Annotated in this window: 54 protein-coding genes, 1 rRNA gene, 3 pseudogenes and 1 riboswitch; of the genes and pseudogenes, 23 read left to right on the top strand and 35 right to left on the bottom strand. The window is 71.9% G+C overall.

Going from position 1 to position 55,329, the window contains the following annotated elements; translation table 11 throughout:
- The first annotated feature begins 60 nt into the window (after nucleotides 1-60).
- Nucleotides 61-486, top strand: coding sequence for a hypothetical protein (locus tag ACIO92_RS33475; RefSeq protein ID WP_402058815.1), 426 nt, complete (start codon nucleotides 61-63; stop codon nucleotides 484-486).
- Between the two features lie 564 nt (nucleotides 487-1,050).
- Nucleotides 1,051-1,701, top strand: a pseudogene (locus tag ACIO92_RS33470) (methyltransferase); the annotation flags it as partial.
- 107 nt (nucleotides 1,702-1,808) lie between these two features.
- Here ACIO92_RS33470 and ACIO92_RS33465 read toward each other — a convergent pair.
- Nucleotides 1,809-3,013 (bottom strand): annotated as a pseudogene (locus tag ACIO92_RS33465) (acyl-CoA dehydrogenase family protein).
- A 62-nt stretch (nucleotides 3,014-3,075) separates the two neighbouring features.
- Here ACIO92_RS33465 and ACIO92_RS33460 point away from each other — a divergent pair.
- Complete coding sequence (locus ACIO92_RS33460; RefSeq protein ID WP_402058813.1) at nucleotides 3,076-3,411, top strand: hypothetical protein; 336 nt, start codon at nucleotides 3,076-3,078, stop codon at nucleotides 3,409-3,411.
- 79 nt (nucleotides 3,412-3,490) lie between these two features.
- On the opposite strand, the gene ACIO92_RS33455 is transcribed toward ACIO92_RS33460, so the two are convergent.
- Nucleotides 3,491-3,712 carry a hypothetical protein gene (locus ACIO92_RS33455; protein ID WP_402058812.1) on the bottom strand — a complete coding sequence of 74 codons (222 nt, stop codon included), beginning with the start codon at nucleotides 3,710-3,712 and terminating at the stop codon, nucleotides 3,491-3,493.
- A gap of 227 nt (nucleotides 3,713-3,939) precedes the next feature.
- Between ACIO92_RS33455 and ACIO92_RS33450 the strand changes: the two genes are divergently transcribed.
- Complete coding sequence (locus ACIO92_RS33450) at nucleotides 3,940-5,475, top strand: alpha/beta hydrolase (RefSeq protein ID WP_402284128.1); 1,536 nt, start codon at nucleotides 3,940-3,942, stop codon at nucleotides 5,473-5,475.
- A 77-nt stretch (nucleotides 5,476-5,552) separates the two neighbouring features.
- Here the strand turns inward: ACIO92_RS33450 and ACIO92_RS33445 are convergent, their stop codons facing one another.
- Nucleotides 5,553-5,957 carry a PPOX class F420-dependent oxidoreductase gene (locus ACIO92_RS33445; RefSeq protein ID WP_351796230.1) on the bottom strand — a complete coding sequence of 135 codons (405 nt, stop codon included), beginning with the start codon at nucleotides 5,955-5,957 and terminating at the stop codon, nucleotides 5,553-5,555.
- 182 nt (nucleotides 5,958-6,139) lie between these two features.
- Here ACIO92_RS33445 and ACIO92_RS33440 point away from each other — a divergent pair, with 182 nt between their 5' ends.
- Complete coding sequence (locus ACIO92_RS33440; protein WP_402058809.1) at nucleotides 6,140-6,586, top strand: nuclear transport factor 2 family protein; 447 nt, start codon at nucleotides 6,140-6,142, stop codon at nucleotides 6,584-6,586.
- Nucleotides 6,587-6,816: 230 nt separating this feature from the next.
- Here ACIO92_RS33440 and ACIO92_RS33435 read toward each other — a convergent pair whose 3' ends face one another.
- Complete coding sequence (locus tag ACIO92_RS33435; RefSeq protein WP_401242821.1) at nucleotides 6,817-7,722, bottom strand: Gfo/Idh/MocA family protein; 906 nt, start codon at nucleotides 7,720-7,722, stop codon at nucleotides 6,817-6,819.
- 135 nt (nucleotides 7,723-7,857) lie between these two features.
- Here ACIO92_RS33435 and ACIO92_RS33430 point away from each other — a divergent pair, with 135 nt between their 5' ends.
- Together ACIO92_RS33430 and ACIO92_RS33425 are read left to right on the top strand one after the other, a co-directional pair.
- Nucleotides 7,858-8,394 (top strand): DinB family protein, encoded by a 537-nt coding sequence (locus tag ACIO92_RS33430; RefSeq protein WP_402284125.1) that lies wholly within the window; start codon nucleotides 7,858-7,860, stop codon nucleotides 8,392-8,394.
- Nucleotides 8,395-8,810: 416 nt separating this feature from the next.
- Complete coding sequence (locus tag ACIO92_RS33425) at nucleotides 8,811-9,290, top strand: hypothetical protein (protein WP_366445584.1); 480 nt, start codon at nucleotides 8,811-8,813, stop codon at nucleotides 9,288-9,290.
- An 8-nt stretch (nucleotides 9,291-9,298) separates the two neighbouring features.
- On the opposite strand, the gene ACIO92_RS33420 is transcribed toward ACIO92_RS33425, so the two are convergent.
- The 7 genes from ACIO92_RS33420 to ACIO92_RS33390 all read right to left on the bottom strand — a co-directional run bounded on the left by ACIO92_RS33420 (nucleotide 9,299) and on the right by ACIO92_RS33390 (nucleotide 15,298).
- Nucleotides 9,299-9,772, bottom strand: coding sequence for a hypothetical protein (locus ACIO92_RS33420; protein WP_402284122.1), 474 nt, complete (start codon nucleotides 9,770-9,772; stop codon nucleotides 9,299-9,301).
- Between the two features lie 69 nt (nucleotides 9,773-9,841).
- Complete coding sequence (ung, locus tag ACIO92_RS33415) at nucleotides 9,842-10,525, bottom strand: uracil-DNA glycosylase (RefSeq protein ID WP_366445586.1); 684 nt, start codon at nucleotides 10,523-10,525, stop codon at nucleotides 9,842-9,844.
- 85 nt (nucleotides 10,526-10,610) lie between these two features.
- Complete coding sequence (locus ACIO92_RS33410; RefSeq protein ID WP_366445587.1) at nucleotides 10,611-12,188, bottom strand: ABC transporter substrate-binding protein; 1,578 nt, start codon at nucleotides 12,186-12,188, stop codon at nucleotides 10,611-10,613.
- 148 nt (nucleotides 12,189-12,336) lie between these two features.
- The gene (locus tag ACIO92_RS33405; protein WP_366445588.1) at nucleotides 12,337-13,104 is read right to left on the bottom strand and encodes an SDR family oxidoreductase; all 768 of its coding nucleotides are present in this window, start codon (nucleotides 13,102-13,104) and stop codon (nucleotides 12,337-12,339) included.
- Nucleotides 13,105-13,129: 25 nt separating this feature from the next.
- Nucleotides 13,130-13,891, bottom strand: coding sequence for a 3-oxoacyl-ACP reductase FabG (gene fabG / locus ACIO92_RS33400; protein ID WP_401242813.1), 762 nt, complete (start codon nucleotides 13,889-13,891; stop codon nucleotides 13,130-13,132).
- Between the two features lie 181 nt (nucleotides 13,892-14,072).
- Nucleotides 14,073-14,456, bottom strand: coding sequence for a DUF3037 domain-containing protein (locus ACIO92_RS33395; RefSeq protein ID WP_402058803.1), 384 nt, complete (start codon nucleotides 14,454-14,456; stop codon nucleotides 14,073-14,075).
- On the bottom strand, nucleotides 14,453-15,298 hold the full coding sequence (locus ACIO92_RS33390; RefSeq protein WP_366445591.1) for a HipA family kinase: 846 nt from the start codon (nucleotides 15,296-15,298) through the stop codon (nucleotides 14,453-14,455). The genes ACIO92_RS33395 and ACIO92_RS33390 overlap by 4 nt, the downstream gene beginning before the upstream one ends.
- Before the next feature lie 832 nt (nucleotides 15,299-16,130).
- Between ACIO92_RS33390 and ACIO92_RS33385 the strand changes: the two genes are divergently transcribed.
- On the top strand, nucleotides 16,131-16,481 hold the full coding sequence (locus tag ACIO92_RS33385) for a hypothetical protein (RefSeq protein WP_402284119.1): 351 nt from the start codon (nucleotides 16,131-16,133) through the stop codon (nucleotides 16,479-16,481).
- A gap of 18 nt (nucleotides 16,482-16,499) precedes the next feature.
- On the opposite strand, the gene ACIO92_RS33380 is transcribed toward ACIO92_RS33385, so the two are convergent.
- Both ACIO92_RS33380 and ACIO92_RS33375 read right to left on the bottom strand, forming a co-directional pair.
- Nucleotides 16,500-17,036, bottom strand: coding sequence for an RICIN domain-containing protein (locus ACIO92_RS33380; protein ID WP_366445592.1), 537 nt, complete (start codon nucleotides 17,034-17,036; stop codon nucleotides 16,500-16,502).
- A gap of 272 nt (nucleotides 17,037-17,308) precedes the next feature.
- Nucleotides 17,309-17,653: pseudogene (locus ACIO92_RS33375) on the bottom strand (DUF6923 family protein); the annotation flags it as partial.
- Between the two features lie 714 nt (nucleotides 17,654-18,367).
- Between ACIO92_RS33375 and ACIO92_RS33370 the strand changes: the two are divergent.
- The 4 genes from ACIO92_RS33370 (at nucleotide 18,368) to ACIO92_RS33355 (ending at nucleotide 21,292) form a co-directional block, all read left to right on the top strand.
- A complete protein-coding gene (locus ACIO92_RS33370) occupies nucleotides 18,368-18,799 on the top strand; it encodes an NfeD family protein (RefSeq protein ID WP_402058801.1) in 432 nt (143 codons plus the stop codon).
- Between the two features lie 3 nt (nucleotides 18,800-18,802).
- Complete coding sequence (locus ACIO92_RS33365; protein ID WP_402284116.1) at nucleotides 18,803-19,873, top strand: SPFH domain-containing protein; 1,071 nt, start codon at nucleotides 18,803-18,805, stop codon at nucleotides 19,871-19,873.
- A 194-nt stretch (nucleotides 19,874-20,067) separates the two neighbouring features.
- Nucleotides 20,068-20,352 carry an antibiotic biosynthesis monooxygenase family protein gene (locus ACIO92_RS33360; RefSeq protein ID WP_366445597.1) on the top strand — a complete coding sequence of 95 codons (285 nt, stop codon included), beginning with the start codon at nucleotides 20,068-20,070 and terminating at the stop codon, nucleotides 20,350-20,352.
- Between the two features lie 214 nt (nucleotides 20,353-20,566).
- A complete protein-coding gene (locus ACIO92_RS33355; protein WP_402284113.1) occupies nucleotides 20,567-21,292 on the top strand; it encodes an adenosylcobinamide amidohydrolase in 726 nt (241 codons plus the stop codon).
- 14 nt (nucleotides 21,293-21,306) lie between these two features.
- Here the strand turns inward: ACIO92_RS33355 and ACIO92_RS33350 are convergent, their stop codons facing one another.
- Nucleotides 21,307-21,957, bottom strand: a complete 651-nt coding sequence (locus tag ACIO92_RS33350) for an alpha/beta fold hydrolase (protein ID WP_402284110.1) — start codon at nucleotides 21,955-21,957, stop codon at nucleotides 21,307-21,309.
- Between the two features lie 601 nt (nucleotides 21,958-22,558).
- Here ACIO92_RS33350 and ACIO92_RS33345 point away from each other — a divergent pair.
- Entirely contained in the window at nucleotides 22,559-22,993 is a 435-nt protein-coding gene (locus tag ACIO92_RS33345) for a Rieske (2Fe-2S) protein (RefSeq protein WP_366445601.1), read from the top strand.
- Between the two features lie 17 nt (nucleotides 22,994-23,010).
- Here the strand turns inward: ACIO92_RS33345 and ACIO92_RS33340 are convergent, their stop codons facing one another.
- On the bottom strand, nucleotides 23,011-23,754 hold the full coding sequence (locus ACIO92_RS33340) for a cysteine hydrolase (RefSeq protein ID WP_402284107.1): 744 nt from the start codon (nucleotides 23,752-23,754) through the stop codon (nucleotides 23,011-23,013).
- Nucleotides 23,755-23,832: 78 nt separating this feature from the next.
- On the opposite strand from ACIO92_RS33340, the gene ACIO92_RS33335 reads away from it, so the two are divergent.
- Complete coding sequence (locus ACIO92_RS33335) at nucleotides 23,833-24,300, top strand: pyridoxamine 5'-phosphate oxidase family protein (protein ID WP_366445603.1); 468 nt, start codon at nucleotides 23,833-23,835, stop codon at nucleotides 24,298-24,300.
- Between the two features lie 21 nt (nucleotides 24,301-24,321).
- Here the strand turns inward: ACIO92_RS33335 and ACIO92_RS33330 are convergent, their stop codons facing one another.
- Nucleotides 24,322-25,224, bottom strand: coding sequence for a LysR substrate-binding domain-containing protein (locus tag ACIO92_RS33330; protein WP_366445604.1), 903 nt, complete (start codon nucleotides 25,222-25,224; stop codon nucleotides 24,322-24,324).
- A gap of 74 nt (nucleotides 25,225-25,298) precedes the next feature.
- Here ACIO92_RS33330 and ACIO92_RS33325 point away from each other — a divergent pair, with 74 nt between their 5' ends.
- A complete protein-coding gene (locus tag ACIO92_RS33325; RefSeq protein ID WP_402284103.1) occupies nucleotides 25,299-26,312 on the top strand; it encodes a DMT family transporter in 1,014 nt (337 codons plus the stop codon).
- A gap of 155 nt (nucleotides 26,313-26,467) precedes the next feature.
- Here the strand turns inward: ACIO92_RS33325 and ACIO92_RS33320 are convergent, their stop codons facing one another.
- On the bottom strand, nucleotides 26,468-27,802 hold the full coding sequence (locus ACIO92_RS33320) for an aminotransferase class I/II-fold pyridoxal phosphate-dependent enzyme (RefSeq protein WP_402284101.1): 1,335 nt from the start codon (nucleotides 27,800-27,802) through the stop codon (nucleotides 26,468-26,470).
- 37 nt (nucleotides 27,803-27,839) lie between these two features.
- On the opposite strand from ACIO92_RS33320, the gene ACIO92_RS33315 reads away from it, so the two are divergent.
- Nucleotides 27,840-28,511, top strand: a complete 672-nt coding sequence (locus ACIO92_RS33315) for a pyridoxamine 5'-phosphate oxidase family protein (protein WP_401242790.1) — start codon at nucleotides 27,840-27,842, stop codon at nucleotides 28,509-28,511.
- A 121-nt stretch (nucleotides 28,512-28,632) separates the two neighbouring features.
- Here ACIO92_RS33315 and ACIO92_RS33310 read toward each other — a convergent pair whose 3' ends face one another.
- From ACIO92_RS33310 to ACIO92_RS33300, 3 genes are all read right to left on the bottom strand, one after another.
- Nucleotides 28,633-29,619: a DMT family transporter gene (locus ACIO92_RS33310; protein ID WP_402284099.1), complete on the bottom strand. Its 987-nt coding sequence runs from the start codon at nucleotides 29,617-29,619 to the stop codon at nucleotides 28,633-28,635.
- A gap of 409 nt (nucleotides 29,620-30,028) precedes the next feature.
- A complete protein-coding gene (locus tag ACIO92_RS33305; RefSeq protein ID WP_401242785.1) occupies nucleotides 30,029-31,180 on the bottom strand; it encodes an EamA family transporter in 1,152 nt (383 codons plus the stop codon).
- Between the two features lie 41 nt (nucleotides 31,181-31,221).
- Complete coding sequence (locus ACIO92_RS33300; RefSeq protein WP_401242783.1) at nucleotides 31,222-31,830, bottom strand: Clp protease N-terminal domain-containing protein; 609 nt, start codon at nucleotides 31,828-31,830, stop codon at nucleotides 31,222-31,224.
- A 196-nt stretch (nucleotides 31,831-32,026) separates the two neighbouring features.
- On the opposite strand from ACIO92_RS33300, the gene ACIO92_RS33295 reads away from it, so the two are divergent.
- Together ACIO92_RS33295 and ACIO92_RS33290 are read left to right on the top strand one after the other, a co-directional pair.
- Complete coding sequence (locus ACIO92_RS33295; protein ID WP_366445611.1) at nucleotides 32,027-32,251, top strand: hypothetical protein; 225 nt, start codon at nucleotides 32,027-32,029, stop codon at nucleotides 32,249-32,251.
- A gap of 69 nt (nucleotides 32,252-32,320) precedes the next feature.
- Nucleotides 32,321-32,749: an SRPBCC family protein gene (locus ACIO92_RS33290; RefSeq protein ID WP_401242779.1), complete on the top strand. Its 429-nt coding sequence runs from the start codon at nucleotides 32,321-32,323 to the stop codon at nucleotides 32,747-32,749.
- A gap of 97 nt (nucleotides 32,750-32,846) precedes the next feature.
- On the opposite strand, the gene ACIO92_RS33285 is transcribed toward ACIO92_RS33290, so the two are convergent.
- The gene (locus ACIO92_RS33285) at nucleotides 32,847-33,479 is read right to left on the bottom strand and encodes a PadR family transcriptional regulator (RefSeq protein ID WP_402058785.1); all 633 of its coding nucleotides are present in this window, start codon (nucleotides 33,477-33,479) and stop codon (nucleotides 32,847-32,849) included.
- 359 nt (nucleotides 33,480-33,838) lie between these two features.
- On the opposite strand from ACIO92_RS33285, the gene ACIO92_RS33280 reads away from it, so the two are divergent.
- On the top strand, nucleotides 33,839-35,593 hold the full coding sequence (locus ACIO92_RS33280) for an alpha/beta fold hydrolase (protein WP_366445615.1): 1,755 nt from the start codon (nucleotides 33,839-33,841) through the stop codon (nucleotides 35,591-35,593).
- A 242-nt stretch (nucleotides 35,594-35,835) separates the two neighbouring features.
- Nucleotides 35,836-36,648, top strand: a complete 813-nt coding sequence (locus tag ACIO92_RS33275) for a PhzF family phenazine biosynthesis protein (RefSeq protein ID WP_366445616.1) — start codon at nucleotides 35,836-35,838, stop codon at nucleotides 36,646-36,648.
- Nucleotides 36,649-36,751: 103 nt separating this feature from the next.
- Here ACIO92_RS33275 and ACIO92_RS33270 read toward each other — a convergent pair whose 3' ends face one another.
- A complete protein-coding gene (locus ACIO92_RS33270) occupies nucleotides 36,752-37,534 on the bottom strand; it encodes a CPBP family intramembrane glutamic endopeptidase (RefSeq protein WP_366445617.1) in 783 nt (260 codons plus the stop codon).
- A gap of 270 nt (nucleotides 37,535-37,804) precedes the next feature.
- The gene (locus tag ACIO92_RS33265) at nucleotides 37,805-39,304 is read right to left on the bottom strand and encodes a glutamate--cysteine ligase (RefSeq protein ID WP_366445618.1); all 1,500 of its coding nucleotides are present in this window, start codon (nucleotides 39,302-39,304) and stop codon (nucleotides 37,805-37,807) included.
- Between the two features lie 478 nt (nucleotides 39,305-39,782).
- Here ACIO92_RS33265 and ACIO92_RS33260 point away from each other — a divergent pair, with 478 nt between their 5' ends.
- The gene (locus tag ACIO92_RS33260) at nucleotides 39,783-40,373 is read left to right on the top strand and encodes a hypothetical protein (protein WP_366445619.1); all 591 of its coding nucleotides are present in this window, start codon (nucleotides 39,783-39,785) and stop codon (nucleotides 40,371-40,373) included.
- A gap of 334 nt (nucleotides 40,374-40,707) precedes the next feature.
- A complete protein-coding gene (locus ACIO92_RS33255) occupies nucleotides 40,708-40,914 on the top strand; it encodes a DUF5999 family protein (RefSeq protein WP_366445621.1) in 207 nt (68 codons plus the stop codon).
- 145 nt (nucleotides 40,915-41,059) lie between these two features.
- On the opposite strand, the gene gcvP is transcribed toward ACIO92_RS33255, so the two are convergent.
- Entirely contained in the window at nucleotides 41,060-43,945 is a 2,886-nt protein-coding gene (gcvP, locus tag ACIO92_RS33250; RefSeq protein ID WP_402284092.1) for an aminomethyl-transferring glycine dehydrogenase, read from the bottom strand.
- Nucleotides 43,946-44,122: 177 nt separating this feature from the next.
- Nucleotides 44,123-44,222, bottom strand: a riboswitch (glycine riboswitch).
- Nucleotides 44,223-44,335: 113 nt separating this feature from the next.
- Between gcvP and ACIO92_RS33245 the strand changes: the two genes are divergently transcribed.
- Nucleotides 44,336-44,701, top strand: coding sequence for a PRC-barrel domain-containing protein (locus ACIO92_RS33245; RefSeq protein WP_366445624.1), 366 nt, complete (start codon nucleotides 44,336-44,338; stop codon nucleotides 44,699-44,701).
- A gap of 151 nt (nucleotides 44,702-44,852) precedes the next feature.
- On the opposite strand, the gene ACIO92_RS33240 is transcribed toward ACIO92_RS33245, so the two are convergent.
- The 11 genes from ACIO92_RS33240 to rrf form a co-directional block, all read right to left on the bottom strand.
- The gene (locus ACIO92_RS33240; RefSeq protein ID WP_402284090.1) at nucleotides 44,853-46,289 is read right to left on the bottom strand and encodes a DNA polymerase IV; all 1,437 of its coding nucleotides are present in this window, start codon (nucleotides 46,287-46,289) and stop codon (nucleotides 44,853-44,855) included.
- Between the two features lie 156 nt (nucleotides 46,290-46,445).
- Complete coding sequence (locus ACIO92_RS33235) at nucleotides 46,446-47,069, bottom strand: MerR family transcriptional regulator (RefSeq protein ID WP_366445627.1); 624 nt, start codon at nucleotides 47,067-47,069, stop codon at nucleotides 46,446-46,448.
- 192 nt (nucleotides 47,070-47,261) lie between these two features.
- On the bottom strand, nucleotides 47,262-47,735 hold the full coding sequence (locus ACIO92_RS33230; protein WP_017238433.1) for a bifunctional nuclease family protein: 474 nt from the start codon (nucleotides 47,733-47,735) through the stop codon (nucleotides 47,262-47,264).
- Nucleotides 47,736-47,800: 65 nt separating this feature from the next.
- Nucleotides 47,801-48,544 (bottom strand): MerR family transcriptional regulator, encoded by a 744-nt coding sequence (locus ACIO92_RS33225; protein WP_366445628.1) that lies wholly within the window; start codon nucleotides 48,542-48,544, stop codon nucleotides 47,801-47,803.
- A gap of 29 nt (nucleotides 48,545-48,573) precedes the next feature.
- Nucleotides 48,574-49,515: an FHA domain-containing protein gene (locus ACIO92_RS33220; RefSeq protein WP_366445634.1), complete on the bottom strand. Its 942-nt coding sequence runs from the start codon at nucleotides 49,513-49,515 to the stop codon at nucleotides 48,574-48,576.
- An 81-nt stretch (nucleotides 49,516-49,596) separates the two neighbouring features.
- Nucleotides 49,597-50,514, bottom strand: coding sequence for a DUF881 domain-containing protein (locus ACIO92_RS33215; protein WP_366445629.1), 918 nt, complete (start codon nucleotides 50,512-50,514; stop codon nucleotides 49,597-49,599).
- Nucleotides 50,511-50,843 (bottom strand): small basic family protein, encoded by a 333-nt coding sequence (locus ACIO92_RS33210; protein ID WP_351795270.1) that lies wholly within the window; start codon nucleotides 50,841-50,843, stop codon nucleotides 50,511-50,513. The genes ACIO92_RS33215 and ACIO92_RS33210 overlap by 4 nt, the downstream gene beginning before the upstream one ends.
- Nucleotides 50,840-51,769 carry a DUF881 domain-containing protein gene (locus ACIO92_RS33205; protein ID WP_366445630.1) on the bottom strand — a complete coding sequence of 310 codons (930 nt, stop codon included), beginning with the start codon at nucleotides 51,767-51,769 and terminating at the stop codon, nucleotides 50,840-50,842. Before ACIO92_RS33205 ends, ACIO92_RS33210 begins: the two co-directional genes overlap by 4 nt.
- A 101-nt stretch (nucleotides 51,770-51,870) precedes the next feature.
- Complete coding sequence (locus tag ACIO92_RS33200; RefSeq protein ID WP_366445631.1) at nucleotides 51,871-54,366, bottom strand: mannose-1-phosphate guanyltransferase; 2,496 nt, start codon at nucleotides 54,364-54,366, stop codon at nucleotides 51,871-51,873.
- Nucleotides 54,367-54,481: 115 nt separating this feature from the next.
- Nucleotides 54,482-55,090, bottom strand: coding sequence for a CDP-alcohol phosphatidyltransferase family protein (locus ACIO92_RS33195; RefSeq protein WP_366445632.1), 609 nt, complete (start codon nucleotides 55,088-55,090; stop codon nucleotides 54,482-54,484).
- A 148-nt stretch (nucleotides 55,091-55,238) separates the two neighbouring features.
- A 5S ribosomal RNA gene (rrf, locus tag ACIO92_RS33190) occupies nucleotides 55,239-55,329 on the bottom strand; the annotation flags it as partial.

The following is a 55,329-nucleotide window of genomic DNA, read 5'->3' as shown; positions in this document are numbered from 1 at the left end:
CCGGCATGAGAACAGCCCCCTGTCTCTCGCCACCACTGTCCAGAAACCGAGAAATCGCACATGACCGACGCCACGAACACCGCCTCCGCCAGCCGCGCCAACCGTGTGATCACGATCATCGCCGCCGTCGTCGGCCTCGCCTTCACCGGCTTATGGGCCTTCATCTCCATCCCGCAGCTCATGGACTTCATCGGCGACCGGGACGTCACCCCGCCGGTGTTCGGGGCCATCGCGGTCCTTGCCGGTCCCCTCCTGTTCTGGTCCTTCATCGGTCTCGGATTCGGCATGAGCGCGCTGGGCTGGGCCGCCGGACTCGCCGTCACCGGCATCTTCATCAGCCTCACCTGTGGGTCCCTCGTCGCCGCCTCCGACGGCCACGGCTTCTCCTACTGGCTGTTCATCGCCCTGCTCGTCGCCTGCGACATCGCCGCCTTCTGTGTGACTCCCTACGTCCTCGTCCGCGGCACGGTCGGACGCCGCCGTTGACCCGTCGGCCCCCGGGGCGGGCGAAGTGGCCGGAAGCCCGGACCACCCCCGCCCGGCGCTGACACACTCGGCACCGTTGTGATCACCGCGTATCGACGGAGGACATGTTGAGCCAGCAGGAGCAGCCCTGGCAGCCGGGCCCGAGCGATCTGCTCTTCACCACCCACCTGATCAACCCCCACGGCGACCGGCACCTCGGCTTCAACGACATCGAGGGCCGCTTCCACCGGCTGTGGCAGCACCGGCAGCCCGAACCGCTCCACACCGGCGACGCGATCCTGCTGCGACCCAGCGACATCGACCAGATCATCAAGCTCTCCATGAACTGGGTGAAAAAGCCACCCCACCAGAACCCACGACCCAGATCATCCAGCCAGTCAGACCCCAAAACCAGCCTTCAAAAACAACCACTGAGCACCCCGAACAGCCCCAACGGGAGGGCGGGTTCCCGCCGCTCGCAGAAGCGGAGCGGGTCGTGCTCGCGGAGCGGGTCCCGGCGCCCCGGGGCGGCCGGGCGCTCAGTCTCAGCCACTCCCCCGGCGCCCTCCCGACCATCTCGCCGGCCTCGGCTACCAGGTCGACGCCGTCAGTCTGTCCCCCTCCGCGTCCCAGGCCGGCACCACGCACCCCGGGGCCAGGCCGGTGCGGTCTCTGCGGTGGGACATCGAGCACGGCGACCCGGCCGTCCTCCATCCCGGCGGATACGACCTGATCGTCCTGCGTCACATCCTCGCCGCCCTCCAGGACCGCACCCGCGTCCTCAGACTCCTCGCCGGACGGCTGCGCCCCGGCGGCGCGCTGGCCGTCATCACCGCAGTGCCCGGGCACACGCCCCGGGAGCGGCACACCGCGCTCGACGAGGAGGAGCTCGCGCTGGCCTCTGAAGGGTGGCAGAGCGTGGAACGCCTGGGCGAGCTGGTACGGGACCGGATCCCGCAGATCATCCAGGAGGCCGGCGCCGAACCCGTCACCTACACCGCAGGGCCCGCAGAGTACCCCGGGCTGCTGCTGGCCAAGCTCTACGAGGAACTCGGCGAACTCGCCCACGCCGACATCTCCGCGAAGCCCGAGGAACTCGCCGACCTCACTGAAGCACTCGACGCCTACGCCCGGGAACTCGGTATCGCCAAGGGCGACCTGGAGGCTCTGCGGGCCGACAAGCGCCGCAAGCGCGGCGGGTTCAGCGACGGCGTCGTCTGGCTGGGCAACCGGTAGCGAGCCCGCGGCCCGTACGCCTCCGGCGCCGACGCCTCGGCCCGGGGCGGCCTCACCACAGGCTCTGAAGCCGCCATGAGGGGCGTGGCCGGGAAGGGTCGGCCCGGTCAGGCGGGCGTACCCGTCCTGGCCTGCCCGGGCTCCGCGGGGAACTGGCGTGACCAGGTCTCGCCGTACTGTCCCATCGCGTACTGGGCGAGACGAAGGCGCTGGATGTCGGATGTTCCGGCAGGCGCGAGGAGGTGGAGGGCGTCGCGGAGGTATCGGCTTGTGGGAAGGGTGGTGAACAGCCCGGCGCCCGTCTGGATCTCCATCGCGTCGCGCGCCGACTCGATCGCCGACTCCACCCCACCACCTTCGCGTTCATCAGCTCCGCGTCGCACTCCACTCCCCGGTCAAGCAGGTGGACGGCGTGGTAGGCGGTGAGGCGGGCGGTCATGAGACGTGAGGTGATCCGCCCGATCCGGTCACGGACCACCGGCTGCTCGCCAAGCGGTCTGCCGTAGCGGGAGCGTTCCGCGCAGAACCGGACCGTCTCCTCGAGCACCGCCTGATGGATCCCCAGCGCCACCGCGGTCAAGTTCGCCCGCCCGTACAGCACGCTGGAGGAGTAGGCCACCTTCAGCCCGTCGCCCTCCCGCCCGATGCGGTTCGCCACGGGGACGCGGCAACCGTCGAAGACCAGCTCTCCGAAGCTGAACCCGTGCAGGCCCAGGGCCTCCTCCTGCGCGTTGACGGTCAGCCCGCGGGTGCCGGTCTCGACCAGGAAGGCGGTCAAGCCGCCGGAGCCCGGTCCGGTCCGGGCGACGACCCCGTGCAGGTCGCCGACATGCGAGTTCCCCACGTACACCTTCCGGCCGGTCAGGACGTAGCTGTCGCCGTCGCGGACCGCCGTGGCCTCCATGGCGGCGACGTGCCCGCCCGACCCGTGCTCGGTCACCGCGATCGTCGGCAGCACCTCGCCGGCCGCGATCCGCGGCAGCCACCAGCGCTTCTGCTCCTCGGTCCCGAAGTGGATGATCTTCGCCACCCCGAGCTGGGACGCCTGGACCGTCGCGCCCATCGCGCCGTCCACCCGGGCCAGTTCCTCGATGATGACGGTCTTCGCCACGTGCCCGGCGCCCATCCCGCCGTAGGAACGGCCGATCGTCACGCCCAGCCACCCCTGTGCGGCAATCCGCCGCGACAGGCCCAGGTCCGCGCGGCGGGAGGACTCCAACTGGGTTACCAGCGGCCGTACCTCGTCCTCGGCAAACGCTCTGACCGTCTTTCTCAGGCTCCGGTGCCGCTGGTTGAGGAAGTAGGCGTCCATCAATCACGTCCTCGAAAGCAGGATCTCCGCGTCGGGCGCAGCGGCCCGACGCGGTCACCCGGGTGGTTCCGGGCGGGGCACACCGTGCACCGGGTGCTGGTCTCGCTCTGGAAGCCACACACCCCGTCGCCGATGCCGCGACCGCGTGCACGGCGGCGTTCGCCCTGCTCGGCCACGCGGCCGGCAACACCATCGCCTGTCTCAAGGGGGAGGCGCTGGACGCCGATCCCCTCACGCCACCCAACGCCGGCTTCGTCGACATGTTGGCTGAGAACGGCATGGACGGACACAACCCCGACCTCGACCTCCTGCGGAAGCAGGCCGCACATGTGTATACCGCGTTCCTCCAGACCGCAGCCGATGCCCTCGGGGAAAGCGCCCTCACCCCGTCCCGGTAGCCGGCGCAGGCAATATGCCCGGCAGCAGCACGACCGACGGGCGGATTCGTTCTCCCGATCGGCCGAGGGTGATCTCGGATCAGCGGGGACCCGGCAGCCGGGTGAGGCCAGAGATGCCCTCGAGTTCGGCCTTGGCCTGCTCCAATTCGAGGGAGAGCTCCGCGATGATCATCCTCATTGCCTTGCCTCGCCCCTGTTCCTGGCGGAGCTCGCCCCCCAGGTCGTCGATCTCGGTCTTGAGCTTCCGGTTTTCATCAGAGAGTTCCTGCATCGCAATCGGCGCGGAGTCCTGGGCCTTCACACGGGCGCAGAGGGCCCGCACGGCACAGGCCGTGCGGGCCTTCCGCGCGTGGGCCGACGGCCCGGCCGAACAGTCCGGCGACGGCCGCCCGGCGGAAAGCCCCACGGCCGCCCCGGGACGGCCCGTGGGGCGGGCACGGGCAGGCGTCCGAAGAGCGGAGCCCCTTGTTACGTTCCCACCATGGGCTCATGGAGGCACCGTCATACGGGAGCGGAAGAGTCCCCCGCGTGAACACGAGCCCGCACCTGAGCCAGAGCCCGAACCCGGCCTCGGCACCGCCCCGTTCCCCGGGACGGCGAGCCCTCTCGGCACGTCTCCTCCTCGTCCTGTCCGCCGCCTCCTTCGTCGCGGCCTCCCTGGCCGCCCCCGGTACGGCCGTCGCCCAGGAACCGGCCGGCGCCGTCGCCTCCGTACCGCCGATCGACTGGGGCGCCTGCCAGGCCGAGCCGCCCTACCCCGAGCCCGGCCCGCGCGCCGAGTGCGCCACGGTGCAGGTGCCGGTGGACTGGTCGAAGCCGGACGGCCCCAAGGTCGGCATCTTCGTCGCCCGCCACCGGGCCACCGACCCCGCGCGCCGGATCGGCGTCCTGATGTCGAACCCGGGCGGACCCGGCGCGCCCGGCGCCGACGACGCCATGTACGCCGACGACCCGATCAGCGGCTACACCCCCGACATGCTCCAGCGCTTCGACATGGTCGGCTTCGACCCCCGTGGCGTCGGCCGCAGCCAGAGCGCCAGTTGCGACGAGAGCCTCATCGGATCGATCCCGGCCCGCCCCCGCGACGCCGCCGAGTTCGAACGGATGCGCGTCCTCAACGGGCAGCTGGCCGACAGCTGTCTGCGGCGGACGGGGCCGCTCGCCGCCCACATGGACGGGGAGACCGTGGCCCGTGACATGGACGCGATCCGCGCCGCCCTCGGCGAGAGCCGGATCAGCTTCATCGGCCACTCCTACGGCACCTTCCTCGGCGAGCGGTACGCCCGTCTGTTCCCCGGCAGGCTCCGCGCCCTGGCGCTCGACAGCGCCATGGACCCGGACCGGTCGAACGTCGAGCGCTACCTCACCGACGGCGCCGTCACCGTCGACACCGCCCTCAAGCGGCTCGCCGCCTGGTGCGAGAAGGACGCGTCCTGCGCCCTCAAGGGCAAGGACGTCCTCGCCGTCACCGACGGACTGTTCGCCCGCGCCGACGCGGGCAAGCTCCGCGATCCGGGCCCGAACGGCCCGACGCGCACCAGGATCGACGCCGACCGGCTCACCGACTTCCTGACCTTCGCCGTCGGCAAGGGCAGCTGGGAGGAGACGGCGAAGCAACTGGCCGCCCTGCACTCCGGCAAGGGCGAGGTCTTCTGGATGTCCTCCGGCAGGGACATCGCCTCGCGGCTCGTGCTGTGCCGGGACTACGACTTCCGGATCCGCGACCACGCCGAGTACCGGGCCGTCCTCAAGCGGGTCGCGAAGGCCGCCCCGCACGTCCGCTACAACTCCCAGTCGCTGGACACCGTCCTCGGCTGCCAGGGCTGGACGATGCCGCCCAAGCCCCGTCCGGCCCGGGCGGCGGGCCCCCTTCCGCCCGTCCTCGTGGTCAACGCGACCCTCGACCTCGCGACCCCGCTGCCCGGAGCGCGCCGCATGGCACGCTCGTTCCCGAACGCCACCGTGTTCACGATGGACGTCGTGGGCCACTGGCTCTACCGCAGGGGCTCGACGGTGGAGGCGATGCGGACGATCGACGACTACCTCACCGACCCCAGGGGCTGACCCGGAGCGGCACAGGAGGACGCCGATGCCCCGCGGCCCGTAGGAGCCGCGGGGCATCGGGCACGGTTCGGCGGGGCTCAGAGCCGCCCGACGACCTTCCGCGGGGTGATGCGGACGACCACGCGCTGGGCGTCGTCGACCGCGTCCGGGTTGAACTCGCGGTACTTCTTGCCGACGTACTTCACCGAGAGCTCGTCGATCAGCTCCTGACCGCCCTCGGTGCCGAGCTCGGCGGTGCCTCGGATCTCGGCGTACTCGTACGGGGAGTCGAACGGCTGGAGCAGCACGGTGACCCTGGGATCGCGGCGCAGGTTCTTCTCCTTGCGCCGTCCCACGGTCGTCGAGATCAGCACGTCGTCACCGTCGCGCTTCACCCACACCGGGGACACCTGAGGGCTCCCGTCGGGCTGGATGGTGGCGATGGTGACGAAGACGGGGCTGTCGAGCAGTTCCTTGAGCCTGTCGCTGAGCTCAGCGGACACGATGGCTCCCTTCGGACGCGTACGGATGTCGTCTCCTCTCCTACCCCATTCCGCTCCGGTTCCCCGGCAACCGGCCGGCCCTCGCCGTGGCGCGCCCGGGACGGGTGACGGCCTCCCGGAGGGGCGGGGGCGTGTCGTGCACGCCCCTTGGCCACCGGCGGGCGCTGACGGACACTGAGGTGATGACACAGCGCGTGGACCTCTCCGCCGTGATGGACCGGCTCGCCCTCGACGATCTCGTCACCGGCTACGCGACGGCCGTGGACGACGGTGACTGGCCCGCCTACCGGGCCCTGTTCACCTCCGACGGCCGCGCCGACTACCGGGGCTCCGGCGGGATCGAGGGCCCCGCCGCCGAGGTCGCGGAGTGGCTGGCCGCGACCATGCCGCTGTTCCCCGTACGCCAGCACCTCATCGTGAACCGCCGGGTCACCTTCCGGACGCCGGGCGGTTTCCCGGAGACCGGCGACCTCGCCGACGTCGACGCCGCCTACGTCAATCCGATGCGCTTCGCCTCCGGCGAGGACTTCGTCTGCGGCGGGCGCTACGTCTTCGGCGCCCGCCGCACCCCGGACGGCTGGCGCCTCCGCTCGGTCGTCGTCGACGAACGGTGGCGCCGTACGGGCTGAGGCGCCCGAGGCCTTCCCGTACGGCCCCGGTGCTCTGCCGGGGGCACCCCGGCACCGTTCTCCGCCGCTGCCACCCGGTCACCACGCTCCGGGGAGCCCCACCGGAAGGCCGTGCCGGACAGACCTGGCGGACGGCTCCGGCGGGCCCGTCCTGTCCGGAAACCGCCTCGGCCTCCCGCGTACCGGAACCGGCGTCAGCGGCCCCGGCGCCTCGCGGCCCCCCGTCCCTCTCAGGACGCCTGGGTCAGCGCCTCGCGGACGACCCGCTCGCACAGTTCGTGCGTGGCCAGCGCGTCCCGCGCGCTCAGCACCCGGCCCTCGCGCACCGCGTCGAGGAAGCCGAGCACGGCCTGCTCGATACCGCGCTGCCGGGCCACCGGCACCCAGTCTCCGCGCCGCCGCAGGGTCGGCTGGCCCTTGTGGTCGACCACCTCGGACAGATTGAGCACCTGACGCTTGGTGTCCTGCCCCGAGACCTCCAGGATCTCCTCCGTGGAGCCGTTCATCCGGTTCATCATGCCGATGGCGGTGAAGCCGTCGCCGGAGAGCTGGAGCACCACGTGGTGCATGAGCCCCTCCCTGATCCTGGCCCGCACGTCGACGTGCTCGATGTCGCCGGGCAGCAGGAACCGCAGGGTGTCGACGACATGGATGAAGTCGTCGAGCACGAACGTGCGCGGGTCCTCGGGCAGCCCCACCCGGTTCTTCTGGAGGAGGATCAGCTCGCGCGGGTGCTCGACGCACTGCGCGTAGCCCGGCGCGAGACGCCGGTTGAAGCCGACCGCCAGGGAGACCGAACGCTTCTCGGCCAGTTCCACGATCCGCTCGGAGTCCGCGTACTCGTACGCGAGGGGCTTGTCGACGTACGTCGGCACGCCCGCTTCGATCAGCCGTTCCGCGATCTCCGCGTGGGCGGCGGTCGGAGCGTGCACGAAAGCGGCGTCGAGCCCCGCGGAGAGCAGCGAGCCGAGGTCGCGGTGGCGCTGACCGGCGGGCAGGTGCAGGGTGTCGGCGACCCGGTCGAGGGTCTCGGCGGTACGGGTCTGGAGGTGGAGCTCGACGCCCGGGAGGCTGCCGATCACGGGAAGGTACGCCTTCTGCGCGATGTCACCGAGTCCGATGCAGCCAACCTTCACGTGGTCTCCCTCGTCGTGTCCACCGGCCCTGCTCACAGAGGCCGTTCCCGCTGGTCAGCTTACGCGGACCGGTTCGGGGGCGAACGGCGGGCGCCCGGCGGAAAGCGGTGGCGCGGGCGGGAGGCTTGGGGCACGATGCCGCGCATGACCATCGAAAGCACGGCATCCGTCCCCCGCGTCGACCCCGGCACCACCACGGGAGAACGCGAGGCGCTGGAGCAATGGCTCGACTTCCACCGCGCGACCCTCGCGATGAAGTGCGAGGGGCTCACCGACGCCCAGCTCCGCACCCTTTCGGTCCCGCCCTCCGACCTCAACCTCCTGGGGCTGGTCCGTCACATGGCGGAGGTGGAGCGCGGCTGGTTCCGGGAGATCCTCGCCGGTGAGGAGGTCCCGTACATCTACTCCACGGAGGAGGACCACGACGGGGACATCCACGTCTCGGACGAGGACACCTACGAGGAGGCCCACGCCACCTGGCAGGCGGAGATCGCCCACGCGCGGAGCCTCGCCGCCGCCCGTGAACTGGACGATCTGGGCATCGGTACGCGCCACGGCGGGAAGACCTTCAACCTGCGCTGGATCTACCTCCACATGATCGAGGAGTACGCCCGCCACAACGGCCACGCGGACCTCATCCGCGAGCGCGTGGACGGCGCGACCGGCGACTGACCAGGGCCCGGCAGCGGCCCAGCGGGATCCGGTCCTGGTCCGGTCCTGAGCGGCCCCGCGCCCGGCCACCGTCCGGGTCCGGGGACCGGCCAGGTCCGGGACCCACCCAGGTCAAGGATCCGGTCCGGCCGAGGCCCGCCCGGTCGGGTTGGGCCCGGCCGGAGTCAGCCCTGGCCCAACCCGGTCCGAGGCCCAGCCCGGTCCGAAGTCCGGCCCGGTCCGAAGTCCGCCCGGCTCCGGCCCCAGGTCCGGCCCACCCTCCCCACCAGGCCCGGCCCGGCCCCCGGTCGTACCGACAGGGCTCGCGACGCACGGTCCGGCCCGGTCAAGCCCGCCGCCCTCCACCCTCACCCGTGCGGGGCATTCCCCACCGGTAGGGGCGCGGGGATCGTCGTCGGCCCAGCAGAGTGACGCGGGTGCATGGAACCCGAACCACAGCGAAGATCCTGGTCGGAGCGGCCGTGGCCGCCCTCGCGGGATGCGTGTCGGTGGACGCCCCGTCGGCCCCGCCCTCCCCCGCGCCCGCCACGGACTCCCCCCGCCCCGCCCAGGCGGTGGCGCCGCAGATCGTCGAGGGCCCGGCCCGCGAGGCGCTCGAAGCGGCGCTCCCCGCTCCCCCGCCGTCCACCGCGCCCCGCTCCGCACCCCCGGCCGAGCCGCACCGCCGGGTGCTCCCGCCCCGGCCGGAGGCGGCGCGCCCGGCGGCCGTACCCCCGCGCCGGGAGCGCCCCCGCCCGGCGGCCAGGCCGGCGCTCCCCGAACCGCCCGTGCTGACGGGCCTGCCGAGGACGCCCCCGGTGTCCCGCGCGGACGTGTGCGCGCTGGGCGAGCGGTACGGGGGCTGGCGGCCCGGCAGTGACCAGTCGAGGATCTGCCGCGGTGTGTACGGCCGCTGACCGCCCCCTCATAGCCCCCTGAGCCGTAGCTCAAGCCGTTCGATCGCCGCCCGCACCCCGTTGCCGTAGCCGTCGTCGTCCAGGTGGTCCGAGGCGACACGGGCCCGGTCGAGGTGGACCCGGGCGGCGTCGGGCTGCTGGAGCTTGACGTAGTCGGCGGCCAGGTTGAGGTGGAGGGAGGGGTACAGGGCCCGGAGCGCGGCGGCCGAGTCATGGGCGGCGACCCGCTCCTCGACGAGGCTCCCCGCCGCGCTCAGGGCCCGCAGGTCCCAGGCCAGCTCCGTGTCGGGGTCGTCCTGGGCGTCGGCCATGTAGTGGGCGAGGGTGCAGCGGTGGAGCGGGTCCCCCTCGGGACCGATCTCCTGCCACAGCAGGCCGAAGCGGTTGCGGGCCTCCTCGCGGTCGCCGCCGTGGAGCAGCATCATGGCCTGCCCGATCCTGGTCATGACGCCGTCGTCCGACACCTGCTGCTGCTCGGTCACCGCGACCTCCACCGCTTCGCCCACTGGGAGGCCGACGCTAGCCGCCCCCGACCCGGATCGGGCCGAGGCTCAGCCGAGGTCCGGGACGCGCCAGTCGATCGGCTCGTGTCCCTGGGCCGCGACGGCCTCGTCGATCTGGGTGAAGGGCCGCGAACCGAAGAACTTCTTCGCCGACAGCGGCGAGGGGTGGGCGCCCTTCACCACCACGTGCCGCTCCTCGTCGATGAGCGGCAGCTTCTTCTGCGCGTAGTTGCCCCAGAGGACGAAGACGGCCGGGTCGGGCCGCGAGGCGACGGCGGTGATGACCGCGTCGGTGAACTTCTCCCAGCCCTTGCCCTTGTGCGAGTTCGCCTCGCCGGAACGGACCGTCAGGACCGCGTTGAGCAGGAGGACTCCCTGCTCGGCCCACGGCATCAGATAGCCGTTGTCGGGGACGGGGTGGCCGAGCTCGGCCTGCATCTCCTTGTAGATGTTGCGCAGGGAGGGCGGGGTCTTCACCCCGGGCCGCACGGAGAAGCAGAGCCCGTGGCCCTGTCCCTCGCCGTGGTAGGGGTCCTGACCGAGGATCAGGACCTTGACCTTGTCGTACGGGGTGGCTTCGAGGGCGGCGAAGACCTCGTCCTTCGGCGGGAAGACCGGTCCCTCGGCGCGCTCCTCCTCGACGAACTCGGTGAGCTGGGCGAAGTAGGGCTTCTGCAGTTCCTCGCCGAGGACACCCCGCCAGGACTCGGGCAGCATGTTGGTATCGGTCACGGTCGACAACCTCCGGTGGACGTTCCTGTCTACGCCGCAGAACCTACCGGGGGCCACTGACAACGGCCCCCGGCGGCCCGTTCTCCTACCAGCTGGCCCGGCGGTTCAGCTCCCAGAGCTGCATGACCGTCTGCGGGTCGAGGGCGCGCTCACCGCCGCCGATGTCGTCACGTGCCGCGATGTAGAGCTTGCCCTGCCACAACGGCAGCAGCCGGACGTCCTGGACCATGATCTCCTGGGCCTCCACGAACTCGTTCGTGACGGTCCCCCGGTCGCTCTCGCGGCGGGACTTGGGGATGAGCTCGTTGGTGATCCGGTGGCTGATGTACGGGGTGCCGAGGACGTTCTCCTTGCCGAGGAACGGCGCGACGAAGTTGTCCGGGTCCGGGAAGTCGGGGAACCAGCCGCGGCCGAAGACCGGGTACTCGCCCTTCTGGTATCCGGCCTGGAACGCCGTCCAGGGCTTGCCGCGCAGGGTGATCCTGAAGAGGCCGGTCTCCTCCAGCTGGCGCTTCAGCTCGGCGAACTCGGCGGCGGTCGAGGAGCCGTACCGGTCCGTCGTGTACCAGAAGGTCAGCTCGACGGGATCGGTGATGCCCGCGTCACGCAGGATCTTCTTGGCCTTCTTGGCGTTCGGCGCGCCGTAGCGGTCGAAGAACTTGGTGGTGTGAGCGGCGATGCCCTTGGGCACCATGGAGTACAGGGGTTCGGCGGTGCCCTGGTAGACCTTGTTCACCAGTTCGTCGCGGTCGACGAGCTGGGCGATGGCCTGGCGGACGGGCAGTTTCGCGGCCGTGGGGTCCTGGGTGTTGAAGACCAGGTAGCGGATGTCCGCGCCCGTCGACTCGACGATCTGGAGACCCTTGTTCTCCGGCTTGTCGTCCTGGAGGGAGACGACCTCCTCGGCGGTGAGGCCGCGGTAGGTGGCGTCGATCTCCTTCTTGCGGAGGGCGGCGACCATCGCTTCGGAATGGTCGAAGTACCGGATGGTCACGCCGCCGTTCTTGCGGTCGGCGAAGCCCTTGTAGGTGGGGTTCTTCGTCAGCTGCGCCGTCTTGCGCTCGGCGTACGAGTCGAGGACGTACGGTCCCGAGCCCACGACCTTGCCGTCCTTGCGGAGCCGGTCGGCCGGGTACTCGGCCGGGTCGACCAGGGACATCGCCGGGGTGGCGAGGATGAACGGGAAGGTCGCGTCCGGCTTGTTGAGCCGGAAGACGACGGTCCGGTCGCCGACCGTCTCGATCTTGCCGAGCGAGCCGAGCATCCCGTTGGGGCCGCCCTTGGCGTTGATCGTGCGGATGCGCTCGATCGAGTACTGCACGGCCTTGGCGTCCAGCTTGTGCCCGTTGGAGAACGTGAGGCCCTCGATGAGCTTGCACTCGAAGACCCGGCTGGAGGTGTCGGTGAACTTGCAGTCGGCGGCGTCCGACTGTGGAGTCGTACTGCCCGTCGGGAAACTCACCAGGGTCTGGAAGACATTCCGGAAGAGCTCCCAGGAATTGTCCCAGGCGGCGGCTGGGTCAAGCGTGGAGGGAGAACTCGTCGTACCGATGACGATTCTCTGGTCCCCGGGGGATTCGCTGTCCGAGAAGACACCGCATCCGGTCACCAGGGATATGGACACAAGGGCTGCAGCGGCCTGCAGACTGGTCCGGTTGAACACGTGCACGCTCCTCGTTCAGCCAGGGGTCGGCCGACGATACCGCAGCACCCCGCCAGGTCAATCGTCCGGTCTGACGGGGCACTTGAGGCATTCGACCCTCAACCAGGCCCAATCCGGACACTCGTTCCGGAAAGTGTCCGGATATCGGTCACCCGACTCCGGCGTTCAGGAAAATCCCGCCGTCGACGACGAGCGTCTGCCCGGTGATCCACTCCGACTGCGCCGAGGTGAGGAAGGCGGCCGCGCCGCCGATGTCCTCGGGCTCGCCGAGGCGGCCGAGCGGATAGGCGGCCGCCGCCTCCGCCTCCCGGCCCTCGTAGAGAGCCTGCGCGAATTTCGTCTTCACCACGGCCGGAGCAATGGCATTGACGCGTACGAGCGGCGCGAATTCATGCGCCAGCTGGAGGGTCAGATTCACCATCGCGGCCTTGCTCATTCCGTACGCGCCGATGAAGGGCGAGGCGGAGACACCCGCGATCGAGGCGATGTTCACGATCGCGCCGCCGTGCTCCTTCTGCCAGGCGTGCCAGCTCCGCTGGGCGAAACCGAGCGCGGAGACCACGTTCGTCTCGAAGACCTTGCGGGCCACGCCGAGATCCAGATCGGCGAGGGGGCCGAAGACCGGGTTCGTACCGGCGTTGTTCACGAGGAAGTCGAGGCGGCCGAAGCCGTCCATCGCCGCCTCGACGGCGACGGCCTGGTGAGCCTCGTCGTGGGCCTTGCCGGGGACGCCGATCGCCCGGTCGGGGCCGAGGCGCTCCACGGCCGCCTTGAGGGCCTCCTCGCCCCGTCCGGTGATGACGACCCGGTCGCCCCGGGCGACGAGCGCCTCGGCGACGCCGTACCCGATGCCCCGGCTCGCGCCGGTGACGAGGGCGACCTTGCCGGAGAGTTCCGGGCGTTCCTGTGCGGTCATGACCTGCTCCTCCCGCTTCCGGACGTCAGTTGAGCGGGCCGCCGGCCACGTACATGACCTGGCCCGAGACGAAGCCCGCGTCGTCGCCGCTGAAGAAGGCGATGGCGTTCGCCACGTCCTCGGGGCGGCCGACGCGCTGCACCGGGATCATGGACGCGGCGGCGGCCTGGAAGTCCTCGAAGCCCATGCCGACGCGCTCGGCGGTCTGGGCGGTCATCTCGGTGACGATGAAGCCGGGCGCGACGGCGTTGGCGGTGACGCCGAACTTGCCGAGCTCCTTGGCGAGCGTCTTGGTGAGGCCCTGCAGACCGGCCTTCACGGCCGAGTAGTTCGCCTGGCCCCGGTTGCCGAGGGCCGACGAGGAGGAGAGCGACACGATCCGGCCGAAGCCCGCGTCCACCATGTGCTTCTGACAGGCCTTCGCCATCAGGAAGGCACCCTTGAGGTGCACGTTCATGACGAGGTCCCAGTCCGACTCGGACATCTTGAAGAGCAGGTTGTCGCGGAGCACGCCCGCGTTGTTGACGAGGATCGTCGGCGCGCCGAGCTCCTCGGCGACCCGTGCGACGGCGGCCTCGACCTGGGCCGCGTCGGACACGTCGCAGCCGACCGCGAGGGCGGTTCCACCGGCCGCGGTGATCTTCTCCACGGTGTCCCCGCAGGCCGCCTCGTCGAGGTCGAGCACGGCGACGGCGCGGCCCTCGGCCGCCAGGCGGATCGCGGTGGCGGCGCCGATGCCCCGGGCGGCACCCGTGACGACGGCTACGCGCTGCTCGGTGGTGGACATGCTTGTTCTCCTCGCCCTTGGAACGTCCCTGGTCGCGGCCGGACCGGTCGCCCGCTCCTGCGTCCCACACATGAGCGACCGCTTAGTATCGTCCGCAGAACGAGACGCTAGAAGCCCCGGCACCCGGTGTCAACGGCCCACCGGGTGCACCTGGTCACTCCCCGTCCCCGGGCGGACGCGGTCAGCGCACCAGGATGTCCAGGAGCCGCTCCACCTCGGCCTCGGGGTCGGCCGTCAGACCGGTGTGCACGGGGCCCGGCTGGACGACCGTGGAGCGCGGCGCGATCAGCCAGCGGAAGCGCCGTCCGGCGTCGTCCCCGGCCGCCTGGCCCGCGTCGTCGCCGCCGAGACAGACCCCTTCGACGGCCCGCAGCGCGGCCAGGACACCGGTGACGTCGGCCGTCGGGTCCAGGACCGCGAGCTTCGCCTCGTCCAGGTGCGTACGGGCGGCCACGAAGGACCGGGCACGGCAGTAGACGACCACTCCCGCGTTGAAGCACTCGCCGCGCTCGACCCGCGGCACCACGCGCAGCAGCGCGTACTCGAAGACATCGCGGTCGGTCACGGGGTGCTGTCCTTCTCGGTGGAGTGCGGCCGGGGCGCGAGACGCTCGGCGAGCCAGCCCGGCGGACGCTGGGGCCGGTTCTCCCCGCGCGGGCCGAGGGTGATCCGCTCGTGGATGCTCGCGGCGCGCGGCAGGAGCGCCTCCACGTACGCGGCGCGCAGTTCGTCGGTGCTCGTGAAGCCGGGCTCGTCGACGAGCCACTCGTCGGGCACGTCGGCGGCGACCTCGTCCAGCAGCGCGCGCGTGACCAGCGGCGCCAGCTCGGCGGCGGCGGTGGCGATGTCCGGTGCGAACGGAGCGAGCACGTGGTCGGAGGCGTCGTACGGCTTGGCGGCCGACACCTGGGCGCCGGGCCAGTTGTGGTGCCAGATCATGGTGGCGCCGTGGTCGATCAGCCACGGGTCGCCGTGCCAGACGAGCATGTTCGGGTTGCGCCAGGACCGGTCGACGTTGTTGACGACCGCGTCGAACCAGACGACCCTGCCCGCCTCCGCCGGGCCCACCTCGTACGCCAGCGGGTCGAAGCCCAGCGAGCCGGGCAGGAAGTCCATCCCCAGGTTGAGCCCGCCGCTCGCCTTGAGCAGCTCCTGCACCTCCTGGTCTGGCTCGGAGAGTCCGATGACCGGGTCGAGCTGGAGGGTGACCAGCCGGGGCACCCGCAGTCCGAGCTTCCGGGCGAGCTGCCCGCAGATCACCTCGGCGACGAGGGTCTTGCGGCCCTGCCCGGCGCCGGTGAACTTCATGACGTACGTACCGAGGTCGTCGGCCTCGACGATCCCGGGGAGCGAGCCGCCCTCACGCAAGGGGGTGACATAGCGGGTCGCCGTGACTTCATTCAGCATCTTCCGAGGTCATCCAAGTCTCTAGCCTTGCGATCCATGATCGTCTCCAAGTGTGCGTGCGCCGCGGGATCGGCCACGATCAGCCCGGGGAGAATCTGGGGAGTTTCCACCGGCGCGTCGCTCCTTCCGGTTCCCCAGGATTCCGTCGATGACGGTGCGGCCCTTCGCCCCGGCTTCCGGCATGAGGTGAGCGTAGTAGCTCAGCGTGACAGTCGGCGAGGAGTGTCCGAGCCATCGTGCCAGGGTCACCACGGATTCCTCCGCCTCCAGCATGACCGATGCGTAGGTGTGCCGGAGTACAGGGAAGCCATCCCCTGGCGCCGCCTCCCGCTCCCACGCCTTCGCCCCTTCAGGACGCGGCGGGACGACACCGGCTCGGGCCGGCGCAGGCTTCCACGTGTAGGTGTTCCATGTGTTCACGGCGACGGCATTGCCGAACCGCGTGGTGAGCAGGGGCGCGAACTCCCGGCGCGGTCTGTGGGGTCCCGGGGCTTCCCCACGGCAGTTCCACCTCGACGGGCGGAAACATGTCGACGTGCTGTTTCACCTCCTCCGTGACCGAGGGCGGCATGTCGACGATGTGCGGCTCGTGCCCTTGGGGAGGGCGAAGTAGAGCTTCCCGTTGATCGACCGCACTTGGCGACGGACGTGGAGCACGCCCTTCTCGTCGTCGATGTCCGCGTGGCTGAGCCCGAAGACCTCGCCTTGCCGAAGCCCGCAGCCCGCAGCCCGCAGCCCGCAGCCCGCAGCCCACCCAGCCTGAGCACGACGGCAGGGACCGCCGAGCTTCCGTATGGGCCCACGGGGCCGTGCCCCCCCGCTCGAACAGAAGATGCGCACCATCGACATCGCCAGCGCCATCGACTACGAACTCATCCGCCGCCTCGACCCCCACGTCTCCGCCTCCACCAGCTCCCAGGCCCGGCTCGCCGACATCGTCCGCACCGCACTCGCCGAGCACCTTCCCCAGCTCCTCCCGCGCGCACTGGAGATCATCCAGCTCCTCGCCGAGCACTACGACGTCACCGAGTGGCCACCGGACCGGCAGCGATGTGCCCCCGTGCCCGGTGTACGGCCGCCCGCCGTACACCGGGCACCGCCCCGGCCAGGAAAACACCAGCCGGAGACCGTTCCCACACCCGCGCACCCCCGGCCGGGAGGCCGACGGTGCCCGTCCGGGTAGGGGCAGCCGACCGCTCCCTCAGGTCGCGGCGATGAACGTCCAGCCGGTTTCGAAGGTCTCCCAGCGGCCGATGGTGATCGGGGTGCCGGCGGTGGCGGGTATCGAGTCGACGGGGCCGCCGCCGACCCCTTCAGGGCCCCGGATGCGCAGCCGGGTGCCGGTGGAACCAGTGGGGTGCGGCCGGGCGGGCTTGGCCGGTTCGAAGGAACTGCCGGTGAAGCCGGGATAGGCCATGGCCCATGTCTGATGACTGCCCTCCGGCCCGGCCGGCGCGGCGGGCTGCTGGGCAATGGTGTCGTCCGGCTGGAGGGCGAGGGTCAGACCGCTGTGGACGTTGACGATCCGGAAGAACGTGTACACGCCGCTTTCGTGGTCGAGCTCGAAACGCCACCGCTGGTTCGCGCCGCCGTTGCGGGTGTAGAGGATGGGCACCGTGCCGGGCGTGGTGGAGAAGCGGGGCATGTCCCACACCAGACCCGGCTGGGACGCCAACCCGATGTACAACTCGCCGTCCGGGGCCTCGAACGTCGCCTCACGGTCCTTGAACCGGGCCATATGACCTCCCACTCGTACGGTCCCGCAATCCAGCGCGGAACAGCCACCCGCCCCGCGGTTCCGGGACGGAGAACGTGCGCCGCACACGGTAGAGACCCCGTCCCGGTACTGCCCAGAGCGCCGTTCAGGCCACTCCCGCCCCACACACAGAACGAATCAGGCGCGCCGTGGCATTCAACCGTCGCCGGACCGGTCTTCACGACCGCCGGGTCGACGCTGCGCGCGACGGTGGTGGTGAAGGTCTTCGTGGTGACGTCGACCTTGCGGAGTTGGTTGTCGTACCCGCTCGCCGCGTACAGGGCGCCCGCCGGGTCGAACGCGCCCGAGAAGTAGAAGGGCTGGGGGCTCGGGGCGGGCAGGCCGAGGGCGCCCCGATCCGTCACCGTCCCCGCGTTGGCGATCCGCAGCAGGTCCCAGCCCGGACCCGCGGTCTCGATCGCGTACATGAACCGGTCGGGCGGATTCACGCTCGTCGCGTTGTACAGCGTCGTGGCCGAACCGACGGGCGCGAACGTGATCTCTCCGGGGCCCGAGGTCCCGTCGTACGACTGACTGGCGTCCGCGCCGGACGACAGCAGGATGTCCCCCGCGCAGCCGAACGGGGTCGGGGCCTTCACCTTGGCGGCGTGAGGAGTGATCACCTTGGCCGTCCGGGGCGCGGCGGCCCCCGCGGGGTGCGCGCGTCCGGGGCGCGGCGGCCCCCGCGGGGTGCGCGCCCACCCCCGCCGCCACCGTGAGTGCTCCCAGAGCCGAACAAGCCCACGAGCGGGCCAGAAGTCTTCACATGCCGATGCGCCTTTCTGCCGAACCAGGGGAGCGCCGGGCAGGCCGGTACGGGAAGGGACACCATCCGCCTGTCCGCTCGATCAGGTGTCCGGCTCGGTCGACTCTCTGTCATGTACAAGACTGGGTGGTCCCACTCAGACCGAACGGCTGGATGGCCCTTCCGATCGGTCCTCTCACGCCACTCGTGCAGTCCAGCCACGGGTCGCACGGATGAAAGGCAGAGCAGGATGTGACGTACGTACCGAGGTCGTCGGCCTCGACGATCCCGGGGAGCGAGCCGCCCTCACGCAAGGGGGGGGTGACATAGCGGGTCGCTGTCGTTCCTCTCAGCATTCCGTCAGGCCATACGGCTCGGCTCCCGGGCAATCCATGGACGGGAGGAGGTCACGGGGGCGTGGCACCGCCGCTCGGCCCTTCGCGCGCGCCGATCCGACCGAAGCATATAAAGAGGATCAAATGACAAAGAAACGGGTAAAAACACCATGGAGGATGGAATGTCCATCTGAGATGCCCGCGTGGAGCCGGGGCGGCCTGGAGGGCGCGTCATGAGTCCGTGGCTGGTGTGGCTGGCGGCCGCCGGAGTGCTGGCGGTGGCGGAGATCTTCACCCTCACCGCCGCGCTCGGGATGCTCGCCGTGGCCGCGCTCGTCACTGCGGGATGCGCGGCGCTCGGCGCCCCCGTACTCGTCCAGCTCGTGGTGTTCGCCGTCGTCGCCACCGTGTGCGTGCTGTTCGTACGGCCCGTGGCGATGCGCCATCTGTCCCAGCCCCAGGCGGAGCGGTTCGGCATCGACGCGCTGGTCGGCAAGCCCGCGTACGTCCTGTCCGAGGTGACGGCCACGGGAGGCAGGGTCCGGATCGGCGGTGAGGAGTGGACCGCCCGGTCCTACGACGAGACGCTGGTGATCCCTCCCGGGCGGACCGTCGACGTCATGGAGATCAACGGGGCCACCGCCCTGGTCTATCCCCGGGAGTGAATGATGCATGACACGGCACTGCTCGTGGTCGGTGTGATAGTCGCGCTCATCGTCGTCTTCACCGTGATGCGGGCGGTACGCATCGTCCCCCAGGCGCGCGCCCGCAACGTCGAGCGTCTCGGCCGCTACCGCCGCACCCTGAAACCAGGACTCAACCTCGTCATCCCGTACGTCGACCGGGTCTATCCGGTGATGGACCTGCGGGAACAGGTCGTCTCGTTCAAGCCGCAGCCGGTCATCACGGAGGACAACCTCGTCGTGGAGATCGACACCGTCCTGTACTTCCAGGTCACGGACCCGCGCGCCGCCGCCTACGAGATCGCTGACTTCCTCCAGGGCGTCGAACAGCTCACCGTCACCACCCTGCGCAACGTCGTGGGCTCCATGGACCTGGAGAAGACCCTCACCTCGCGCGACACCATCAACAACCAGCTCCGCGGTGTGCTCGACGAGGCCACGGGCAAGTGGGGACTGCGGGTCAACCGGGTGGAGATCAAGGCCATCGACCCTCCGCAGTCCATCAAGGACGCCATGGAGAAGCAGATGCGCGCCGAGCGCGACAAGAGGGCCGCGATCCTCGGGGCCGAGGGGCAGCGCCAGTCCCAGATCCTCACCGCCGAGGGCGACAAGCAGTCCGCCGTCCTCCGGGCGGAGGGCAACCGGACCGCCGCGATCCTCAAGGCCGAGGGCCAGTCCCGGGCCATCGACGAGGTGTTCCAGGCCGTGCACCGCAACGACCCCGACCCCAAGCTGCTCGCCTACCAGTACATGCAGATGCTGCCCCAGATCGCCCAGGGGGCGGGCAGCACCTTCTGGGTGATCCCGGGCGAGTTCACCTCCGCGCTCGAAGGGGTGTCCCGCGCGTTCAGCCAGGTACTGCCGCAGTCTCCGGCCACCCGGGAGGCACCCTCGGAGGGCAAGGCGGCGGCCCAGGCCGCCGATGACGCGGCGCAGGCGGCGGAGGCGGCGGCCAAGGCCCTCGCCGACGCGGCGGAGGCGGACGCCGGTGTCCTCCCCTTCTCCGAAGGCCGCCGCACGCCTCCGGACCCGGACCCGGATCTGCCGGGCGCGTAGCCACACCACCGGAGGGACGGGGAGCCCGCGGCCGGGCGGAAACCCGTCGGCGGCGGACGCCCCGGAGCGTGCCCCTCCTGCCCCCGGATGGTCCGGTGCCACGGTCACCGATGAGTTCCCCGGCCCGCCACGGTCCTTCCTGCCGTGGGGGGCCGAAGCGCGGTCGCCCGAGCGACCGCAGAACGAGGAGCAGCATGATCATCATCGCCGGGGAGCTGCGGGTGGACCCCGCGGACCGCGCCGCGTATCTGGACGGGTGCGCGGAGGTGGTCCGGCAGGCCCGCGCCGCCGCGGGGTGCCTCGACTTCGCTCTGTCGGCCGATCCGGTCGATCCGGACCGGATCAACGTGTACGAGCGCTGGGAGACGGACGAGGACCTCGTCCGCTTCCGGGACACGGGCCCGGAACCCGGGCAGACGGCCCGGATCCGCGACGCCGAGGTGCGCAAGTACCGGATCTCCGGCGTCGAGAACCCGTAGGGGCCGACCCTCCGGACGAAGCGCGGGCCCGCGCCCGCGCCGTCACCGAGGTACGGCCGCCGGGAAGCGCGGCAGCCGAAGGGGTGCGGTGCGATGCGGCTGGAGACGTCGCGGTGCCGTGCTGCTGGTGAGGGGCCCGTCGGCCCTCCGGGCCGGGAACACACCTCCGGGGCGCACCCGGCGGGGTGCCCCGGGCACCCCCTAGGGTGTCCGGGTGCCTTCTCGAACCCTTCTCACCGGTGCTTCCCTCGCCGACGCGGTCCTGCTGTCCCACACGGAGGGGGGCCGGGCCTGGCCGGTGCTGGTGTGGGCTCCCGGGCCCGGCGTCCGCATGGTGTCGAGCGCGGTCCTCGGTGGTGGCATCGGTCCGCGCGCCTGGGTCCTCAACGCGCAGGTCCCGCCCGGCTACGGGCGGCTCGACCCCGTGGCCCACCTCCGTGAACTGGCCGCCGGGGCGGGGCTCGAAGGCCCGGGGGTGGGGCTGATGACGGCCGCACCGGTCTCCGACCTCCGCCATGCCGAGGACGGCGGGGTACGGGCCGTGGTCACGGCCGGGATCGGGGTACGGGGATGGGCGGCGGCCCCGGGGGCCGGTGGGGTCGCCGTGCCCCGGCCGGGGACGATCAACATCATCGTGTCGCTGCCCGTCCCCCTCACCGACGCGGCCCTCGTCAACGCGGTCGCCACCGCGACCGAGGCCAAGGTGCAGGCCCTCGTCGAGCTGGGCGCGGGCGCCTCGGGCACCCCCACGGACGCGGTCTGTGTGGCCGCGCCCACCGCCCTCGACACCGCCCCCGACACCGCCCCCGACAACACCACCGGCACCGGGCCCGAACCCTTCGCCGGTCCCCGGTCCCTGTGGGGCGCCCGGCTGGCCCGCGCGGTGCACGCGGCGACCCGGGCGGCCTGCGCCGACGCCCTCGCGGTCCGGAGGTCCTGAGGCCCGGCGCCGGTTCAGCCGTGGGACAGCAGGGCCGCCGTGAGTTCGGCCGCGCGGCGGTGCCAGAGGTGGGCGCCGCGCAGCATCGCGTGGCCGCCCGTCGGCATCGGGATGCCCACCGCGTCCGCGCCCGCCGCGCGTGCCCTGCGGACGAAGTCCCAGGAGGCGCGGGCCGAGGTGACGCGGTCGGTCTCGTCGTGGAGCAGGTAGAGGCGACGGCCCCCGAGGTGGTCGACGGGTTCGCCGGTGGGACACCAGGGCGCGAGGGCGACGACGCCCCGGACGACCGGGTCACCGGCCGCGCGGAGTGCGGCGCGCCCGCCCATCGAGTGGCCGACGAGGACGACGGGGACGGGTCCGGCCTGTTCCCTGAGGCGTACGAGGGCGTCCTCGGCGTCCCGGGCGGGGTCCGCGTTCGGCCCGTTCCAGCCCCGGTGGCGGTAGCGGACCTCGGCGATGAGGACCTCCCGGCCCCGGACGGCGCGGGAGACGGCGGCGGCGAAGGGCCGCATACGCAGCGCCGGGAAGTTGAGGGCGGGCGGCGGCTCGGGCCCTTCGGCACGGCCTCCGTGCAGCAGCAGGACGGCGGCGGTGGGCACGGCGGGCGCGGTGCGGACGTGGAGCGTGCCGGGTTCGGCGGCCCGGCGGGTGCGGCACAGGGTCATCGGGCGTCCGTTCCGCTCCGGTCCGGCCGTGGTGGTCTGCGGGGACGGGTGCCGGTGAGGACCGCGGGTCCGGGCCGCTGCGCCATGGGAGCCTCCAGGAGTCGCTTGCCGTGTCCCCGGCCGGACGGTACGCCCGCGTCCCGGGGAGACGACCGTGAGGCCCGCAGTCTGCCAGGTCGGACCGGCCGGACGGTACGCACTCACCCGGACGAGCCGCCGGGGACGGCACCGGCGGTGCGCCGGGCGCGGGCGGCGACGGGCCGGACGGCCGTGCGGGGCGCACTCCGCTCCCGGGTGCGGGCCGCGCGCGAAGGCCGCTCCTCCCCGGTGCGGGCCGTACGCAGGGCCTCCTCCTCCCCGTACCGGCTCCCGCACGAAGCCCGGTGCGGGCCGCCCTCGAAGAGGCGCTCGTCCTCGTACCGCCCTCATTCCGACCGCTCTCCTCCTTCCTCCCTCACCATGTCAAGTAGCCGACGCGTCAAGGCAGTCCGCGAGGCGAACCTCCCGTCCCGTGAACGGGGCACAGGCCGCCGCCGTAGCCTCGGAGTCCGGCACACGGCGCATCGGGCGCGCCGGGGCACCGAGGGAAGAGGAGCGGCAGATGAGCGGAGTGGCACGCCGGACGGTGGTCGCGGCGGCGGGCGGTGCGGGGCTGGCGGCGGCGCTCACCGCGTGCGGAGGCGGCGGGAGCGGAAACAGCGGCACCGGCGGCAGCGACGGCACCGGCGAGGAGGGCGCGGCGGCGGAGGGCGGCACGCTCGCGCGGACCGGTGACATCCCGGTGGGCGGCGGCAAGGTCGTCGCCGACCGGGGTGTCGTCATCACCCAGCCGAAGGCGGGCGAGTTCAAGGCCTTCTCGTCCAAGTGCACCCACTCGGGCTGCGCGGTGAGCGCCGTCAAGGACGGGGTCATCGTCTGTCCCTGCCACCAGAGCCACTTCGACGTGTCGGACGGGAGCGTGAAGTCCGGTCCTGCCACCGCTTCCCTGCCGCCGACGCCGATCCAGGTGGTGGGCGACGCGATCAGCTTCGGCTGACGGCGGGCTCCGGGCCCTCAGCTGGTCCGGGGGGAGCGGCGGGGCTGCTTCCAGCGGGCGAGGATCTCGTCGGTCGTGGTGACGGTGGCGACGAGCGCGAGGGTGTGGCGGATCATCGCGGGGGTGTAGTCGGCGGGCACTCCCGCGACGGCGTCCCCGGGGACGACCACCGTGTGGCCGAGGTTCACCGCGTCGAAGACGGCGTTGGGCACGGCCACGTTGACGGAGACGCCCGTGACGATCAGGGTGCGGCAGCCGAGGTTGCGCAGGAGGGGGCCTACGTCGGTCCCGGCGAGCGGCGAGAGGCCGTGCAGCCGCCGGACGACGAGGTCCTCGTCGGCGACCTCGATCGGTTCGGCGATCCGGACGGCCGTACTGCCGCTGTGCTGCTGCACGGGCAGCCGGGTCGCGGCCCGGAACAGGCGCGCGTTGGTGTTCGCGCCCCGGCCGTCGGGGCGTCGTTCGGCGACGGCGTGGATCACCTGGACGTCGGCCTCGTGGGCGGCGGCGACGAGCCGGGCGACGTTCCGCAGGGCGCCGGACGTGCGGGCGACGGCGGCCAGTTCGGGCAGCGCGCTGTCCGGTCCGACGACGCCCTGCTGGCACTCCACGGTGAGCAGGACGACTCCGCCGTCCGGCCGTATCGCCTCCCCCAGCCGGTCCTCGGTCCGGTCTCCCCGCCCCCGCTCCGGACCCCGGTCCCGGCCCTCTTCCCGATCCCGGCCCCGGCCCTGTTCCCGTTGTTCCCGTTCCTGCTCCATGGGCTCTCCCCTTGCACGCGCGCGGATGGCCCTCCATGCTTTCTGACGTCTCGTCAGAAATCCAGAAGGGTGCGGACGATGAACGTCGCACAGCGCCGTGGACGCCGGATCATGATGACCCCGGCCGAGCTCGACTCCTTCCTCGCCGAACAGCGCACCTGCCGGGTGGCGACCGTGTCCGCCGACGGGCGCCCGCACGTCAGCGCGCTCTGGTTCGTCTGGGACGGCTCCTCGCTGTGGCTGTACTCCCTGACCCGCAGCCGCCGTTGGGCGGAGCTGCGCGCCGATCCGAGGGTCGCCGTGGTGGTGGACGACGGCGAGGAGTACGGGGAACTGCGCGGGGTGGAGCTCTCGGGCAGGGTCGAGCCCGTGGGCGAGGCCCCGCGCACGGGTGAGCCGTGCCCCGGACTCGACGCGGTGGAGTCCCTGTTCGCGGCCAAGAACTTCGGTATGGAGGCGATGCCGCACGACGGGCGGCACGCCTGGCTCCGGCTGACCCCCGAGGCCGTGGCCTCCTGGGACTTCCGCAAGCTCGCGGGGCCCTGAGGGCCCGAGGCGCGGCCGGGCTCAGCTCGCCAGCGGTTCCGCCGCCGTCCGCAGCGCGTCCACGACGGCCCGTACGGAGGGGCGGCGCCCCGCGTCACCGCGCCAGATGGCGTAGATGTGCCGCCGCACCTTCTGCCGTACGGGCACGAAGACCACGCCGTCCGGCAGGGTGCGGCCGAGCCGGGGCGTGACGCACACGCCCAGCCCGGCGGCGACCAGCGCCAGTTGGGTGTGGTGCTCGCCCGCGAGGTGCCCGATGCGGGGTTCGATGCCCTGGGAACGCAGGGTGAACATCAGCCAGTCGTGACAGAACTCGCCCTGCGGCCAGGACACCCACTCCTCGTCGGCGAAGTCCACCAGGTCCACCGCGTCCCGGCCCGCCAGCGGATGCCCGGCGGGCAGGGCGACGTCGGCGGAGTCGTCGAGGAGGTGGGCGCGCTCCAGACCGCCGGGGACGGGGGCCCGTTTGTTGCTCCAGTCGAGGACGAGCGCCAGGTCCGCGTCACCCCGCAGCACGGCCCGCACACCGTGCTCGGGCTCCAGCTCCGTCGTACGGACGCGCAGCTCGGGGTGGTCGGCCCGCAGGGCGGCGAGCGCGGCGGGGAAGAGGCCCCGGGCCGCCGTCGGGAAGGCCGCCGCGCGGACCTCGCCCACCACCCGGCCGCGCTGCGCCTCGATGTCGGCCTGGGCCAGCTGGACCTGGGAGAGGATGCGGGCGGCGTGCTCGGCGAGCAGCAGGCCCGCGTCGGTGAGCCGGACACCCCGCCCGTTCTTGGCGAGCAGCCGCTGCCCCACCTCCCGCTCCAGTTTGGACAGTTGCTGGGAGACGGCCGAGGTGGTGACGTGCAGCCCTTCGGCCGCGCCGCTGACCGAGCCGTGCCGGGCGAGGGCGTCCAGGGTGCGCAGGCGCTCCAGGTTCAACATGTAAGCAATACTAAGGGAAGGGGTCGAGGAATTCTCGCTTGTCCTACGAGATCGGGGCCGTCACCCTGAGTGTCGTGAGCCCCGCAGCAGCCCCGCCCCTCCCGTCCCCCGCCCGCACCTCGCGCCTCCTCGACTGGCGCGTCCGCTTCGGCGTCCTGGCCCTCATCTGGGGCTTCAGCTTCGTCTTCATCAAGGTCGGCACGGAGGGCTTCGCGCCGTTCCAGGTCACTTTCGGACGGCTCCTGTTCGGTACGGCGGTGCTCGTCGTGGCGCTGGCGGTGAAGCGGGACCGGCTGCCGCGCGGCGCGCGGGTCTGGGGACATCTGACGGTCGCCGCGTTCCTCCTGAACGCACTGCCGTTCTCCCTGTTCTCGTACGCGGAGCTGACGATCCCCTCGACCCTGGCGGGCATCTGCAACGCGACGACACCGCTGTGGGGGATGCTCCTCTCCCTGGTGGCGCTCTCCGAGGACCGGCCCACCCGGGTCCGCGCGGCCGGACTCGGCATCGGCTTCGTCGGCGTGCTCACCGTCCTCGGCGCCTGGCAGGGCTTCTCGGGTCTGGACGTGACGGGCACGGCGCTGGCCCTGCTGGCCTCGTTCAGCTACGCGGTCGGCTGGATCTACGTCCGCAGGACGCTCGCGGGCTCCGGGGTCTCGAACCTCTCCCTCGCCACCTCTCAGGTCGGGATAGCGACGCTGCAACTGGCCGTGGTGACCCCGGTGTTCACCTCGATGCCGGAGTCCGTGGAGGCCCTTCCGCTGCTCGCCGTGATCGCACTGGGCGCGCTGGGCACCGGGTACGCGATGCTGCTCCAGTACGGAGTGGTCGAGGAGGTCGGCCCGACCACGGCCTCCATGGTCACGTACTTCATCCCGGTGATCGCCACGGCGGCGGGCGTGACCCTGCTGGACGAGGGGCTCAGCTGGAACACCCCGGTCGGCGCGGTGGTGGTCCTCGCGGGCGCGGCCCTCACCCAGACCCGCGCCTCCCGGCGCACCGAGCCCCCGGCTCCGGCTCCGGCTCCGGCTCCGGCTCAGCAGAGCGGACCGGCGGCCGACACGCCACGGAAGGCCGCCTCGGTCTGAGCCCCACCGCGGGCAGGCGCACCCCCTCGATCCGGCCCCCGTCAGGGGCGGATCGCACGATCAGGTCCCGGCCCGGCCGACACCACCGGCCGGGCCCGGCCCGCATCACCCGATGTGGACCCACCGGGCGCACGACCTCCGGGCCCGCCGCCCCGCTACCCGTAGCTCCGTGCCGCCACCGGCCCCGCCACCCGCGCCACCGCCTCCGCCAGGGCCTCCACGTCCGAGGCGGTGAGGCCGGAGACGGTGAGGCGGACGGCCGGTCCGGTGTCCGTCCGGAAGCGCGCGCCCGGGGCCACCGCCCATCCGGCGGCCAGGAGCCCGGCCACCGCGCCCGTCTCCTCGGCGACCGGCACCCACACGTTCATGCCCCCGCGCCCGTGCGCCTCGACACCGCGCCGGGCCAGCGCCCGCACGAGGCCGTCGCGGCGTTTCCCGTACGCGCGGGCGACGGCTTCGGGGTCCACCGCGCCCGTGGCCCACAGGTGCGCGACGGCCCCCTGGAGGAGACGACTGACCCAGCCGGGGCCGAGCCGCTGCCGCCCGAGCACCCGGTCGACGGTCTCGTGGTCCCCGGTGAAGGCGGCGATCCGCAGATCGGGCCCGTAGGCCTTGGCGACGGAGCGGACCAGGACCCAGTGGTCGGTGACCCCGGCGAGCGGATGGAGCGGCTCCGCGACGAAGCCGTGCCCGTGGTCGTCCTCGACGAGCAGCACGCCGGGGTGGGCCGCGAGCACCCGCCGCAGCTCCCGGGCCCGCGCCCCGGACACACAGGCGCCGGTCGGGTTCTGCGCCCGGCCGGTCACGATCACCGCCCGTGCCCCGTCCTTCCGTACCGCGCGCTCGACCTCCCCGGGGAGCGGCCCCTCGTCGTCGAGGGCGACCGGTACGGGCCGCAGGCCGAGCGCGGGCACCAGGTCGAGGAGGCTGCCCCAGCCCGGGTCCTCGACGGCGACCGCGTCACCGGGCCGCAGCCGGGCGGCGAGGACCCGTTCGACGGCGTCGAGGGAGCCGGAGGCGACGCCGACGGGCCCGTCGGGAACCCCGTCCGCGTCGAAGGCCGCGCGCGCGAGCCGTCCGAACTCCTCGTCGACGGGAACCTCTCCGTACATGCCGGGCCGTTCGGCGTACCTCCGGGCGACCTCCGCGAAGGCCGCGCCGAGCGGCGGCAGGAGGGCGGGGTCGGGGTTGCCGCCGCTCACGTCCCGGACCCCGGCGGGGACCTCGACCCGGAGGGAACCGCGCGCGGTGGTGGCGGGCCGTGGCCGTACGCGGCTGCCGCGCCGGCCGTCCGTCTCGATGACCCCGCGCTCGCGCAGGGTGCGGTAGGCGGCGGCGACGGTGTTGGGGTTCACCCCGAGCCTCTCGGCCAACTCCCGCATGGGCGGGAGGGACTGGCCCGGCTGCAGGGCTCCGCCGCCGACCCCGCGTTCCACGCTCGCGGCGATGTCCGATGCGCGGCGACCTTCGATCCGATATTCTCCTAGCACAAACAACAGTATGCACTAGTGCAATGGAGTTGGCCACATGACCGCCGCCGCCGACACGTACGCCCCGACCGACCGGACCGTGCCCACCCGTTCCCGCGAGCGCGCCTCGTACGACAAGGCGCTCGTCCACTCGATACTGGACGAGGCCTACGTCTGCCACCTCGGCTTCGTCCGGGACGGCGCGCCCGTCGTCCTGCCGACGCTCTACGCCCGTGTCGGCGACCGGCTCTATGTGCACGGCTCCACCGGATCGCGCCCGCTGCGTGCCGCGGGTGACGGGGTCGCCGCCCCCGGGCTGCCCGTCTGCCTCACCGTGACCCACGTCGACGGCCTCGTGCTCGCCCGCTCCGCCTTCCACCACTCGATCAACTACCGCTCGGTCGTGGTCCACGGCACCGCCCACCAGGTCACCGACCCCGAGGAGCTGCGCACCGTTCTCGACGCGCTCGTCGACCACGTCGTCCCCGGCCGCTCCGCCGACTCCCGGCCCGCGAACGCCAAGGAGCTGGCCGCCACCGCCGTGATCCGGATCGATCTGGACGAGGTGTCGGCCAAGGTCCGCTCCGGCGGCCCCAACGACGACGCCGAGGACCTCGGCCTGCCCCACTGGTCGGGCGTGGTCCCGGTGCACCGGGGCTACGGCCGGCCGGTCCCCTCGGACGACCTCGACCCGGCGGTGGCGCTGCCCGGCTATCTGGCCGCGTTCTGAGCCGTACGGAAGCGGCACCGTACGAAGCCGTACGAAGGCAGCACGGTACGAAGCAAGAAGCAGCACCGTACGAATAAGGGGGGCGGGCCCGCACCGGGTCCGCCCCCTCCGTTTCACGGCGCTACACCGCCAGCGCCTCCGCCTCCGCCCCCGACTCCCGCGCCTCCTCCGCCCGGCGCCGCGCCGCCGTACGCGTCTCGGCGAACGCCAGCCCCGTGACGGCGGTGAGCAGCAGCAGCGTGCCGAGCACGATCGCGCCGGTCAGCCGCTCGCCGAGCAGGGAAACGGCGATCACGGCCGCGCTCACCGGCTCCAGCAGCATGACCACGGAGACCGTGGCGGCCCGGACGACCGCCGCGCCCGCGAAGTAGAGCGCGTAGGCGAGCGCGGTCGGCACGGCGGCCACGTATCCGAGGAGGAGCAGCACGCTCAGCGGCGCGTCCGTGTGCGGGACGAGCCCCTCGGCGAGCGCGGCGGGCAGCAGTCCCACGGCTCCGACGGCGAAGGCCCAGGTGGTGGTGGCGAGGGCGTCCGTCCGGCCGCCGTCCCTGCCGAGCCACCGGGTGAGCAGGGTGATCACCGCGTATCCGGCCGCCGCGACGAGCGCGAGGACGACACCGAGCGGCCGCACCTCCGTCGCGCCGCCGCCCAGGACGAGGACGACGAGCCCGGCGAGCGCGCCGGTGACGGCGACGGCGCCGCCGCGCCCGAGGCGCTCGCCCATGGTGAGCCGGGCGCCGAGCGCGATGAGGACGGGGCCCGCGCCGAGGGTGACGACGGTGCCGACCGCGAGACCGGTGGACTGCACGGCGGCGAAGTAGGCGCTCTGGAAGACGGTGAGCCCGATCCCGGTGCCGAGGATGCGGGCGGTCCGCCGACCGCGCGTCTCCCCCGCCGTGCGGGCGCGCCGGGGCCGCAGCGCGAGCGCGCCGAGGAGCAGGACGAGGCCGCCGACGCAGCGCCAGAAGGAGAGGGCGAGGGGACCCATGTCGCTGACCCGGAAGATCAGGGAGGCGGCGGCGCCCGCCGTGCCCCAGGCGATTCCGGCGACGATCAGATAGAGCAGGCTCCGGCCGACGGGCAGAGCGGATTGCGAAGGGTTCGACACGTGACTTCTCCGTGGAGGACAGAGGGAAGGATGGTCGCCGGGCTCCGCGCGCGGGCAGCGACGAACCGCTCGGGGGCGGAAGCCGCCCGGCCGAGCCCGGTCCTCGTCGGAGAGGTGCCGCGCGCTAGATGGCGGGCGGCGGAAGGGCAGTCGCGTGCATGACCGGCACCCTAGGGGGCGTTCCGGCCCGCCGACAACCGCGTATCCGGTCCGCCCGGGGGACGGGCGCCCCCGGAACCGCCACCCGCGAGGCCGAAGCCCTCAGGACCGGCGTCCCCGGGGCCGAAGCCTTCGGGCCCGCTCCCCGCACGACCGGAGCTTTCGGTCCGTACGCCCATGACCGGCGCCTTCAGGTCGTACGCCCCCATGACCAGCGCCTTCGGGTGGTACGTCCCCGGGGCCGACGGCCTCAGGACCGGTCGCCCGCGGGCCCGGGTCCTTCCGTGCCGCCGTCCGCCGCACCGGCGTGCACCGGAGCGTCGTGGGCGGGGCCACCCGTGGCAGGGCCGCCGGTGACAGGTCCCTCCCCGCCATGCCCGCCGTCGGCCCGGCCCCTCCCGTCCCGGGTGGCCTCGCCCCGGCCGCCGTCTTCCGGGTCGCTACCGCCCGCCACCGCACCCGGCACCGACCCCGCCACGGGCTCCGCCGGGGGTGCCTTCGGGGTGGAGGACTGGGCGATGAAGGCTCCGACGAGGACCACGGCACCGCCGATGATCTGCGGCGCGTCGAGGTGCTCCCCGAGCAGCACCCAGGCGAGGACGGTCGCGATGACCGCTTCGAGGCAGGCCACGACCCCCGCGACCTGCGGGGAGAGACGGCGCACCGAGATGACGCCGGTGACGTACGCGAGCACGGTGGCGATCAGCACGATCCAGCCGAGCAGCAGCCACGCGGGCACCGCGTCGCCGCCCATGTCCACCCGGCCGCCGAGGAGGGCCCGGTCCATGCCCCACGGCCGGGCGATCACCGTGAGGACGAGGGCGCCGATGAGGAGCCCGTACGCGATGACGCCGAGCGGGTCGGCCTGTTCCGCCTCGCCGGAGCCCTGGTCGGAGAGGACGAAGTAACCGACCTGGCAGCAGGCGGCGGCGAGCGCCAGGAGCAGCCCCACGACGTCGAAGGAGAGCCCCGACCAGACCTGGACGACACAGGCGAGCCCGCCGACGGCCAGGACGACGCCGAAGGCGGCCGCGCGGGTGACGGGCCTGCGCTGGACGAAGCGGACCCAGCCGAGGACGAGCGCCGGGGCGAGGTACTCGATGAGCAGCGCGACCCCCACGGGGATGCGGGAGATCGAGGCGAAGTAGAAGGCCTGGACACCGGCGACGGCGAGCAGACCGAAGCCCATGAGGAGGGCGGGTTTGCGGCGGAGCAGGTCCCGGTGGCGCCAGGCCACCGGGAGCATGACGAGCGCGGCGCCCGCCACGCGCAGCCACACCACGTGGAGCGGGTCGAGCCCCGCCGTGATGAGCGGCTTGGCCGCCACTCCCGAACCACCGAATGCGAAGGCCGAGGCCAGGGCGAGTCCCAGGCCGGCGCTTCTCCCCTGAGACGCGTGCATCGGGCCATGATGACAGGACGCGGTCAGGCGCGTAACCCCCGTCACACCTGTTGGGACGGCTCCCCTTCCCCCGGCGGAAGCGGGGCTTCCTCCACGGTGGCCGATCCGGCGGCGAGCCGGGTGTTCAGGGCCGCCGTGTCGATCCCCGCCCGGCGCAGCACCTCGACGGCCCGGCACTCGGGATCGGCCGTGATCCCGGCGAGCACATCGGTCCCACGGGCCTGCGGGTCACCCCGTACGGCGGCCCGGCGGAAGGCCTCCGTGAGGGCGGCGGAGGCGGCGGGCGACCAGGCGGAGGCGGCCCGGGAGCCCCGGGCTCCGGACCCGCGCACGGCGGGCAGCGGGCGTCCGGCGGCGGAGCCCTCCACGGAGCGCTGCCAGCGCAGGCCGTATCCGATGGAGCGCTGGACGAGGTAGCCGAGGACCCGGGCGGCCCTGCCCCCGCCGAGCGCGGCACCGACCTCGGGGTCGGACTCGACGAGCGAGTGCAGGAGGTGTGCGGTGTCGATCTGCCGGTCGCCGTCCCGGAGCGCTCTGCGGCGCGCGCCCGACACGACCGTGGCCAGGGACGGCGTCAGGAAGGGCGCGAGCTCCGCGCGCGGGGCGGCGGGCTGTCCGAGCGGCTGGGGGAAAGGGACGGGACGGTGCACCCTCTCACCCCATCAGGTGGGGGCGGCCGGGGCATCGCCAGGGAGAAGCATGTCCGCATCCCACCGGAGTTGGGCACGTGCGCGCGGTTCCTCCTCCTTACGGATGAGATCGCGCGCGTTGCCCCCGAGGGGCGCGCGCCGCCTTGCCACGCGCCCCTTTCGCAACCGAGGAACCGTCTCCGGGCGTCCTCGGTTCGTGTTCTGGATGGTGGGTCTGCTCGCGCTCGACGGGCGGCAGTACGTCTATCGGGTGTACGCGCCCAGGGAGGCGCTGCCGGGCGATCTGTTCTGGGCGGCGTTCCACCGCCACGAGGAGGACGGGGCTCCGCGCGCCTCCGACAGCTTCGACGAGGCCGAACTCCGGTGGATCGGCCACGGGGCCGGTCCGGCCACCGCAGAACTGACAGTTCATCAGTATTGAATGTTCACGGTCACGCCGCTACGTTCCGCGACACCGGAACCCAGTTGGCACGCCTGAAGGGGTGGTCTCATGGCCGAAGTCAGCGCGGAGGCACGGATCGAGGCACCGGCCGGAAAGGTCTGGGCGCGACTCCTGGACTTCCCCTCGTACGGCGAGTGGAACGCCACCCACACCAGCTTCCCGGACGGCGGCCCGACGGCCCTGGAGACCGGCGCCACCTTCACCGAGAACATGAAGCTGATGGGCTTCCCCGCCGAAGTGCTCTGGACGGTGGAGGAACTGGAGGCGGAACGGGCCTTCGCCATCAAGGGCAAGGGCCCGATGGGAGTGATCGTCACCACCCGCTACTCGCTCGCGGCGGACGGCGGGGCGACCCTCCTGCGGATCGACGGGCAGTTCACCGGGGCCGCGGTCTCGCTGATGGCGGGCAAGCTGCGGGACTCGGCGACGGCGGCCCTGACCGAGTCGCTGCGGAAACTCTCGGACCTGGTGGGCTGAGCGGGGCACGGCACCCCGGACAGAGACACGAAGGACCCCGCGGCAGGATGCCGCGGGGCCCTTCGGCGTCATCGCTCCCGGCCGGGGCGGGCACCGCTCAGTGCTCGTCGGCGAGGATCAGGTACAGCTTCTTGCGGGCTTCGTTGATCACCCCGACCGCCTTCTGCCGCTGCTCGGGGCTGCCGGTCTTCCAGACCTGCCCGACGGCCTCCATCAGGCCGAAACCGGCCTGCCGGATCTCGTTCACGGCCTCCCAGTCGACCCCCCGACCGGCCTCCTCCCACGGCGCCTCGGGGCCTTCCTCGGCCTCGGTACGCCCGGAGTCGGTGAGCGTGAACAGCTTCTTGCCGCCCTCGCTCTCACTGACGATCAGCCCCTCGTCCTCCAGCATCTGGAGGGTCGGGTAGACGGAACCGGGACTGGGCTTCCACGCCCCGTCACTGCGCTCGCCGATCTCCCTGATCATCTCGTAGCCGTGCATCGGGCGGTCCTTCAGGAGCGCCAGGATCGAGGCGCGCACGTCACCGCGCCGCGCCCGCCCCCGGCCGCCGCCTCCACGACCACGCCCGCCGCCGAAGCCACCCCCGAAGGGGCCTCCGCCGAACCCGGGCCCGAAGGGCCCGAACGCGGCCCGCCGCCCTTCGAAGTCGCCCCGGGGCCCGGCACCGAAGCCCCCACGACCGGCACCGTGCCCGTGCCCGTTTCCACACTCGTGTCCTTGTGAACGCATGACAGCGCCCCTTTCCTGAGTATCCACACCACCGAACCATCGGTGATACCTCAACGATATATCGGAACTGTTCGACGAGCAAGCGAACGACTCCATACGGTCCGGGTCCCGCCGCGACGATCCCCCACGGCACGGATGCGGGACGGGACGACTCCGGCCCTCGCCCTCGCCCTCGCCCTCGCCCTCGCCCTCGCCCTCGCCCTCGCCGGAGTCGGCACCCGATGCTTCGACTTCCTGTCAAGCACCCCGGGGCGAAGTCAGCCTTTCCGGCGAACGCCTCGTACGCCGCCCGTGCGCGACGGAACGCGCGGTGATCATGGGGCACGAACCCTCCACCGAGCCGCGAAAGGCAGTCGCAGATGAGCACTCCCGAGGACGACGGCATCACCCCGGTCACCGCGAACCAGCTGGCGCGGGTCCGGAGTTCCGGACTCTGGGCCTCCGGCAAGGAGGTCTCGTCCGACGCCGCCGCCGTGGGCGAGGCACTGTTCGCCACGCTGTCGGGCTCCGTCGAGCGGCAGGTGCTGAGCACAGAGCTCCAGGAACTCGTCACCCAGGTCCAGCAGGTCGCCGTCATCGGATTCCCGAGGATCACCGCGAACGACGGGGTCAAGCTCTCCGCGCACACCATCAAGCTCAAGGGCGACGAGCCGCGCCCGGTCGTCATCGTCCCGGCCGGCTGGACCCCCTTCGGCTGGGTCCTGTTCGAGTACCTGTACCTGCGTCTCGCGCTGCGCGGCTACCACGTCCTCGCCTACACCCCGCGCGGCATCGGCCAGACCTTCCCGGTCCCGGGCGGCGGCTACGTCGACTCGCCGTTCACCTCCGGCGGGACGGTGGACGTGGCCGGGCCCTCCGACTGGGCCGACGGCTCCACCGTCATCGACTACGCGCAGCAGCACTTCGACCCCAGCCGCGTCGCGTTCCTCGGCGAGTCCTACGGATCGGGCATCAGCCAGCTCGTCGCCGCCCTCGACCCGGCGGGCCGGGTCGACGCGGTGGTGGCGCTCAGCACCTGGGGCGACCTGGCCGAGGCGCTGCTCGGCAACGACACCCGGCACCTGGCCGCCGTGGAGACCCTGGTGGCGTTCACCGGCGGCCCCGAGGACCGCAAGTTCGATCCGGCCACCCGGCAGCTCCTCGACGACTTCCGCGAAGGCCGGAACCTGGAGGACGTACGGGCCTGGGCCCTGGAGCGCTCACCCCGCTCGTACACCGAGGAGACCAACGGCCGGGGCGTCCCGACCTTCTACTCCAACACCTGGCACGAGACGCTGTTCCCGGTCAACGGCGCCCTGGCCACCTTCGAGGCACTGACCGTCCCCAAGCACCTGAACCTCTGGATCGGCGACCACGCCGCTCCGGAGGGCACCGGACTGACCGTCCCCGGCCCGAACGTCCCGGTCGATGAGGCCCTCGCCTGGCTCGACCACCACGTCCTCGGCGTCGAGGGCGAGGTGCCCGGCTGGGAGCCGGTGAAGAGCCAGGTGATGTTCGAGCCTGCCGTCCGCGAGACCAGCGCGAGCTGGGCCGATGTGACCAAGAAGACCGAGCGGCTGTACCTGGCCGGCGGGAACGGCGGTCAGGACGGGACGCTCGGCGCTTCCCCGGCCGCCGGGTGGAAGGCGTCGTTCACCACGGGCCGGCTCACCGAGGCGACGGCCGTGGACGATCTGCTGACCACCGGCCAGCAGGAGTGGAAGGGCAACCCGAAGACCTACGCCACCGGGAAGTTCGACCGCCGCTACCTCGCCACCTGGACCTCGGCCGCCGGAGCCCGCCGGGTGCGCGGCATCCCGCGCGTCCGGCTGACCCTCACCCCCGCCGCCGAGTCCGCCACGCTGGTGGCCTACCTCTTCGACCTCGCCCCCGACGGCACCGCCCGCATCATCACGCACGAACCCCACACCCTCACCGGGGCGGAGCCGGGCAAGGCCGTCGACGTGTCCTGGAACCTCCAGGCCGCCGCCTACGACATCGCCGCCGACCACAAGGTGCTGCTCGTGGTCAACGCCAAGGACAAGCTCTACTCGGACGCCAACCCCGACCTCGCCACCCTGAGCGTGGGCTCCACCACCGGCACCGAGGCCCACCTCGACCTGCCCCTCGGCTGACCACCGCGCACCCGCCCGCCCCGCGCCACCGCGCCGGGGCGGGCACTCCCGCACCGGATGGAGGAAGACATCCGGTTGCGAGAAGCCCGCCCCGACCCTGGGAGACGTCGGCGCGAGGAAGCCGTCCGGCACCAGCGAGACGTCCGGCACGAGAAGGCCCTCCGGCGCGAGCGGGACGGTATCGATCCACATCTCCCCGATTGGCCTTGGCCCCCGAAATCCGCCCCCGGTACCGTCGGGCCATGCGCATCCGAATCGTCGACGCCTTCACCGACCGGCCCTTCTCCGGCAACCCGGCCGGAGTCCTGCTCCTCGACTCCTTCCCCGAGGACGACTGGCTCCAGCGGGTCGCCGCCGAGGTCAACCTCTCCGAGACGGCCTTCGCCCACCCCCTGCCCGCCGGCCACGGCGAGGCCGACTGGGCCCTGCGCTGGTTCACCCCGACCACCGAGGTCGACATGTGCGGCCACGCCACCCTGGCGACCGCGCACGTCCTGCACTCCACCGGTACGGCCACCGGCACCGTCCGCTTCGCGGCCCGCTGCGGCGTCCTCGGCGCCACCGCCGAGCCCGACGGCACCATCACCATGGACTTCCCCACCTCCTCCCTCACCCCCGTGCCCACCCCCGACGGCCTGGCGGAGGCGCTGGGCGCCGAGGTCCTCGCGGTCCACGACACCGCCGCACACGTCGGGGACCTCCTGGTCGAACTGCGCGACGAGTCCACCGTGCGCGCCCTCGCACCGGACTTCGGGGCCCTCCGGGGCTTCTCCCCGCGCGGGATCGTGGTGACCGCCGCCGCACAGGACCCCACCCGGGGGTACGACTTCGCCTCCCGGGGCTTCTTCCCCGCCTTCGGCATCGACGAGGACCCGGTGACCGGCAGCGCCCACACCGCGCTCGCCCCCCACTGGTCGGCCCGCCTCGGCCGCGACGACCTCGTCGGCCTCCAGGGCGGCGCCCGCACCGGACTCGTCCGCACCCGGCTGCGCGGCGACCGGACCCTGCTCAACGGCCACGCGGTCACCGTCATCGAAGGCGACCTGCACGCCTGACCTCCGCCGGGCCGAAGCGCGCGAGCCCACCGGAAACCACCGGGTCCCGCGCACACGGAAGGGGCGTACGAAGATCCCGTACGCCCCTTCCGGCCCGACCGGCTCACATCGTCGGCAGCCAGCCGACCTTGCCCGCGAGCAGCCCGTATCCGACGAAGGCCACGATGTCGAGCAGCGCGTGCGCCACGACCAGCGGCCCGACCCGGCCCCAGCGCCGGTACAGCAGGACGAAGACCACGCCCATCACCACGTTCCCGATGAAGCCGCCGATCCCCTGGTACAGGTGGTACGAGCCGCGGAGCACCGAACTCGCCACCAGGGCGGCCATCGGGGTCCACCCCAACTGTCCCAGCCTGCGCAGCAGATAGCCGACGACGATGACCTCCTCCAGGACGGAGTTCTGCACCGCCGAGAGGATCAGGACCGGGTACTTCCACCAGACCTCCGGCAGCGACTCGGGCACCACGGTCAGGTTGAAGCCGCCCGCGCGCGCCGCCAGGTAGAAGGCCAGACCGGCGCTCCCGATGCCCGCGGCGAGCAGCGTCCCGCGCCCGAGGTCGGGCCAGGGCCTGGTCCGGTCGAAGCCGATCGCCCGCAGCCCGGCGCCCTCCCGCATCAGCAGATGGGCGACGAGCAGGACCGGCACGAGGGCCGTGGCGATGCCGAAGAGCTGCCAGGACAGGTCGAGCCACGGGCGGCCGGGCGCGTACGAGCCGTTCAGCGTCGCCGCCTGCTCCTTCAGCGCCCCGGTCCTGGTGAGCGAGCCGATGAAGCTGATCAGCGAGGAGACTCCGCTCGCCCCGAGGGAGAGCGCGAGGACGAGGAACGTCTCGGAGCGCAGCACCCGGCGCGACAGCCCGTCGGGGGGCAGGACGGCGTCACTCACTCGTTGCTCGGACACCACGCCTGTCCCCACTTCCGGTCATGGACGGACGCCGCTGCGGCGACCGGCGCCCACTCTGCCATGACCGGCCGTCACGACCGACGGTCACCCTGCCCGCACGGGAACGCGCCCCCGCGCAGGTCCGTGCCCCTCTCCGTCCGTGCCCCTCGCCGCACGCGTCCCTCTCCCCACGCGTCCCCTTCCCTACGCGTCCCCTTCCCTGCACGCCCGGGACCGCAGCCCATCACAGCCGCCGGTCCCGGCCGCCCGGCCTCAGCCGATCCCCAGCGGCCAGGTGTGCACCGGCTCCCCCGCGTGCATGAGCGTCCGGTACCTGCGGGTGGTCGCCGCGAGGGCGGCCGCCCGGTCGAGGCCCGAGTCCAGCGCGAGATGGAAGGTGTCGGCCTGCCAGGAGGCGCCGTTCACCCGGCGCAGACAGCGTTGTTCGATCACTCCGAGGTAGAAGTCCCGGTCGGCGGGCTCGATGTGCCAGGCGTCCAGCCCGGCCGAGGCCAGCGGCAGCAGTTCGTCGAGGACCAGCCGGACCGCCGGGAGGGTGGTGACGCCACCGGCGCGGCCCGCGCGGGGCCAGCGCACCTCGGCCTCGATGCCGTGCCGGCAGGCCGTGTCGAAGTTGGCCTCGGCGTCCTCGAAGGCCAGCCGCTTCCAGACCGGCCGGGGATCGTCGGCCAGGGACCGCACGAGCCCGTAGTAGAAGGCGGCGTTGGCGATGACGTCGGTGACGGTCGGCCCGGCGGGCAGCACCCGGTTCTCCACCCGCAGGTGCGGAACACCGTCGACCCAGCCGTACACGGGCCTGTTCCAGCGGTAGACCGTGCCGTTGTGCAGGACGAGTTCATGGAGCTGCGGCACCTCGCCCCGGTCGAGGAGGAGCAGCGGGTCCTCCTCGTCGCAGAGGGGCAGCAGCGCGGGGAAGTAGCGCAGGTTCTCCTCGAAGAGGTCGTACACCGAGTCCACCCACCGCTCCCCGAACCAGGTGCGCGGCCGGACGCCCTGCGCCTGGAGTTCCGGCGGCCGGGTGTCGGTCGCCTGCTGGAAGAGCGGCGGCCGGGACTCCCGCCACACCTCGCGGCCGAAGACGAAGGGCGCGTTGGCGCCCAGCGCGATCTGGATGCCGGAGACGGCCTGCGCCGCGTTCCAGACGGAGGCGAACCGGGCGGGCGTCACCTGGAGGTGCAGTTGCACCGACGTACAGGCGGCCTCGGGGACGATCGACTCCGAGGTGCAGAGCAGCCGTTCGACGCCGTGGATGTCGAGGGTGAAGTCCTCCCCCCTGGCGGCGAGGATCTGGTCGTTGAGGAGCGTGTAGCGGTCGGCGGCGGACAGGTTGCCGGGGACCAGATCGTCCTGGGTGAGCGTGGGCAGGATGCCGATCATGACGACGCCCGCGTCGAGTTCCGCCGCTTTGCGGTCGGCATATCCGATTCCGGTTCCGATCTCCTCGGCGAGCCGGTCGAATACCCGTCCGCCGAGCTCGTGGGGCGCTATGTTCACTTCGAGGTTGAACATGCCGAGTTCTGTTTGGAAATCGGAACTGGCGATCTTTTCCAGAACAGGACCGTTCAGCATCCGGGGCAGTCCGTCCGGTCCTGCGAGATTGAGTTCGATCTCCACTCCCATGAGATTGCGCGGCCGGTCGAACCTCTTCTCCGCGAGGAGCCTCGCCAGTCCCGCGAGGCACTGCCGAAGCTTTCTCCGGTAGTCCCGCCGGTCGGACGGACCGAACCCGTCGGCCACGACCTTCTCGCCCATCGAAGCGTCCCTCCCCGAGTGGGCGGCCGCGACGGCGGCCGCGCGTCTCGGACCATGATGCCCAGCCGACTGATCGACAACGCCTGCGGGACGAGACGTCGGAGGATAGGCTGGATGCGGTGCTCACGGGCACATTCCCCGGGCAAGGGCAGCCGGTACGTACCACAGTCCTATTGTCCTGGAACCGGGGATCGCAATTCAGCCGTCCACCTCCGTGAGGAATACCGGGGCCGACGTGGGCGGCAGCGTAGGATTCCGCTTCTCCTGCCCTTTTTCTACGGCCAGATGACGCCTTGCCAGGAATACCCGCGACGTCTAGCGGAAACACTGTGTGAACACGTGTCGTATAAACTCCGTGGACGAGGCAGAGTGTTGGCGCCCGGTCATGAACCCATGGCCCCTCTCTGGCCCCGCCGCCGACAGCGCCGTCGTACCTGCCCACGCGTCACCGTGTCTCCTGAGTGAGAGGCGACCCATCATGCTCCGACCCTCCCCGGCCCCCGCGCCGGCCCTGCGCAGTGTCCTCGCGGCCCTCGGCTCGCCGACCGCCGTCCGCGAGCCACGCACACCCGCGCTGCGGGACGCCCAGGGACCGCTGAGCCCCGAACACCCCCTGCCCGTGCACGTCCTCGGAGCGGCCGGGGCCCCCGGCAGGCCGCCGCGCACCCGGCTCGCCGGATGGCGCTTCCTCATCCGGCACGGCGACCGGGCCATCGCCGCCGCCGACACCACGCTCACCCCCGACGGCTGGACGTTCTCCCACTTCTTCGAAGGGCCGTACGTGACCGCCACGGAGCAGGCCCTGCTCCAGGCGGAGGCGCTGCCGGTCACCTACCGGCCGCGGCTGCTCTCGGTGCCGCAGCTCTACATGCTGACCCTGTGGCTGCACGCGGGGCCCGACACCCACGGCACCGCGACCACCCCGGCCGCCGCCGACCTGCTGGTGCCGCTGGCCCCCGCCCCGCCGGGGATCGCGGCCCATCACGCCTACCAGGTCGCCGACCTCCTGCCGGTCCTGAACACCCGTCTCACGCCGCCGCCGCTGCGGGGCTCCCCCACACCCGCCTGATCCCCCACCCGCGTCCCGACGCGCCCCGTGACCCGCCCGGGTCACGGGGCGCACTGGTGTCCGGATCCCCGGTCCGAACGCTCCCGCCGAACGCATCTCCCGGACGGACTAGCCCACTGGGACCACCCCGAACCACCCGAAGAGATGGTGCAGTTGAGCTGAACCGCCCCTGCGGGTGACGCGTCTTCACGGGAGAGGACGAGCTGCCGCGAAATACCTGCGGAAGTCCGTCCGTGGGGCAAGACTGGGACCGGAACCGAACCGACCGACGGGGGCGGCCATGAGCGCCACGAGCCGCAGGACATCCACCACGACACAGCGAGAGAGCTCACCCATGTGCCAGCACCAGCCTGCCTGTCCCACCGCCGAGTCCGCCGACCGCGAGGCGGCCCGTCTGACGGCACACCACCCGGAGCAGGGGTGGAGCCTGCTGTGCAACGGCATCCTGCTCTTCGAGGACACCGGCGAGCTGCTGCCGGACGGCCGGATCGTCGCCCCGCACCGGCCGCTGACGACGGTCCGGGTGACGACCGCCGCCTGAGCCCGTGGCTCCCGCCGTACGGGAGGAGCGCGAAGACCGCCCGGTCGTGGGGGAAGGGGCGGGAAAGACCGGAGCCGGCCCGGAGAGTTCTCCGGACCGGCCCTCGTGTCCTGCCCGGCGGCCGTGGTCACGGCCGCCGTCGTGCTCAGTGGTCGTACTCGTCCAGCGGCGGGCAGGAGCAGACCAGGTTGCGGTCGCCGAACGCTCCGTCGATGCGGCGCACCGGCGGCCAGTACTTGTCGGCGGCCGAGACACCGGCCGGGAAGACGGCCTCGTCACGGGTGTAGGCGTGGTCCCACTCGCCGCCCAGCGCCGCGGCGGTGTGCGGGGCGTTGCGCAGCGGGTTGTCCTCGGCGGGCCACTGGCCCGAGGCGACCTTCTCGATCTCGGCCCGGATCGCGATCATGGTGTCGCAGAAGCGGTCGATCTCGATGAGGTCCTCGGACTCGGTCGGCTCGATCATCAGCGTGCCGGCCACCGGGAACGACATCGTCGGGGCGTGGAAGCCGTAGTCGATGAGACGCTTGGCGATGTCGTCGACCGTGACGCCCGTCGCCTTGGACAGCGGGCGCAGGTCCACGATGCACTCGTGGGCGACCAGACCGGCGGGGCCGGTGTAGAGCACCGGGAAGTGCGGCTCAAGGCGCTTGGCGACGTAGTTCGCCGCGAGCACCGCGACCTGGGTGGCGCGCTTGAGGCCCTCGCCGCCCATCAGGCGCACGTACGACCAGGAGATCGGCAGGATGCCCGCGGAGCCCCACGGGGCGGCCGAGATCGGGCCGACGCCGGTCTCCGGGCCCGCGGTGGGCTGGAGCGGGTGGTTCGGCAGGTACGGGGCGAGGTGGGCCCGGACGCCGACCGGGCCGACGCCGGGGCCGCCGCCGCCGTGCGGGATGCAGAAGGTCTTGTGCAGGTTCAGGTGCGAGACGTCGCCGCCGAAGTGGCCCGGCTTGGCGAGCCCGACGAGCGCGTTGAGGTTGGCGCCGTCCACGTACACCTGGCCACCGGCGTCGTGCACCTCGGCGCAGATGTCGGCGACGTGCTCCTCGAAGACGCCGTGCGTCGACGGGTAGGTGATCATCAGTACGGACAGCTCGTCGCGGTACTGGGTGATCTTGGCGCGCAGGTCCTCGACGTCGACCTCGCCGTCGTCGGCGGTCTTCACCACGACGACCTTCATGCCGGCCATCACCGCGGAGGCGGCGTTGGTGCCGTGCGCGGAGGACGGGATGAGACAGACGGTGCGCTGCTCGTCGCCGTTGGCCCGGTGGTAGGCGCGGACGGCCAGCAGACCGGCCAGCTCGCCCTGGGAACCGGCGTTCGGCTGGATCGACACCTTGTCGTAGCCGGTGACCTCGGCGAGGCGCTCCTCCAGCTCGGTGATGAGCGTGAGGTAGCCCTGCGCCTGCTCGACCGGGGCGAAGGGGTGCATCTGGCCGAACTCGGGCCAGGTCACCGCCTCCATCTCGGTCGTCGCGTTCAGCTTCATCGTGCAGGAGCCGAGCGGGATCATGCCCCGGTCCAGCGCGTAGTCGCGGTCCGCGAGCCTGCGCAGGTAGCGCAGCATCGAGGTCTCGGAGCGGTGCGTGCGGAAGACCGGGTGGGTCAGGTAGTCGTCGGAGCGCAGCAGCCCGGCGGGCAGCGCGTCCCCGGTCGCGGCGTCCAGGGCCTCGATGTCGGCGGTCACGCCGAACGCGCCCCACACGGCGGCGAGCTGGGCGCGCCCGGTGGTCTCGTCGCAGGACATGGAGACGTGGTCGGCGTCGGCGCGGTGGAGGTTGACCCCGGCCTCGCGGGCGGCGGCCACGACCTCGTCGGCCCGGCCGGGCACCCGGGCGGTGAGGGTGTCGAAGAAGGCGCCCTGGGTGAGCTCCACGCCACCGGCGGTGAGGCCCGCGGCGAGGATCGCGGCGTACCGGTGGGTGCGGCGCGCGATGCCCCGGAGGCCCTCGGGACCGTGGTAGACGGCGTACATGCCCGCCATGACGGCGAGGAGCACCTGGGCGGTGCAGATGTTGCTGGTGGCCTTCTCGCGCCGGATGTGCTGCTCGCGGGTCTGCAGGGCGAGGCGGTAGGCGCGGTTGCCGTCGGCGTCGACGGAGACGCCGACCAGACGGCCGGGCAGGGAGCGGGCGTGCTTGTCCTGGACGGCCATGTAACCGGCGTGCGGGCCGCCGAAGCCCATCGGGACGCCGAAGCGCTGGGTGGTGCCGACGGCGATGTCGGCGCCCAGCTCGCCCGGCGAGGTGAGCAGGGTGAGGGCGAGCAGGTCGGCGGCGACGGTGACGATCGCGCCGAGTTCGTGGGCCTGGTCGACGACGGACTTGATGTCGCGGACGGCGCCGGAGGCACCCGGGTACTGGAGGAGTACGCCGAAGACACCGCGCTCGGCGATCTCGGCGGGGATGCCTCCGCTCAGGTCGGCGACGACGACCTCGACGCCGGTGGGCTCGGCGCGGGTCTGGATGACGGCGACGGTCTGGGGCAGGGCGTCGGCGTCGACGAGGAAGACGCCGTTCTTGACCTTGCCGACGCGCCGGGACAGGGCCATGGCCTCGGCGGCGGCGGTGCCCTCGTCGAGGAGGGAGGCACCGGAGGTCGGCAGGCCGGTCAGGTCGGCGACGACGGTCTGGAAGTTCAGCAGGGCCTCCAGGCGGCCCTGGGAGATCTCCGGCTGGTACGGCGTGTACGCGGTGTACCAGGCCGGGTTCTCCATGACGTTGCGGAGGATCACCGGCGGGGTGAAGGTGCCGTAGTAGCCGAGGCCGATCATCGGCGCGAGGACCTGGTTGCGGTCGGCGAGGTCACGCAGCTCGGCGAGGACCTCGGCCTCCGTGCGCGCGCCCGGCAGGCTCAGCGCCTCGGTGTTCTTGATGACGTCCGGCACCGCGGCGGCCGTCAGCTCGTCGAGCGAGCCGTATCCGACCTGGGCGAGCATCTTGGCACGCGCCTCGGCATCGGGGCCGATGTGCCGCTGCTCGAACGGGATGCCCTGTTCGAGCTCGGAGAGCGGAGTGCGATTGGCGGTCATGTACGGAGGCCTCCTGGTCGTCACGACCTGCGAGGGGCACCGCGGCGCGGGTACCCGGACGGCCTCCCCCTCTGTCATGTCAACCTGAGAGTTTCACCGGCGCGCCTCGCGGCACCCCGGCTTTCACCGTCGGTGAGAGCGTGTGCCGTCAGGCACCGCTCTGCTTTCCAGAGTGACCTCGTCCGCGCGGTACGGGTGCCTGAGAGATTCCGGGGAGGATTTGCTCCTTCGGCGCCCACCGGAAGGTTTCTCCGGGGGACTCTCCCGCACGGGGTCGACAGCCACGGCCAGCCTACCAGCGCCGTTGCGGCTCCCATCGCTCAAGTGGCCGACATCCCAGATGTGCACTTTCGTAGGGGTGTAGAGCAGTTGCGACCAGTTGGAGGGACCGTGCAGACCGACATCGATCCGCGCAGCCTGATCGGCCGCAAGGCGTTCGACCGGAACGGACACAAGATCGGAACCGTGGACGAGGTGTACCTGGACGACGCGACCGGCGTCCCGGAATGGGCCGCGGTCCGCACCGGCCTGTTCAGCCGGGACGCCTTCGTCCCGCTGGAGCCGAGCGAGCTGACCGGGGAGGGCCTCCGCATCCCCTACGAGCGCGCCCTCATCAAGGACGCCCCCGACTTCGGGGTGGGCCGCCACCTCTCCCCCGAACAGGAGCTCCAGCTCTACCGCCACTACAGCATGACGCTCCCCCCGCCGCCCCCGGACACCGACTTCGGCCGCCTGGCGGGCCGGGACGGCCCGTGACACCCCACTGAGACGGTACGAGTGCCCCAGGGGCCGCCCGGACCATCGGTCCGGGCGCTCCCCGGCCCCCCACCGACCCCGACGGCCTGCTCTGCCCGCCCCTCAAGACCTCCAAGACCTCCAAGGGCCTCAGACCTCCGAGCCGAATCCCTCACTCCGGCCCCCGCCCCACCAACGGCAGCGGCTCCCCCGGCACCAGATCAGGATCGTCCACCGCGAACGTGCGGACCCGGCCGGGCGCCGAACCCGGCTCCTCGAACCGCACCGTGACCCGGCCGACCCCGCTCCCCTGGACCCACCCGGGCCCGTACACCGTGTGCCGTACGTCGTGACCGGGCGCCCAGTGCCGCTCCACGCTCCCTGAAGCCGCCTCCACGGCGTCCCCACCGACCGCCCCCGCTCCGGCACCCGGAGCACCCGGCCCGCCCCGCTCGCCTCCCCCGGCGCTCTCGACGCCCTCGTCCTTCTCCGGCTCCCCGGACACCGCCCCGGCCTCCGCCGCCTCCTCCGCCCTCGCCTCGGCCTGGGCGAACAGGTCCTCCTGCGTGAAGTCCGCGAGCCCGCTGACCCCGACCCCGAGGAGCCGTACGCCCCCGGTCGTGTCCACCGCGCCGAGGAGCCGTCCCACCGCCTCGCGCACCACCCCCGGGTCGTCGGTGGGCCCCCGGAGCGTCTCGGAGCGGGTCAGGGTGGAGAAGTCGTACCGCCGCACCTTGAGGACGATGGTCCGCCCCGAGTGTCCCGAGGCCCGCAGCCGCCCCACACACCGCTCGGCGAGCCGCTCCGCCTCGACCCGGATGCGGACACGGTCGTGCAGGTCGACGTCGAAGGTGTCCTCCACGGACACCGACTTGGCGTCCCGCTCGGCCACCACGGCCCGGTCGTCGTACCCCCGGGCCATCCGGTGCAGGGAGGTCCCGTGCGCCCGCCCGAGGAGCCGTACGAGCTCGTCCTCGCCCGCCTCCACGAGATCGGCCACGGTGGTCATCCCGGCCCGTCTGAGGTGCTCCCCGGTCGCCGGTCCGACTCCGGGCAGGATCCGCACCGAACGCGGCCCGAGCAGTTCCCGCTCGGTGCCGGGCTCGATCAGCACGAGCCCGTCCGGCTTGGCCTCCTCCGAGGCGATCTTCGCGATCATCTTGGAGCCGGCGAGCCCCACGGACCCGGCCAGTCCGGTCGTCGCCAGGATGTCGGTCCGAAGCTTCTCCCCGGCCGCCCGCGCGCTCGCGCTGTCGTCGGCGACGCCCCCCGCCTCCAGGTCGACGAAGGCCTCGTCCAGGCTGAGCGGCTCGACGAGCGGCGAGAGCCGTCCGAGCAGTTCCATGACCTGTTCGCTGATCGACCGGTAGAAGGCGAAGCGCGGCACGAGATAGGCGGCGTTCGGCGCGAGCCGCCGGGCCTGGCCCATCGGCATCGCCGAGTGGACGCCGAAGCGGCGGGCCTCGTAGGAGGCGGTGGCGACCACGCCCCTGGGCCCGAGCCCGCCCACGACCACGGGCTTTCCGCGCAGGCTGGGCTTCGCCGCCTGCTCGGCGGCGGCGAAGAACGCATCCATGTCGAGATGCAGGATCGTCGGCGCGGCTCTCACACGTCCGATGCTGCCCTACGCCACTGACAACGCGGCTCCGGCACGGCGCCACCCGCCGGAGGCCGGGGCACAGCGCCAAGAGCGGGGCCGGACGGGGAAACCACCCGCCAGGCCCGGCGACGGGCCCTCAGCGGGCCGTCAGGCCCCCTCAGGGGCTCAGACCGCCCTGTCCCGTCTGCGCCGCGCCAGCTCGTCCCCCGGGTTGTGCCCGACCAGGGTCTCCCCCGTGTCGACCCGCTCCCCGTGCAGCTGCGAGAGGGCGGCCTCGACGTCCTGCCACACCACACCGACGGCGATGCCGAAGACGCCCTGCCCGCCCTGGAGCAGGGAGACGACCTCGTCCGGCGAGGAGCACTCGTACACCGTGGCGCCGTCGCTCATGAGCGTCATCCGCTCCAGGTCCCGGAAACCCCGCGCGCGCAGGTGCTGCACCGTGGCCCGGATGTTCTGGAGGGCGACCCCGGTGTCGAGGAAACGCTTGACGATCTTCAGTACGACGACGTCACGGAAGCTGTAGAGCCGCTGGGTCCCCGAACCGTACGCGGGCCGCACGCTCGGCTCCACGAGCCCGGTGCGCGCCCAGTAGTCCAGCTGCCGGTAGGTGATCCCGGCCGCCGCGCAGGCCGTCGGCCCGCGGTAGCCGACCGCCTCGCCCGTCTGGCCCTGCCCCGTGTCGCTCTCCGCACCGAAGTCGCCCGCACTGCCGTGAAGCGGATACGGACCGCTCCCCCCGGACACGCGTCCGGGCGAGCTCCCTGCCGTACCGTCCGCGCTGCTCATCACGCCGACCCTCCGTCCTTGACCTGCCCACACGAAGGTAGGCAGTCACTCGGGGTGCGTCAACGATCGCCACACTCGGCACGCCGAGTGATAATCACCCTGAGAGTGGTTTCCCGCGTCTCTCTTCGGGGAAAGGCTACTCGAATGTCCTGTCCGCGCCCCGCGAACGGCCCGTGGTGACGGCGCCGTGCCTCACTGACTGTTGGTCCCGAAATCCTCCGGTGAGATCTGGTCGAGGAACTCGCGGAACTTCTCCACCTCGTCCTCCTGCTCGTCCGGAATCGCGATGCCCGCGTCGTCCAGGACACCGTCGCTGCCGAAGATCGGCGTGCCGGTCCTCAGGGCGAGGGCTATCGCGTCGGAGGGACGCGCGCTCACCTCGACTCCACTGGCGAAGACCAGCTCCGCGTAGAAGACACCGTCGCGCAGGTCCGTGATGCGCACTTCGGTGAGTTCCTGCCCCACGGCCTCCAGCACGTCCTTGAACAGGTCGTGCGTCAGCGGCCGCGGTGGCGCCATCCCCTGCTGGGCGAAGGCGATCGCGGTCGCCTCCCCCGGTCCGATCCAGATGGGGAGGTACCGATCGCCTCCCACTTCACGCAGGAGCACGATCGGCTGGTTGGAGGGCATTTCCACCCGGACACCCACAACGTCGAGCTCGTTCACACAGCAACCCTAGGACGTGCCCGCCCGGTTTGGATAGTCGGGCCCCCGCTCCGGCCGCCCCGGGCTCACTGGAGCCGGACACCCAGGGCGGTCTGGACGAGGGCCGCGTGCAGCCGTACCGACTGTGCGGCGAGCTCCCGCGCGGTGGCCTCCGCATGGGCTCTGGTCTGCGGGTTGCGGTGCCGGCGCAGTGGCGCGACGACCTGTTCGATGAGTCCGGCCTCCCGGTCGGCGGCCGCCTTCACGGACCGCAGGTGCCGGGGTTCGAGACCGAAGCGCCCCAGATCCGCGACGAGCCGGGCGACCGTGACGGTCTCGGCGTCGTACCCGCCGCCCGCCGTCTCGGAGACCAGGCCGTACGACTCCCACTCGACGAGTTCCGTCTCGGTGGCCTCGGCGGCGGCCAGGAGCTCGGCCCGGCCGAGCCGGCCGGCGGTGGGCTGCTCCGCCCCGGGCTCCCAGGCCCCCTCGACGAGGTCCTTCCGGCGCCCGGGGGCCGGAAGCTCGACCTGCTCGCCCCGGGCGAGGGCGTCGAGGTGCTCGCGGATGACCTTCAGCGGAAGGTAGTGGTCCCGCTGCATCCGCAGGATCAGAGCGAGCCGCTCCACGTCCTGCGGGCTGAACTTCCGGTACCCGGAGGCCGTCCGGCGGGGCTCCACGAGCCCCTCGGCCTCCAGGAACCGGATCTTGGAGATGGTCACTTCGGGAAATTCGTCGCGCAGCTGGTTCAGCACCGTGCCGATGCTGACCAGCCGGTCGCCCGCGGAGGCGGTGCCGGACCCGGCACCGCCCGTCGGTGTTCGCAGCATGGACCTTCCCTGAAGGCTTCTCCGAGGCGTTACACGCCCCGCCGGTTCGAGTAGAAGACCAGCCGGTACTTGCCGATCTGCACCTCGTCGCCGTTGGACAGGACGGCCGAGTCGATCGGCTCGCGGTTGACGTACGTGCCGTTGAGACTGCCGACGTCGGAGACGGTGAAACCGCCGTCGTGACCCCGCCGGAACTCGACGTGCCGCCGGGAGACCGTGAAGTCGTCCAGGAAGATGTCGCTCTGCGGGTGACGGCCGGCCGTGGTCAGCTCGCCGTCGAGCAGGAACCGGCTGCCGGAGTTGGGACCCCTGCGCACCACGAGAAGGGCGGAACCGGTGGGCAGCGCCTCCACGGCGGCCAGCGCCTCCGGGGAGAGCGAGGGCAGCTGCGTCTGGCCGGTGATCTCCGCCTCGTAGGCCTCAAGACCCGAGATCGAGATCGTCGACGTCGTCTCCGAAGCGCGCTCGGCGACCGCCCCGCCCCGCAGCGGCGTACCGCACTGCGAGCAGAAGCGACTGTCGGCCGTGTTGCGGTGACCGCACCTCGTGCACACCGGCATGGACGCATCCTCCTGCCGCGGCTGACCCGCCGAGGTCTGTGTCGCGTACGGATCCGGGGTGAACCCTCCACCCGTACCTGAGGTTGATGGTTCTCCGAAACCTATGCGGGCGGCCCCGGCCGGGTCAACAGAAGACGCGCCCGGATTGCCCGGAATGTCACCGCCCTGACCGCCGACCTGGTCGCGGAAGAGCGGACGCTCGCCGCCCTGCTCCTCGCTCTGGGCATGGCGCGACGCACGGTGCCTGGCGCTGCCGCCGTCCTCACGCGCGCTCTTGCCGAACAACTTCGCAAACAACTTCACGGGCGATTCCCCTTGACCGAAACAGACCCGCCCGTGGGGCAGGACGAACCGAGATCCATCACACCTGCCGACCCGGACACCTTCACAACGTCCGTATCCTCCGGACAGTTTCCACCACGCACCACCGTTGTGGTGCGCCGACCCCCCGCAACGCCGTGCGCTTGTCGCGGGGCCCCCGTTGTCCCCCTCTCACTGCGAGGACGACTGAGCGTAGTCAGGCCGCTTCGCGGGTCGCAAGGCATCGACGACGATCTTCGCCGACCGCTCCACCGTGGCCGTGGCCTGCTCCTTCTCCAGGGTCTGCACGACACCGCCGGGAATGTTGAGCGCGGGCTCGAGATCCTCCGGCTTGCCGATGACCTTGAAGACGTACGGAGCGGTCACCTTCGTTCCATCGATCCGCATGTCATCACCACTACCGGTGAAATAACTGTCCGCGACGACCCGGACACCGTCCACCTGGATCGCCTCCGCGCCCGCCGCCCGCAGCTCCTGGATCGCGTCGAGCAGCATGTCGGACTCCACGGCGCCGCTGGGATCACCGACCGTCAACGTGATGCCGGGCCCCTCCGCGGCCACGGTACCGGCCAGGATGCCCAGCTGCCGCTCCTTCTCCTGGGTCTGCTTCCGGGCTTCCTCCGCCTGGTCCGAACTGGACTCCAGCTCGGAACGCTGCTTCTCAAGACGCGCCTTCTCGTCCTCAAGACGCTGGGTGCGGTCGTCGAGTTCATCGAGGATACGGACCAGGTCCTCCTGGCGCGCCCCGCGCAACGCGCTGTTATCGCTCGTCGAGGACACCTGGATGGCGAGCCCCAGACCGAGACCGAACAGCAGCAGCGCGACGATGAGCTGAGCCCGCGTCACCCGCGGCGGCCACAGCGCGGAGGCCAGCCTCCGTCGCCCGCTCGGCTCATCCGGCGGCGGCACGGCCACCCGGACGTCATGGTCCGCGGTCCCGCCGTAGACGGACTCCCGGACCTCCTCCGGCTCCCCGGGCCCGGCACCGTCCCCGGGCCTCTCCGGTCCCTGCGGCCCGCCCGCACCCTCACGCCCTCCGGGGCCCTCGGGCTCCCGCGGCTTCTGGAATCCGTCGCTCATCGGCCTCACGCCCGGAAGACATGGCGCCGGATGGCAGCCGCGTTGGAGAAGATCCGGATGCCGAGCACGACCACCACACCGGTCGACAGCTGCGAGCCCACGCCCAGCTTGTCGCCGAGGAAGACGATCAGCGCGGCCACGACCACGTTGGACAGGAACGAGACCACGAAGACCTTGTCGACGAAGATGCCGTCGAGCATGGCCCGCAGACCCCCGAAGACCGCGTCGAGGGCGGCGACCACGGCGATCGGAAGATAGGGCTCGACCACCGCCGGAACCTCGGGACGGACCAACAGCCCGACCACGACTCCGACGATCAGGCCAAGTACGGCGATCACGATGTGCCCTTCCCTGTGTCGGCCGTGGCCCGGCCGGACGGCGTCGCCGCCCCGGTCCCCCTCGGCTCTGCGGTACGTACGGTCAGGCTCGGCGCGGCCGGCAGGCGTACGTCGCCCTCGGCCGAGATGCTGCTCCTGATCCCGAAGTTCTCCACCAGCGCGTGCAGGTACTGACCGTCCGCGCTGTCCTGGAACGTGGTGCTCAGCTTCCGCCCGTCGCCGACGGCGAGGACGGTGTACGGCGGCACCAGCGGCTTGTTGTCCACGAGCACCGCGTCACCGGCGGCCCGGATCGCGGACAGCGAGGTCAGCCGCTGCCCGTTGATCGCGACCGCCTCGGCGCCCGACTCCCACAGCCCGTTGACGATCCGCTGCATGTCCCGGTCGCGCACCCGGCCCGTGTCGGTGAAGCCACTGCTCTCGCGCGGCCCCCCACCACCGGAGTCGGTGCCCTTGGCGTCGTCGATGACGAGCTTCACCCCGGGACCGTGCACCGGCGTCGCACCCGAGAGCAGGGCCACCAGACCGCCCTGGTCGCCGCCGTGCTGCTGCAATGCCTGCCGCTGCCGCTCCCCGACCTCGTCCCGGATCCGCTCGACGTCCTGCTCAAGGCCGTCGGCCGCGGTCGTCTCCGCCTCGATCCGGTCGATCAGGTCCTGTCGTTCCTTGGCGACGACCGGCGCGGAGATCCGCGCCTCGGCCGCGCCCACGGTCACCACGGCGGCGGCCAGCACCAGACCCGCGGCGACACCGAGCCGGGCCCGCAGACCACGGGGCAGCCCACCGCCCTCGGCCGCCCGCCGGGCGGTCGCCTCGGCGTACCCGTCGTCCAGCGCGTGGTCGATCACGTTGTTCAGCAGCGACATCGACGCGTCCGGACGCGACGGCGGTGATCCGGTGCTCCGAACGGGGGACTGCTGCGACATGCCGCACATCGTCGCACGTCGTACGGCCTACCGCCGAATGGCCCCACCACCGTGCGGGGAGGCACCCCCAGGGCACCTCCCCGCACGACCGTGTCCTCAGGTCAGCGACCTGCGCTGTCGACCACCTCGGCCCACTCGTCGAGCAGTGCCTGGGCGGAGGCGTCGTCGGGCCCCTCCGCCCACAGATGGGTGACGGCCTCGGCGGGGTCCGGCAGCACCATCACCCACCGGCCGTCGGCCTCGACCACCCGCACCCCGTCCGTGGTGTCGACGGAACGGCTGCCCGCGGCCTCCACCACCCGGCGCATCACCAGCCCCTTCACCGCCCATGGCGTCGGGACGTCCTTCTTGAGGACGTGTGCCCGGGGAATCCGGGCGTCGATCTGGCTGAGCGTGAGCTGGGTCCGTGCCACGAGCCCGATCAGCCGCACGAAAGCGGCGGCGCCGTCGAAGACACTGCTGAACTCGGGCACGATGAACCCGCCCCGACCGTCACCACCGAAGATCGTCGACTCCTCACGACCGACCCTCGTGAGGTCGTCGGGCGACGTCGTCGTCCACTCCACCTGGGTGCCGTGGTAAGCGGCCACCTGCTCGGCGATCCGGGTCGTCGTCACGGGCAGCGCGACCCGCCCCGACCGCCGCTCGGCCGCCACCAGGTCCAGCATCACCAGGAGCGCCCGGTCGTCCTCGATGATCCGCCCCCGCTCGTCCACCAGCGAGAGCCGCTCCCCCACCGGGTCGAAACGGACACCGAACGCGGCCCGCGCCGACGCCACGATCTCCCCCAGCCGTACGAGCCCCGCCCGCCGGCTCTCGGCCGACTCGGTGGGTCTCGACTCGTCGAGACCGGGGTTGATCGTCAGCGAATCGACCTGGAGCCGCCCGAGCAGACTGGGCAGGACGAGACCGGCACTGCCGTTGGACGCGTCCACGACGACCTTCAGCCCGGCTTCCGCGATACCGGAGGTGTCCACGTTCCGCAGCAGAGAACCGGTGTACGAATCGAACACGCTGGCCGGGAAGGACAGGTCGCCGATCTCCCCGGGGAACGCCCGCCGGTACTCCTGCCGCGCGAACACCCGGTCCAGCTTGCGCTGCCCGCCCTGCGAGAGGTCGGCCCCGCGCTCGTCGAAGAACATGATGTCCACGGAGTCCGGCACACCGGGCGAGGTCCGCAGCATGATGCCACCGGCACTCCCCCGCGCGGTCTGCTGCCGCGCCACCGGCAGCGGAACGTTCTCCAGATCCCTTACGTCGATGGCGCTGGCCTGCAACGCCGAGATCACCGCCCGCTTCAGTGCCCGCGCACCCCGGGAGTGGTCCCGGGCCGTGGTGACGGTCGACCCCTTCTTCAGAGTCGTGGCGTACGCCCCCGCGAGCCGGACCGCCAGCTCGGGGGTGATCTCCACATTGAGGATGCCGGACACGCCCCGGGCCCCGAAGAGGTGCGCCTGCCCCCGGGACTCCCAGATGACCGAGGTGTTGACGAAGGCGCCCGCCTCGATCGTCTTGAAGGGGTAGACACGGACGTTGCCCTGGACGATCGACTCCTCACCGATGAGGCACTCGTCCCCGATGACGGCACCGTCCTCGATCCGGGCCGCCCGCATGACATCGGTGTTCTTCCCGATCACACAGCCGCGCAGATTGCTCTGCTCACCGATGTAGACGTTGTCGTGGACGACGGCCTTGTGCAGGAAGGCTCCGCTCTTGACCACGACGTTGGAACCGATGACCGTGTGCTCGCGGATCTCGGCGTCCGCCTCGACCTTGGCGTAGTCACCGATGTAGAGCGGTCCGCGCAGCACGGCGTCACGGTGTACCTCGGCGCCTTCCGCGACCCACACGCCCGGTGAGATCTCGAAGCCGTCGATGTCGACCTGGACCTTGCCTTCCAGGACGTCGGCCTGTGCCTTCACATAGCTCTCATGAGTGCCGACGTCCTCCCAGTAGCCCTCGGCGACATAGCCGTAGATCGGCTTGCCCTCCTTCATCAACTGGGGGAAGACATCTCCCGACCAGTCGACGGAGGTGTCCGCCTGGACATAGTCGAAGACCTCGGGCTCCATCACGTAGATGCCCGTGTTGACCGTGTCCGAGAAGACCTGCCCCCAGGTCGGCTTCTCCAGGAACCGCTCGACCTTTCCCTCTTCGTCGACGATCGTGATCCCGAATTCCAGTGGATTCGGGACCCTGGCCAGACAGACCGTGACGAGGGCGCCCTTCTCCTTGTGGAAAGCGATCAGATCGGTGAGATCGAAATCGGTGAGCGCGTCCCCCGAGATGACGAGAAAGGCGTCGTCCTTCAGCGCCTCCTCGGCGTTCTTCACACTTCCCGCGGTACCGAGTGGCTTTTCCTCGTTGGCATATGTGAGCTCCATGCCGAGCTCCTCGCCGTCGCCGAAGTAGTTCCTGACGAGGGAGGCGAGAAACTGCACGGTGACGACGGTCTCGTTGAGACCGTGCCTCTTGAGCAGTCGTAGGACGTGCTCCATGATCGGTCGGTTCACGACCGGCAGCAGAGGCTTGGGCATACTCGAAGTCATGGGGCGAAGTCGGGTTCCTTCGCCACCGGCCATCACGACGGCCTTCATGTCGGAAGCGTCCTCCTTGAAGAGACGACGGTCCTGCCGACTTCACCTGTCCGCTAGAGGCCCTCGGACATCCTCGTCGTTGCCGGCGACACTGCTCGGCACAGGAGGAACGGGCTCAATCGGCCTCGGTATCCGCCTTCACTAGTCGACGGACCTGGACCACGTAGAGGATCCCTGCCCACCAATACAGAGTTGTACCCCATCCGGCGAAGGCCCACCCGAAAACTTCAGCGAGTGACGAAAGCCAGCCCGTTCCGTCACTGAGAAGCAGCAACGGGAAGGCGTACATCAAGTTGAAAGTCGCAGCTTTGCCGAGGAAGTTCACCTGCGGCGGCGGGTAACCGTGCTTGCGAAGGATTCCCACCATGACCAGCAGCATGACCTCACGCGCCAGCAGGGCGGCTGTCAGCCACAACGGCAGGATCTCGCGCCAGGTGAGCCCGACGAGGGTCGACAGGATGTACAGCCGGTCAGCGGCCGGGTCGAGCAGCCGGCCGAGGTTGCTGATCTGGTTCCAGCGCCGGGCCAGTTTGCCGTCGAGGTAGTCGCTGACACCGCTGAACGCCAGCACGAGCAGTGCCCAGCCGTCGCTCTTCGGACCGCCGAACTCCGGACGGAGAATCAGCCACAGAAACAGCGGTACGCCGACGAGACGCGCCATGCTGAGAATGTTGGGGATGGTGAGGACCCGGTCGGTCTGAACGCGGGTCTCCTGGACCTCCACCCGGGGGCCTCCTGCTGGGAACGTACGGACGATGCCCCCTGACCCTACCCTCAGCCACGACACCTCCGCGCACAGGGGGCACCAGGCACGCCCGGAACGCAAAATGCCTCAACCCCCGGACAGAGTCCGGGGGTTGAGGCTAAAAATTGTTCGGCGGTGTCCTACTCTCCCACAGGGTCCCCCCTGCAGTACCATCGGCGCTGAAAGGCTTAGCTTCCGGGTTCGGAATGTAACCGGGC

This window comes from Streptomyces sp. NPDC087215 (assembly GCF_044744885.1).
Classification (GTDB): Bacteria; Actinomycetota; Actinomycetes; order Streptomycetales; family Streptomycetaceae; genus Streptomyces.
The sequence above is the reverse complement of the archived record's forward strand: the minus strand, read 5'-3'. Positions and strand labels throughout refer to the sequence as shown.

What these genes read in the sequence shown, in the direction of transcription:
- ACIO92_RS33430 (WP_402284125.1), top strand. Translation starts at nt 7,858, where the DNA reads ATGCCGCGCATGACCATCGAAAGCACGGCATCCGTCCCCCGCGTCGAC.
- ACIO92_RS33290 (WP_401242779.1), top strand. Translation starts at nt 32,321, where the DNA reads ATGGCCGAAGTCAGCGCGGAGGCACGGATCGAGGCACCGGCCGGAAAG.
- ACIO92_RS33340 (WP_402284107.1), bottom strand. Translation starts at nt 23,754, where the DNA reads ATGGAGCAGGAACGGGAACAACGGGAACAGGGCCGGGGCCGGGATCGG.
- ACIO92_RS33440 (WP_402058809.1), top strand. Translation starts at nt 6,140, where the DNA reads ATGACACAGCGCGTGGACCTCTCCGCCGTGATGGACCGGCTCGCCCTC.
- ACIO92_RS33390 (WP_366445591.1), bottom strand. Translation starts at nt 15,298, where the DNA reads ATGCTGAATGAAGTCACGGCGACCCGCTATGTCACCCCCTTGCGTGAG.
- ACIO92_RS33265 (WP_366445618.1), bottom strand. Translation starts at nt 39,304, where the DNA reads ATGGGCGAGAAGGTCGTGGCCGACGGGTTCGGTCCGTCCGACCGGCGG.
- fabG (WP_401242813.1), bottom strand. Translation starts at nt 13,891, where the DNA reads ATGTCCACCACCGAGCAGCGCGTAGCCGTCGTCACGGGTGCCGCCCGG.
- ACIO92_RS33385 (WP_402284119.1), top strand. Translation starts at nt 16,131, where the DNA reads ATGCGCACCATCGACATCGCCAGCGCCATCGACTACGAACTCATCCGC.
- ACIO92_RS33275 (WP_366445616.1), top strand. Translation starts at nt 35,836, where the DNA reads ATGCGCATCCGAATCGTCGACGCCTTCACCGACCGGCCCTTCTCCGGC.
- ACIO92_RS33345 (WP_366445601.1), top strand. Translation starts at nt 22,559, where the DNA reads ATGAGCGGAGTGGCACGCCGGACGGTGGTCGCGGCGGCGGGCGGTGCG.
- ACIO92_RS33235 (WP_366445627.1), bottom strand. Translation starts at nt 47,069, where the DNA reads ATGAGCAGCGCGGACGGTACGGCAGGGAGCTCGCCCGGACGCGTGTCC.
- ACIO92_RS33315 (WP_401242790.1), top strand. Translation starts at nt 27,840, where the DNA reads ATGACCGCCGCCGCCGACACGTACGCCCCGACCGACCGGACCGTGCCC.
- ACIO92_RS33305 (WP_401242785.1), bottom strand. Translation starts at nt 31,180, where the DNA reads ATGCACGCGTCTCAGGGGAGAAGCGCCGGCCTGGGACTCGCCCTGGCC.
- ACIO92_RS33335 (WP_366445603.1), top strand. Translation starts at nt 23,833, where the DNA reads ATGAACGTCGCACAGCGCCGTGGACGCCGGATCATGATGACCCCGGCC.
- ACIO92_RS33330 (WP_366445604.1), bottom strand. Translation starts at nt 25,224, where the DNA reads ATGTTGAACCTGGAGCGCCTGCGCACCCTGGACGCCCTCGCCCGGCAC.
- ACIO92_RS33365 (WP_402284116.1), top strand. Translation starts at nt 18,803, where the DNA reads ATGCATGACACGGCACTGCTCGTGGTCGGTGTGATAGTCGCGCTCATC.
- ACIO92_RS33370 (WP_402058801.1), top strand. Translation starts at nt 18,368, where the DNA reads ATGAGTCCGTGGCTGGTGTGGCTGGCGGCCGCCGGAGTGCTGGCGGTG.
- ACIO92_RS33280 (WP_366445615.1), top strand. Translation starts at nt 33,839, where the DNA reads ATGAGCACTCCCGAGGACGACGGCATCACCCCGGTCACCGCGAACCAG.
- ACIO92_RS33350 (WP_402284110.1), bottom strand. Translation starts at nt 21,957, where the DNA reads ATGACCCTGTGCCGCACCCGCCGGGCCGCCGAACCCGGCACGCTCCAC.
- ACIO92_RS33255 (WP_366445621.1), top strand. Translation starts at nt 40,708, where the DNA reads ATGTGCCAGCACCAGCCTGCCTGTCCCACCGCCGAGTCCGCCGACCGC.
- ACIO92_RS33405 (WP_366445588.1), bottom strand. Translation starts at nt 13,104, where the DNA reads ATGACCGCACAGGAACGCCCGGAACTCTCCGGCAAGGTCGCCCTCGTC.
- ACIO92_RS33285 (WP_402058785.1), bottom strand. Translation starts at nt 33,479, where the DNA reads ATGCGTTCACAAGGACACGAGTGTGGAAACGGGCACGGGCACGGTGCC.
- ACIO92_RS33205 (WP_366445630.1), bottom strand. Translation starts at nt 51,769, where the DNA reads ATGTCGCAGCAGTCCCCCGTTCGGAGCACCGGATCACCGCCGTCGCGT.
- ACIO92_RS33360 (WP_366445597.1), top strand. Translation starts at nt 20,068, where the DNA reads ATGATCATCATCGCCGGGGAGCTGCGGGTGGACCCCGCGGACCGCGCC.
- gcvP (WP_402284092.1), bottom strand. Translation starts at nt 43,945, where the DNA reads ATGACCGCCAATCGCACTCCGCTCTCCGAGCTCGAACAGGGCATCCCG.
- ACIO92_RS33225 (WP_366445628.1), bottom strand. Translation starts at nt 48,544, where the DNA reads ATGCTGCGAACACCGACGGGCGGTGCCGGGTCCGGCACCGCCTCCGCG.
- ACIO92_RS33380 (WP_366445592.1), bottom strand. Translation starts at nt 17,036, where the DNA reads ATGGCCCGGTTCAAGGACCGTGAGGCGACGTTCGAGGCCCCGGACGGC.
- ACIO92_RS33200 (WP_366445631.1), bottom strand. Translation starts at nt 54,366, where the DNA reads ATGAAGGCCGTCGTGATGGCCGGTGGCGAAGGAACCCGACTTCGCCCC.
- ACIO92_RS33260 (WP_366445619.1), top strand. Translation starts at nt 39,783, where the DNA reads ATGCTCCGACCCTCCCCGGCCCCCGCGCCGGCCCTGCGCAGTGTCCTC.
- ACIO92_RS33475 (WP_402058815.1), top strand. Translation starts at nt 61, where the DNA reads ATGACCGACGCCACGAACACCGCCTCCGCCAGCCGCGCCAACCGTGTG.